The following is a 53,585-nucleotide window of genomic DNA, read 5'->3' on the forward strand; positions in this document are numbered from 1 at the left end:
TTCCGGTTTCCTCAGGAAAGCGTTCCCTATTCACGTCCGCGACACTGGACCTTTCGTGCGAGGACTTCTACGGTCGTCGTCACCTTCGTAGAGTTCCACAATTCCAGCGCGTAATCCGGGCGAGAATTTTCGTCCCCTATGTATTGCTATGGAGTTGATGTGCGCAGCATGCTGTCGTCATCGGTGAACCCGGGAAGAAGCAGGATCCGCCGGTCCGCGATCGCGAGCGTGCTCGGCGCGGCGGCCCTGGTGACGGGGTTCCCGACCGGCGCGAGTGCCTCCGTCCTGCCGGCGCTGCCCCAGAACGCCGACGGGCTCGAGCAGTCCTTCTCCCCGGCCTTCGACTACGACGGTGACGGCTGCTACCAGACCGCCGCCATCAGCACCGACGGCACCCTCAACCCCGGTCTGAAGCCCGGCGGCGACGTCAACGGGCACTGCCACGACGCCGCCCAGCTGGCGAACTCCAACACGTACTCGCGCGAGAAGTGCAACAACGGCTGGTGCGCGGTCGTGTACGCGGGCTACTTCGAGAAGGACCAGGCCACCCTCGGGCCGGCGGCCATCGGGCACCGGCACGACTGGGAGCACGTCGTGGTGTGGGTCAAGGAGAACCAGGTCCAGTACGTCTCGACGTCGCAGCACAGCGGTTGGAAGGCGTACCCGCGGTCGGCGGTGCGCTTCGACGGCTCCCACCCGAAGGTCGTGTACCACAAGGACGGCGCCTCGACGCACTTCTACCGCCTCGCGAACGCGAACGATGAACCGGCGGAGAACACCACCGGCAACTGGTTCTATCCGCGCCTGGTCGGGTGGAATGGCTACCCGGCGGGCCTGCGCGACAAGCTCATGAACGCGGACTTCGGTTCTGCCACGATCAAGATTTCGGACAGCACCTTCAACGACGCCCTCAACAACTCCAAGCCCGCCGGGATCCCGTTCGACCCCTACGCCTGAGATCAACTCGTCGCTCCGAGGCCCCTGTTGCCGCGTCCACCGAACACGTGGGCGCGGCGCAGGTGTTCGACTCAATACGGGTGATTCTCGGCCACATTCCCCAGGCCCGGTAGCCGAGCGTAGATCGCTCGCGTACGTTCAGTTCTCGTTGCACATGGCCAGCAGCGACAGCGGGGGTTCGGCCGTCGTCCCGTGGGGGGAACGACGGCCGGGCCTCCGGCTCATCCTTAAGGGAGTCGTGGTGACAGGACGTCCTCGGGGAGTGCACGACTCGGCGATCCTGCGGACCACGGCCGAGGTGATCGGCCGGGTGGGTCCCGCGGGGCTCACCCTGGCGGTGGTGGCCCGCGAGGTCGGGATGGTGCCCGCCACGCTCGTGCAGCGGTTCGGCTCCAAGCGGGGCCTGCTGCTGGCCCTGGCCGAGCAGTCCGCGCAGGACGCGGACGCGCTCTTCGGGCGCGCGCGATCCGCGCACGAGACGGCCCTGCAGGCGTTGGTGGCCCTGACAGTGGAGGCGATGGCCCCCATGTCCTCGCCCGAGGCGTACGCCAACCACCTCGCCTTCCTGTGCGTCGACCTGACCGACCCGGAGTTCCACCAGCACGCCCTGGCCGCACACCGGGCCTACGCGCGAGCGGTGCGGAACCTGCTGGCGGAGGCGGTGTCCACCGGTGCGCTCCGCGCGGGCACCGATGTCGCCGCCCTGGCGCGGTCCGTCCAGGCGGCGGCCGCCGGCACGGGGCTGATGTGGGCCCTCGACCGGGAGGGCAGCCTCGCGGAGCGCATCGGGCAGGGCATCGACAGCGCCCTGTCCCCCCATCTCCAGCCGTAGGCCCGGACCGCACGGGAGCGCTCCGCGCGGGGCACCCTCCGGCAGCAGTTCTTTCACGTATATGAACCGTACGTAGCGGCCTGAATCGGAGGGAAGAACTCCGTGCTGCGGCAGGACCGTTGACCCGGCATCGCGGCCGTGCTATTCAGATCTGGCGCACCCGTTGGACTAGACCTAGTTCACATTCATGAACACAGCGCTGGAAGGCCCCCCACATGAGATCTCGGTCCAAAATCCTCGTCCTGGCCACCGCCGCCGGCATAGCCGGCACGATCGGCCTGCTGGGCACCACCGCGCACGCGACGTCCCCCTCCGTCGCGCCCGGTGGCAACTTCAACCTGTCGGTGTGGCAGCTGCAGGAGCCGGTCGGCTCCCCCGGCTCGCCGACCACCATCTCGTCGGCCCGGCTGCAGGGCGCGAACGGGTTCCAGGACTCGTACTTCTACACCGACACCCGCGACGGCGCGATGACCTTCTGGGCGCCGGAGAAGGGCGTCACCACGCCCAACTCGAACTACGCCCGCAGCGAGCTCCGCGAGATGAACTCCAACGGCAGCTCCGCCAACTGGTCGCTCAGCGGCGCCCACAAGCTCAACGCGACCCTGCGCGTGGTGTCCGTGACGTCGAACGTCTGCGTCGGACAGATCCACCTCGGTACGGGCGGATCCTCCACCAAGCCGCTGATCGAGCTGTACTACCGCGCGAGCGGTGACATCGTCGCGGGCCTCGAGAACTCGCCCTCCGGCGGCCAGACGCCGCACACGGTCGGCCACGTGGCCATCGGCAAGACGTGGAGCTACACGATCGCCGTCTCCGGCGGCCACACGATCGACCTGACCGTCAACGGCAGCACGACGCACTACCCGATCCCGTCGTCCTTCAACGCGTACAAGCAGTACTTCAAGGCCGGCTCGTACAACCAGTCGTCCTCCAGCAGCACCACCAAGGGCGCACGCGTGGCCTTCTACGGACTGACCGTCTCCCACAGCTGAGCGGCTGTCCCGCACAGCACGGGCCCCGCGCCCCGCGCGGGGCCCACCGGTCAAGCGCGGTCCAGGAACGCCGCGACGCGCGACACGAACGCCGACGCGTCGTCCAGCCACGGAAAGTGGCCCGCGTCCGGCTGCACGACGAGGCGGGCACCGGGGAACACCGCCGCGACCTCGGCCACGGCGGTCGGCGGGGCACCCAGGTCGACCTGCCCGGCGACCAGCAGTACCGGCGCGCCGAACCCGGCGAGCGCCGTGCGGGTGGCCTCCGGGTCGAAGGCGCCCTCCGCGCCGAAGGCCTCCGTCACCGCCTCGTCGCGCTGCCCGTCCTCGGCCGCCTGGTGGGCCCGGGCCGCGGCGTCCCAGCGGCCGTAGGAGAAGGGCGCGACGGCCTGCCAGTTCTCCGCGGTGAAACGACCCGCCCCCAGCGCCTCCAACGCGGCGTACGCCGCCGGGAACCACGGCTCGTCGGCGCGCAGCCGCGCGGTCGCACGGCGGGTCTCCCCGGTGATCGTGACGCCGACGGCCCGGGTGCTCGGGGTGACCAGCACGAGCTTGCCGACGCGCTCCGGGTACCGGGCCGCGTACAGGGCCGCGAGGTTCGCGCCGGCGGAGTGGGCGAGCAGGTCCAGCCGGTCGAGGCCGAGGTGCTCCCGCAGCGCCTCCACGTCGTCGACGAGGCGGTCGCACCGGCAGGAGGCGGGATCCGCCGGCATCGCGGACCGCCCCGTGCCCCGCAGATCCAGCATGATCAGCTGCCGGTGGGCGGACAGGCCGCCGAGCCGGCCGAGGTACACGGAGTCCTGCGGGCCGCCGGGCAGGCAGATCAGCGGGGCGCCGGTGCCGACCACGTGATGGGCGAGGTCCGTTCCGTCGTGCGCCGGGAAGACCACCGTGGTCCGCTGCCCGCCGGCCGCGGGGGGCGAGGTGAACGGGACGTCCGCGGCGTGGGCGACGACCTCGGCGTCGCTGCCCAGCGCCCACTCGGCGACCCGGGAGACCGTCGCGGCCGCGATCCCCTCGCTGATCCCGGGCGCCGCCGGAACGTCCTGCGTCGCGTGCGCGTCGTGCGGCAGCACCACCCGGAACCCCCGCGCCAGGGCGGTGCGGGCCGTCGCCTGGACACACATCTCGGACATCACCCCGCACACGGCGAGCGCGCGCACCCCCGCGTCGGCCAGCACGGTGCCCAGCGACGTGCTGTCGAAGCCGTCGTCCCGGGGCTTGCGGATCACCACCTCCGCCGGCCCGGCCTCGACGGGGTGGTGCAGTTCCCAGCCCGGCGTGTGCGGCTCGTCCTCCGCCCCGGCCGGTCCGTCGTTCTGCAGGTGCACGACGAGCGCACCGCTCCGCCGGGCCCGCGCGAGCAGCTCCGCCGTCCGCTCCACGAGCCGCTCCGCGGCCGGCACCGCCCCCGCGCCGGTGACGAAGGCCGACTGGACGTCCACGACGATCAGGCACTCCACGGGCGGCACGCTATCGATCATGGCGCCCATCATGACGGGCGCCGCCGCGCACCTCCACCCGATTACCGCGTACGCCGCCGCCGGAAAACCCTGTGCGGGCCACGTGTTCGTTGACAAGGTGGGATCATGACGTCTCCGCACGACCCCGGCCCCGGATCCGCCGCTCCGCCCCAGGGCGGGCAGTGGATCGTCACGCCTCTCACGGGCGACCTGCTCCGCGGCGCACTCGACCTGGAGCAGACCGATCGGGGGCTGCTGCCGCACCGGCTGCCCGCGCGGGCGCGTGCCCAGTGCGCCGACGACCACCTGGCCACGGTGGAGGCCCAGCCGTCCGGTGTACGGCTGGTCCTGCGGACCCGGGCCACCGCCGTCGAACTGGACACCCTGCGGACCAAGATGGCCTACGGGGGCGCCCCGCCGCGCCCGGACGGGGTGTACGACCTGCTCGTCGACGGCCGCCTCACCGCGCAGGCGAGCGTCACCGGTGGCGACGTGCTGTTCGTGGACATGGTCACCGGATCGCGGGAGGAGCGGACCGGGCCGGCCGGCACCGTGCGCTTCCGCGATCTGCCCGACCGGATGAAGACCGTGGAGATCTGGCTGCCGCACAACGAGCAGACCCGCCTGGTGGAACTGCGCACCGACGCCCCCGTGGAGGCCGTGCCGGACGACGTCCGCCGCGTGTGGCTGCACCACGGCAGTTCGATCAGCCACGGCTCCGACGCCACGAGTCCCACCGGCACCTGGCCGGCGGTGGCCGCCTCCCGGGGCGGCGTGCAGCTGGTCAACCTCGGCCTGGGCGGCAGCGCGATGCTCGACGCCTCCACCGCCCGCGCCATGCGGGACACCGCCGCGGACCTGATCAGCGTCAAGATCGGCATCAACCTGGTCAACGGCGACGTGATGCGGCTGCGCGCCTTCACCCCGGCGGTGCACGGGTTCCTCGACACCCTGCGCGAGGGCCATCCCACCGTTCCGCTGCTGGTCGTCTCCCCCATCCTGTGCCCCGTGCACGAGGACACCCCCGGCCCCACCGCACCGGACCTCAGTCGGCTCGCGGAGGGCACGGTCCGGTTCGTGGCCACGGGCGACCCGGCGGAGCGGTCCGCGGGCAAGCTGACGCTCAACGCCATCCGGGACGAGCTGGCCCGCATCGTGAAGCAGCGGGCGGGCGACGACCCGAACCTGCACTACCTCGACGGCCGCGACCTCTACGGCGACGCGGACTTCGCCGAGCTGCCGCTGCCCGACCAGCTGCACCCGGACGCGGCCGCCCACCGCCGCATCGGCGAGCACTTCGCCGCCGCGGCCTTCGGCCCCGACCGCCCGTTCGCGGCCGAGCGGATCTGACGCGCCCGCACCAGGTCGCGCCGCCCACCGAGCACCGCAGAACGGAACGCGCGGCCGTGCGAGGATCCCTGCACCGCGCACGACCGCCGAGGAGGACGACATTGTTCGCGAAATCGCTGGGTGACGGAGCCGAACTGCGGCCGCTGGAACCCTGGCAGGCCGAGGAGTTCCTCGCCCACATGGACCGCGGCCGCGAGTACGTCGGACAGCACGTCGGGCTGCCCGACGCCACGCCCGACCTCGACTCGACGCGCGCCTGGCTCCAGTCGTACGCCGACAAGACGGCCACCGACACGGGGCGGCTCTACGGCATCTGGCTCGACGGGCTCCTCGTCGGCGGCGTCCTGTTCCGGCTCTTCGACACGCAGACCGGGACGTGCGAGGCCGGCTGCTGGCTGGAGCCGGCGGCCTCCGGCCGCGGCCTGGTCACCCGCGCGGCGCGCGTGATCATCGACTGGGCGGTCGAGGAGCGCGGCATGCACCGCGTGGAGTGGCTGGTGTCGTCGAAGAACACCCCGAGCATCAACGTGGCCAAGCGGCTCGGCATGAGCCGCGACGGGGTGCTGCGCGAGAGCTTCCTGTACCGGGGGGTCCGGCAGGACACCGAGGTCTGGTCGGTGCTCGCCCCCGAGTGGCGCTCCGCCCGCGCCGCGCACCCGGCCGATCCGCCCCGGACCCAGGCGTAGCACGGGCCGCAGCCGCCCCCGGCCCCGCCCGGATGCCGATACGGGCCGGGCAGGTCAGGCTGGAGGGAGGTCGGGCCGATCGGCGGCAGGCTGCTCCCGGGGCGAGGAGGGGACGTGGACAGCGACGCGAGCGACCACTTCGTCCACGTCCGGGGCGCAGCCGAGCACAACCTCAAGAACATCGACGTCGACATCCCCCGGGACGCGATGGTCGCCTTCACCGGGGTCTCCGGCTCCGGCAAGTCCTCACTGGCCTTCGGGACGCTCTACGCCGAGGCCCAGCGCCGGTACTTCGAGTCCGTCGCGCCGTACGCCCGCCGGCTGCTGCAGCAGGTCGGCGCACCGCAGGTGCAGGAGATCACCGGGCTGCCCCCGGCGGTGGCCCTGCAGCAGCGCCGGGGGGCGCCCAGCTCGCGGTCGACGGTCGGCACCCTCACCACGCTCTCCAACCTGCTGCGGATGCTCTACTCGCGGGCCGGCACCTACCCCGAGGGCGCGTCCCGGCTGGACGCCGAGTCGTTCTCGCCCAACACCGCGGCCGGTGCCTGCCCGCGGTGCCACGGCCTGGGCGAGGTGCACGACGTCGCCGAGGAGCTGCTCGTCCCCGACCCGTCCCTGAGCATCCGCGACGGCGCGATAGCGGCCTGGCCCGGCGCCTGGCAGGGCGCCAACCTGCGCAGCATCGTCAGCGGCCTGGGCATCGACATCGACAAGCCCTGGCGCAAGCTGCCGAAGAAGACCCGCAACTGGCTGCTCTACACCGACGAACAGCCCTCGGTGTACATCGAGCCCGAGCCCGATCGGATCGACTACGGCTACTTCGGCAAGTTCTGGAGCGCGCGCGAGCACGTCATGCACGTCCTCGCCGACTCCAAGAGCGAGCGGATGCGCGAGCGGGCGCTGCGGTTCGTCCGCAGCGTGCCCTGCCCGGTGTGCGGCGGCAGCGGGCTGCGGCCGGAGGCGCTCGCGGTGACCGTCGCCGGGCACTCCATCGCCGAGGTCAACGCCCTGCCGCTCACCGGGGTCGTCGCCGTGCTGCGGCCCATCGCCGCGCTGACCGACGCCGGGGCGACCACCTCGACCGCCGTGTCCGGGGAGCGGACCGAGGTCGCGGTCCGGATCAGCGCCGACGTCGTCGCGCGGGTGGAGGTCCTGCTCGACCTGGGGCTGGGCTACCTCAGCCTGGGGCGCAGCTCGACGACCCTGTCGCCGGGCGAGGCGCAGCGGCTGCGGATCGCCACCCAGCTGCGTTCCGGGCTGTTCGGCGTGGTCTACGTGCTCGACGAGCCGTCCGCGGGCCTGCACCCGGCGGACGCGGAGCCGCTGCTGGACGTGCTGGACCGGCTGAAGGCGTCGGGCAACTCCCTGTTCGTCGTGGAGCACGACATGGACGTCGTACGGCGCGCGGACTGGGTGGTCGACATCGGCCCCGGCGCGGGCGAGGGCGGCGGGCGGGTCCAGTACTCCGGACCGGTGGCCGGCCTGGAACACGTCGAGGAGTCGGCCACCAGCCAGTACCTGTTCGGCCGCGCGGCGCCGCCGGAGCACCGGCTGCGCGCGCCGCAGGGGTGGCTGCGCCTGCACGGCGTCTCCCGGCACAACCTGCGCGACGTGTCCGTCGAGATCCCGCTGTGCGTCCTGACGGCGGTGACGGGGGTGTCCGGCTCCGGCAAGTCGACGCTGGTCACGCAGGTGCTCGCCGAGGTCGTGCGCGGCCATCTCGGGGTGGCGGCCGACGAGGACGACGAGGCGGCGGGGCTCGAGATCGACGTGCGCGACGCGTCGGGCCTCGAGTCGTTCGACCGGCTGGTCCGCGTCGACCAGCGGCCCATCGGCCGCACGCCCCGCTCCAACCTGGCGACGTACACGGGGATGTTCGACGCGGTCCGCAAGCTGTACGCGGCGACGGAGGAGGCGCGGGCGCGCGGGTACGCCCCCGGCCGCTTCTCCTTCAACGTCCCCGAGGGCCGCTGCGAGTCCTGCCAGGGAGAGGGGTTCGTCGCGGTCGAACTGCTCTTCCTGCCCGGGACGTACGCGCCGTGCCCGACCTGCCACGGCGCGCGGTACAACGCCGAGACGCTCGAAGTGACCTACCGGGACCGGAACATCGCGGACGTGCTGGCGATGACCGTCGACGAGGCGGCCCCGTTCCTCGCCGACGTCCCGGCCGCCGCCCGCAGCCTGGAGACCCTGCGGGAGGTGGGCCTGGGGTACCTGCGGCTGGGCCAGCCGGCGACCGAGCTCAGCGGGGGCGAGGCCCAGCGCATCAAGCTCGCCACCGAGCTGCAGCGGGCGCGCCGGGGCCACGCCCTGTACCTGCTCGACGAGCCAACCGCGGGACTGCACCCCGCGGACATCGCGCTGCTGCTGCGGCAGCTGCACCGGCTCGTCGACGCCGGCAACACCGTCGTCCTGGTCGAGCACGACCTGGACACGATCGCCACCGCCGACTGGGTCATCGACCTCGGCCCGGGCGGCGGGGACGCCGGCGGCCGAGTGGTCGCCACGGGCACGCCGGCGAAGGTGGCCGCGTCGAAGCGCAGCGCCACGGCGCCCTATCTGGCGCGCCGGCTGGCGCGCTCCTGAGGTCGCTCCCCGCCTTCCCGGGCGTGGAAGGCGTCCAGGGCGGCCCGTTCGTCCGCCGTCAGGTGCTCTACGCCCGGACCTCGGCGGCCGAGGCCCTGCTGACGGCCGCGTCGTAGCCCTGGCCCGGCTCAGGCGACCGGCGTGCTCAGCCAGGCGCCGATGCCGGCCATCGCGCCGGGGCCGTAGTCCGAGCCGACCTCCTGGACCAGGTCGGCGATCGAGACGGCCCGCAGCGCCGCCCGCCACGCCGTGTCCGCCGCCGCCATCGCGCGGGCGATCGCGCAGGGGGCGGTGCAGGACTCGGCCGGGGTGGCCAGTGGACCGCGCTGGCGGATCTCGGTGCAGGCGAAGGCCGGTTCCGCACCGTCGACGGCCTCGACCACGTCGAGCACGGTGATCGAGGCGGGCTCCCGGGTGAGGACGTAGCCGCCCGCCTTGCCCTGCACCGACCGCACGAGTCCGGCGCGGGACAGCGCCTGCAGCTGCTTGGCCAGGTAGCTCGCCGAGACGTCGTGCAGCTCGGCCAGCCGGGTCGCGGGGACCGGTTCCCGGGCGGAGGTGAGCACGACGCAGCAGTGCAGGGCCCACTCGACTCCGCCGGACATCTTCATTCGGCCACTCTAACGAGGTGCTTGACTCGGACAATATGCATCCGAGTATAGTCCCGGATAGAACATGTCCGAGTTTGAGGTGCGCGGTGTCCCCGCGGCGCCGCCTCGCGGACACCCACCCCCGACGGAAGGCATCTCATGAAGTTCGCGGTCATCGGCGGAACCGGGCTGATCGGGTCGCAGGTCGTCACCGCCCTGAACGCCGCCGGACACGAGGCGGTACCCCACTCGCAGTCCTCCGGCACCGACGTCATCACCGGTGAGGGCGTGGACAAGGCGGTGGCGGGGGCCGACGTCATCGTCAACCTGACCAACTCACCGACCTTCGACGAGGCCTCCCCCGCCTTCTTCCGAACCTCGATGGAGAACCTGCTGGCCGCGGGCGAACGGGCCGGCGTCGGGCACTTCGTCATCCTCTCGATCGTCGGCGTCGACCAGGTGCCGGAGCTGGACTACTACCGCGCCAAGGCGCTCCAGGAGAAGATCCTCGCGGCCGGACCGATCCCCTACTCGATCGTCCGCGCCACGCAGTTCATGGAGTTCGTCGACGCGGTGCTCTCCTGGACCACCGAGGGCGGCACCGTCCGGCTGCTCGCCACGCCGATCCAGCCGATCGCCGCCGCGGACGTGGCCGCCGCCGTGGCGGAGGTCGCCGCGGGCGCCCCGCTGGGGGGCATCCGCAACATCGCCGGGCCCGAGGTCTTCCCCCTCGACGAGCTGGGCCGCATCACGCTGTCCCGCACGTCCGACGGCCGCACCGTCGTCACCGACCCCACGGCCGGCATGTTCGCCGCCGTCAAGGGCGACGTCCTCACCGACCCGGGCGCGCACCTCGCCCCCACCCGCTACGCCGACTGGCTCGCCCGCGCCGCCCGGTGAGGCCGTAGGCCCCCGCCCCGCCCGAGGTCAGTGCGCGGTGAGCCCCTGGGCGTCCAGCCAGCGCGCGATCGCCGCGCCGATCGCGTCCGGCTGGTCCTCGGGGGCGTGGTGCCCGGCCGGGCCGCAGTGCTCGATCTCCAGGGCGGCGATGTGCTCCCGGCTCCAGGCGATCAGCTCCTCGCCGATCAGCAGGGTGGGCGAGGAGTCGAACGTCAGCAGCAGCTTGGGGACCTCGGCGCTCGCGGCCAGCCAGGCGTCGTAGGCGGTGACGCGGGCGACGACGTCGGCCGGTGCGCCGTCGATCGGCATCATGCGCGGCCAGGCCAGCAGCGGGCGGCGGCTGCGCGGGGTCGGGTAGGGGTCGCGGTAGGGCTGGACGTCGGCCGCGCCGAGCGGGTTCAGGACGGCGCCGGTGAAGGCGGTCTCGATGAAGATGTTCTCCTCCAGCACCAGTCGCTCGCCGACCCCGGGGGTGCGGAACGCCTCGAACCGGGAGCGTGCTCGGTCGGGCAGCTCCGCGGAGGCCAGGGGTTTGAGCATCGTCTCCAGCAGGACGACCCCGCGCACCCGCGCCGGGTGGCGGGCGGCCCGGTCCAGCGCCAGGACGCCGCCCCAGTCGTGCCCGACCAGCACGACCTCGTCCAGCCCCATGGCGTCGAACCAGGCGTCGAGGTAGCGGACCTGGTCGGCGAAGGCGTAGTCGATGTCGGGCTTGCCGGAGGCGCCCATCCCGATCAGGTCGGGCGCCAGGGTGCGGGTCCGGCCGGAGACGTGCGGGGTGACGTTGCGCCACAGGTGCGAGGAGGTCGGGTTGCCGTGCAGGAACACCACGGGCAGGGGGCCCGCGCCGGCCTCGGCGTAGGCGATGTGGGAGTCGATGACGTCGACGGTGGCCATGGTCGCCGGATCCTCTTCTGTCGTCCTTGTTCCGCCCGCCCGGCGAACGTTCACTCCACGAACGTTCGCCGCACTAACGGATTGATGACGGCGACGCTATACCGTTAGTGCGACTAACGCAACGGGTAGGATCCGTGCCATGACGAGACAGGACGCCAGGGCCGGCACGGCAGCGCGCGGGGAATCCACCGGCGAGGACATGGACGACCGGGCGACCCCGGACCGGGTGCGCAGGCTGCCGAGCCGGCTCCTGGCCATGACCGCGACCCACGGCGACCGCCTGGTCAGCGAGGCGCTGGCGACCGAGAGCGCCCGCAAGTGGCACTTCGTGGTGCTGGTCGCCCTCACCGAGGGCGGCCCGGCCAGCCAGTCGACGCTCAGCACCCGCACCGGGATCTTCCGCAGCGACATGGTCGCGGTGATCAACGACCTCGCCGACCGGGGCCTGGTGGAGCGCGCGCCCGACCCCGACGACCGGCGCCGCAACGTCATCACCGCCACCCCGCGGGGCCGCGCGCACCTGCGCCGCCTCGACGAGATCATCGACGCGGCCCAGGACGAGCTGCTCGCCCCGCTGGACGAGGCCGAACGCGGTCAGCTGACCGGCCTGCTGATCCGGCTGCTCGACCACCACACCCGGGCGGCGCCGAACACCGCCCGGTGAGGAGAGGAAGTGCCGTCAGGACGCGAACTGGAACCAGTTCAGATTGACCACGTCACCGGAGCCGCTGGTGGTGAAGGTGACATAAACGGCGTGCACCCCCGTCGCCGCGCCGCTCAGCGCGGTCGTCCTGCTGGTCCAGTTCTGCCACCCGCCCGTGCTGCTCACCGGCACGCTCGCGACCACCGGGCCCGTCGGGCTGTCCAGGCGGTACTGCACCGTGCCGGTGATGCCCGCGCCCGAGGCGAGCCGGGTGGTGACCGAGGCCGCGCCGGCCGTACCGAAGTCGAGACTGCCGTAGTTCAGCCAGTCGCCGGCCGCGATGTACCCGACGTCGGAGCCGCCGCCGGTATCGGTGCACGCCTCGGTCTGCGTGCCCGACTGGGAGACGAACGCCTCGGCCTGCGTCTGCCGGTAGGCGCTCGGCACGGTCGCCGGACCGTAGGTGAGACCGAAGCCGTACGGGTACAGCGCGGGCTTCCCGTCACCGTCGTTGATCGGCTGCTGGCTCGCGGACTGCATCCACGTGTCGGGCAGCTTGCCGGTGGGCGCGTAGTCGCCGAAGAGCACGTCCGAGACGCCGTTGCCCTCGGTCCCCGGCAGCCACGCCTCGACCAGCGCGTTCCAGTCGGGCACCTGGGCGGCGATGTCCAGCGGCCGGCCCGAGACGACGACCACCACCACCGGCACCCCCGCCGCCCGCAGCTTGCCGATCGCGTTCAGGTCGGCGGTGCTCAGGCCCATGGCGCCCGGGCGGTCACCGGCCCCCTCGGCGTAGGGCGTCTCGCCGACGACGGCGACGGCGACCTTGTACGAGCTGTCGATCCCGGTGCCCGCGGCGTTGTAGGTGACGGTGCTGCCGGCGCCCGCCTGGGCGCGGATGCCCTGCAGGATCGTCGTGCCCGGCGTCGTGGCACCGCTCCCGCCCTGCCAGGAGATCGTCCAGCCGCCGCTCTGGTTGCCGATGTTGTCGGCGTTCGAGCCCGCCACGAAGATCTTGTTGTTCGTCTTCGCCAGCGGCAGCACGTTGCCGGCGTTCTTCAGCAGCACCTGCGACTCGCGGACGGCCTGCCGGGCGACGGCCCGGTGCGCCGCGTTCCCGACGGTCGAGGTGTACGTGCGATCGGTCAGCGGGTGCTCGAACAGGCCCAGTTCGAACTTCTTGGTCAGGATCCGGCGGTTCGCGTCGTCGATGCGCGACATGGGCACGCGGCCGGCCTGCACCTCGCCGCGCAGCAGGCTGATGAAGGACTTCCAGGCGGTGGGCACCATGACCATGTCGATCCCGGCGTTGACCGCCTGGGCGACCTCCGCCGCGGTGAAGCCGGCCTGGCCGTCGATCTGGTCGATGCCGTTCCAGTCCGACACGACGAACCCGGAGAAGCCGAGTTCGCCCTTGAGCAGGGTCGTGATCAGGTACTGATTGCCGTGGTCCTTGACCCCGTTCCAGCTGCTGTACGAGATCATGACCGAGCCGACGCCCTTCTGCACCGCGGCCTGGAACGGCGGCAGATGGATCGCCCGCAGCTCGGCCTCGGAGATCTGGGTGTTGCCCTGGTCCGTTCCGTTGCTCGTGCCGCCGTCACCGATGAAGTGCTTCGCCGTCGCGAGCACGGAGGCCGCGCCGCCGAGCGTGCCGCCCTGCAGTCCGGTGACGTAGGTGCTCATGGACGTGGCCAGTTCCGGCTTCTCGCCGAACGACTCGTAGGTGCGGCCCCACCGGTCGTTGCGCGCCACGCACAGGCAGGGCGAGAAGTCCCAGTCGATCCCAGTGCCCGCGACCTCCTCGGCCGTCGCCCGGCCGATCTGCTGCACCAGCGCGGGGTCACGGGTCGCCCCGAGGCCGATGTTGTGCGGGAAGACCGTGGCGCCGACCACGTTGTTGTGGCCGTGCACCGCGTCCACCCCGTAGATCAGCGGGATGCCCAGGCGGCTGGCCACCGACGCGTTCTGGAAGCCGTCGTACATGTTCGCCCAGCTGGTGGCGTTGTTCGGCGACGGGGCCGAACCGCCGCCGGACAGCAGCGAGCCCAGTGCGTAGTCGGTGATGTCGGCGTTGCTGACGCTCGCCCGCTCGGCCTGCGTCATCTGGCCGATCTTCTCGTCCAGCGTCATTTTCGCCAGCACCTGGCTGACGCGCGTCGCGACGGGCAGCGAGGGGTCCGGATAGGGATCGTGCGCCGAGGCCCGCTGCGGAACGGCGAGGATGGTGGCCGCCAGTGCGAACACGACCGCGACCGGAAGCCGGCGACGCAGCCGCGCCGACGTCCCGGACCTGCGTAACCCGCCCATTGCGTACGTCAATTCGGATCTCCTCCAGTGACGACGTGCACCTGGCGGATCGTGGGCCGGCCGCCCGCAACAGAATCGCGGCTGCACGGAACGCGGTCAATGGTTCAGACCTTGAACAGGGGAGCGGAATCCGGCCGTTCCGGGGCCGGAAATTCCTAGGCCCGGTCCAGAAACTCGTAGATCTGCCACGACGTCGAGGTGGCCACGGTGGTGATGAACGACAGGGACTGCAGCGGTTCGACGCCGAGGGCATGGACGGCGCCCAGCCGGCCGGCGTCGAACGTGGCCTGGTCCATCGGGTGGTCGCGGCTGCCCAGGGTCTCGGCGCGGAGCTCCTCCAGCGCTCGCAGCGCGTAGCTGCCGATCGGCAGGTCGTCCTCCACCTCGCCGTCCGACGGCGGGAGCAGCCGGCTCGACGGGATCGACAGGCAGGCGCGCAGGTGGCCGAGCGTGGGCTCCTGGCAGAGCAGGTGCACCGCGTCCGCGTCCAGTGGCGGCTCCCGGCGGACCAGCCGTTCCAGCACCGTGATGCCCAGGACCGCGTACGCACTCGCGTAGCGCCAGACGAGCGCCTCCACCTTGCGCTCGTGCTCCAGGGCGGCTTCGCCGAGTTCGCTCAGTGCGTTCGGGTGGTGCGGGAAGCCCGTCGCACCGACGTACTCCTCGATCGCCTCGGCCGAGTCCGACAGGTGCAGCGCCTGGGACAGCACCAGACTCCGCGCCTCGTCCAGTTCGGCCGTGGCGTGGTGCAGCGAGCGCAGTGCCTGCACCTCGGACCCGCTCAGCCGTGCCAACTTCGGTTCGGCCAAGCGCAGCAACATGAACGTCATGCGGTCCCCCTGCTCGCGTGCTGACGACGACACCGCGGCGCCCGCGCCCCACTCCGGGGGGCGCGGCACCGGCGAACCCCCACCGAGGTCAGCCCGCCGGCGTCCATCCGGGGTCGCGGCCGGTGAACGCGAGCAGCTTCTGTGCGGCGCCGGCCCCCTCGGGAGCCGGCAGAGCGGGCTCGAACTTGTGGAAGTTGTCGCGGATGAAGTCCACGAACAGGTCGGCGATCACCTGCAGCCCCTCGGCGAGGTCGTTCGACAGCGGCAGCTCCTGGCCGGTGGCCCGTGCGATGTCCCAGGCGTGGACCGCGGCGTCCAGCGCCGCCGCCCCGGCCCCCTGCCAGGCGGGGATCGGGCCGAAGGGGGTCGGCACGGCCTCGGCGTCCGGACCGGCGGAGGCCCAGGCGGCGGTCGCCGCGGCCAGCACCTCGTCGAGCTGCCCGACCGGGTCGGCGTCGAGTGCGTCGGCGGGCTCGAAGGGGTCCCCTGACGGGCTCGTGTCGACGATCTGCAGGATGAGTGCCTGCTGGTCCAGCCGTGCGTGGTTGAGCACCTGACGCACCGTCCACTCCGTGCACGGAGTCGGGTTCGCCCAGGCGTCCTGCGGTACGCCGAGCACCACCGCGCGCAGATAGTCGTGCGCCTCGGCGAGCAGCTTGAATCCGTCGACGGAAGTCATGTGGTCCCCTTCGGAGCGATCCGGGATCGGTTCGGGATGCAGGCGATGAATTCAGGATCTTGGGATCGCACCCTAGACCGAGCCGGGCGGGCGTGTCAGGGCATTCTCGGTTGCCGCTTTCGTCCCTCCGGTGATGGAGTGGCCCGATGGATCACGAAGCGGTACTCACCCAGTTCGACCAGCAGATGCGGCGCGACGCACAACCCGACGAGCCCTCGGCCCGGATCGAACGGGTCGGCGACGTGGTGCGGCACGTCGGCGCCGGGAACGACGACTGGAACGGAGTGATCTGGTCCGATCTCCAGGAGGACACCGCGGACGAGGCGATCGCGGAACAGGTCCGGTACTTCACCTCGCTGGGCCGCGAGTTCGAGTGGAAGCTCTACGCCCACGACCGGCCCGGCGATCTCGGCGACCGGCTGCGGGCGGCCGGGTTCACCGCCGAGCCGGCGGAGACCCTGATGGTCGCCCGCGTCGACGAGCTCTCCACCGACGTCACGCTGCCGGAGAGCGTCCACGTCCGCGCGGTCACCGACCCGGCCGGTGTGGACCTCGCGGCGGACGTCCACGAGGAGGCGTTCGGCACGAGCGCCGACCGGCTGCGCCACCGCCTGCACTCCCAGCTGACCGCACGGCCGGAGACCTTCAGCATGGTCCTGGCGATGGCCGGCGACGTGCCGGTGTCCGCCGCGCGGATGGAACTGAACCCGGGCACCGACTTCGCCGGCCTCTGGGGCGGGGGCACGGTGGCCGCCTGGCGGGGCCGGGGCATCTACCGTGCGCTGGTCGCCCACCGGGCCCGCATTGCCGCCGAGCTCGGCTACCCCTACCTGCAGGTCGACGCCTCCGACCAGAGCAGCCCGATCCTGCGCCGCCTGGGCTTCGCCGCCCTGAGCACCACGACGCCGTACGTGTACCAGCCCTGACGTCGTCCGGCGCGCGAGTCCGCGCACCGTGCTTATGGTGAGTCGTCAGCTGAGTCAGCTGCGTCGGATGCCTCGGATCGGAGAGCGACTGATGGTGCGCAGGACCAGGATCGCCGGATGTGCCGCCGCGTCCGCGGCGGCGCTGCTGCTCGCCGCCGGGCCCGCCCCGTCGGCCTCCGCCACGGACACCCCGACGCGATCGGAGCGGGCACGGTCGGAGCGGGCACAGTCGGAGCCGACACGGTCGGCCCTGGCACGGTCGAACCCCTCCGCCGTCCGGCTCGACGCGTTCTGGAGTGCGGCCCGGATGGCGCAGGCCCTGCCCGGCGGGCCGGGCAGCGGCCCGGCGGCCGACGCCGCGCCCCGGGTCCTGGCCCCCGCCGAGGACGGGCCCCGGCCGGGCGAGACGATCCCGCCCAGCCACAGCTTCGACGGCATCCCCCAGGCCGGCACCTTCTTCTGGACCGACGCGACCGGCTCCGGGCGCACCTGCAGCGGATCCGTGGTGCTCGCTCCCGGCCGGGACCTGGCGCTCAGCGCCGGGCACTGCCTGAAGGGCTACTCCGGCACCGCCCCCCGGCGGAACCTGGCCTTCGTGCCGCAGTACCACGACGGGCTCAAGCCCTTCGGTGTCTTCCCCGTCAGGGGCAACGGCGTCTACGTCCCCCAGCGGTACTACGACCTGGGCGAGCACGCGGGAGCCGCGTACGACGTCGCCTTCGCCGTCACCGACCCCAACCAGGACGGGATCCGGCTGCAGGACGCCGTCGGGGGCGTGCGGCTGCTCACCGGGTCCGGGTACGACCACGACCCGGTGCGGATGATCGGGTATCCGGCGGGGGCGGCGAAGCCGCTGGAGTGCACCAGCAGGACCACCCGGTGGGACGGCGACGATCCGGCCGACCCGGGCACGTTCTCGCGCATCGCGTGCGACGCGTTCGTGGGCGGGACCAGCGGCGGGCCGATGCTCGTCCCGTGGCCGGGCGGCTGGGCGGTGGTCGGGGTCATCGGCGGCTACCACACCGGCGGCAACACCCCCAAGGTCTCCTACAGCGCCCCCTTCGGCGCCGCCGTGCAGAGCCTGTACCGCGCCGCCGCCACCGACGCCCCGCCCGCCGGCCCGGCCGCCTAGCCCGTCGCTCCGGCGCGAGGCCGGCGCTTCAACGCCTCAGCGCCTCAACGCGGGAAGCGTCCGGCACAGGGCCTCGGGGAACTCCGGGGCCATCCGCCGGATCCCCGCGCATCCGGCCGGCGCCGTCCCGCGCCCGTTGCCGGTCATCCTGCCACGCACGGGACGGCGGCGGCCCGGGCACCCGGCAGGGCCCGGGCGTGGTGCCGTCAGGCGTGGGGCGACGGCCCGCCGAGGAGCACCGCGACCAGGCGCTCCGCCTGCTCCCGCGCGTCCGGAGCGTCGGCGGGGGCGGTCATCAGGAGGTGGTGGACGGTGCCGACCAGGGCGAGCGCGACCGCGGGCGCGTCGGTGCCGGCCGCGAGCCGGCCCAGGCGCTCCTCGGCTTCCAGGTAGTCGGCGATCGAGCCCTGGATCGTGGCGAACCCCGGCGCACCGGCCTCCAGCGCCCGGCGGATCAGCAGGGACGCGGCGGGGCGGGTGACGGCGAGGCCGGCGACCGTGGGCCCCGCGGAGGTCAGCAGCGCCAGGGCGACGGCGACCAGGTTCTCCGCCACCGTCCGCCGGCCGACCACCGCGGGCAGTTCTCCGGCCTGCCGCGCGGTGCGCGCGAACCGGTCGAGGACGAGCTCGGCGACGAACTCGTCCAGGCCCGCGAAGTGGGCGTGCAGCATCCCCTTGGCGCAGCCCGCCTCGCCGGTGATCGCCCGGCTGGTCAGGGCGGCCGGCCCCTCCCGCGCCAGGACCTGCTCCGCGGCGGTGAACAGCCGTTGGCGGATGTCCGGGATGGCCACTCCACGCGGTGACATCAGGCTTCTCCTCCGAACGTCGCAACTCCCCCGGGTCCGGCGGGGGTTGCCAGTATGGGCACGCGCCCATACTGTTTGGGCACTTGCCCATACTAGCCGTGGCAAGCCCCCGCGACCCGCCGGAGGTCCGCAGTGCAGCACATCGTCAACACCGAACAGGCCGAGGCATGGAACGGGTACGAGGGCACGCACTGGGCCCGCAACCAGGAGCGCTGGGACGCCGTGAACGCCGGCTTCGACGCACCGCTGCTCTCCGCGGCCGCTATCGGCGCGCGCCACCGGGTGCTGGACGTCGGCTGCGGAGCCGGCAGCACGACCCGGCAGGCGGCACGCCGGGCGCCGGGCGGCCGGGCTGTGGGCCTGGACCTGTCGGCGCCGATGCTGGACCGGGCCCGGGAGTCGGCGCGGCGCGAGGGCCTGGTCAACGCCGTCTTCGAGCAGGGCGACGCGCAGGTGCACGCCTTCGAGCCCGCCACGTTCGACGCGGTGATCAGCCGCTTCGGAGTGATGTTCTTCGCCGACCCCCGCGCCGCCTTCGCCAACCTCGCGCACGCGCTGCGGCCGGGCGGCCGCCTGGCGTTCGTCTGCGGTGCGGACGCCGAGGGCAACGAGTGGCTGCGGGCGATCACGCAGTTGCGCGCGTTCCTGCCCCTCGGAACGTTCGGTGCGCCGGAGGGATCGGGGGCACCGGCAGGGCCGGGCATGTTCTCGCTGGCGGACCCGGACACCACCCGCGCCCTGCTGTCGGCCGCCGGATTCGAGCACATCACCTTGACGCGCGTGGCGGCGTACGGGAGCTGGGGCACGGACGCGGACGAGGCGGCCGACTTCCTGCTGGGCTCCGGTCCCGGACGGCACCTGACGGAGCAGGTCTCCGCCGAACAGCGCGCCGCCGCCCGCCGCGCCCTCACCGACACCCTGCGCGCCCACGAGGAGAACGGCGCGGTCCGGTTGCGCGGCACCGGCTGGCTGGTCACCGCCGACCGCCCGCACTGAGCGCCGGACAGCGGGGTGGAGCGGGCGCGACAGGCGGCACAGGGCGGGCGCACTCCGTGAAATAGTGGGCGTTTCGGACCCGCCGGGACGCCTCCGTGTCGGGGCGGGTCCGGTGGGACGAGAAGGGTGGACCGATGAGCGCGCGTTTCGAGGAGCTCGACTGGCGGCCGACGCCGATGGGCGACATCAGTCTGCGGCGGCGGCGCGATCCCGTGTCCGGCGACGAGGTGTACGAGGTGAAGCTCGGCGACGAGTTCCTGATGTCCAGCCTCTTCACCGCGGGCGAGATCGCGCTCACCCGGCTCGGACTCGCGCAACTGCCGGACACCGAAGCGGACGTCGACGTCGTCGTCGGCGGACTCGGCCTCGGCTACACCGCGCAGGCGGCGCTCGACGACCCGCGGGTGTGCTCCCTCGTCGTGGTCGACACCCTGGGCGAGGTGATCGACTGGCACCGGCGCGGCCTGGTCCCCCTGGGCGCCGGCCTGTCCGCCGATCCCCGCTGCCGCCTCGTCCAGGGCGACTTCTTCGCCATGGCAGGCGACGCCACCGGGTTCGATCCGCAGACCCCCGGCCGCCGGTTCCACGCCATCCTGCTGGACGTCGACCACTCGCCGCGCCATGTGCTGCACCCGCGCCACGCGGCGCTCTACCAGCCCGCGGGACTGCGCGCCCTGGCCGAACGCCTGCACCCCGGCGGCGTCTTCGCGCTGTGGTCGAACGACCCGCCGGACGAGGAGTTCGGCTCCGTCCTCGCCCAGGTCTTCGACCGGACGCGGTCCCACGTCGTCGACTTCGACAATCCGCTGCAGGAGGCAACGGCGACCAACACGGTCTACGTGGCGAGCACCGCGCCGCAGTAGCCCCCGGGGCGGCCCTCGGCCGGACGCCGGCCGGAAAGACCGTGCGGGGGGCCTCTTTACAGTCGCGCTCCTTGCTGGCACGGTCTTCTTGGCCATCGCCGGGTTCAATTGGGGGGCACGGCGGGCGCCAACGTGTCTGGGGGGACCGTTGTGCCGTTTCTGTCGTCGCGTTTTCCGTGGCTGCTCCGCATGCGCTCACGCTGGCTCGTCCTGAGCTCGCTCGGCGCGGTCCTCGCCGCGTTCGTGCCGTTCCTGGCGGCGGGCGGACCTGCCGCCGCCGACGGCCGGCCGGCCGTCCCCGTCGTGGACGGCACGGCGCCGCCGCCCGCCCCGCACCACGGCGTCGCGCCCGCGTCCGCCATGCGGCCGCTCGCCCCGGTCCTGTCCCGGGCCGGCTGGACGGCGGCCGCGAGTGACGAGGAGACCGTCGGGGAGGACGGGCGGGCGGTCAACGTCCTGGACGGGAACCCCGGCACGCTGTGGCACAGCAAGTGGACGGCGCCGGCCACCCCGCTGCCGCACAGCCTCACCATCGACATGCACCGCACGGCGGTGGTGTCCGCGCTGGTCTACCGGCCGCGGAGCAACGGCCCCAACGGCCGGGTCGGCGTCTACGCCATCGCGCTCAGCGCGGACGGGGTGACGTGGACACCGCCGGTGGCCACCGGCACGCTGCCGGACGACAGCACCGTCAAAACGCTGAACTTCGCGGCCCAGGGGACCCGGTTCGTGCGGCTGACCGCCACCACGGAGGCCGGGAACCGCGGCCCGTGGACGTCGGCGGCCGAGATCGACCTGCTGGGCGATCCCGGCCTGCCCGCCTCCGTCGTCGAACTCCCCGTCACCGGCTGGACCGCGACGGCCAGCGACGAGGAGACGGCCGCGGAGAACAACCGGGCCGGCAACGTCCTGGACGGCGACGCCACCACCCTGTGGCACAGCAAGTGGTCCGGCACGCCCACTGCCCTGCCGCACTCCATCACCCTGGACATGCACGCCGACCAGCGAATATCGGCGCTCAGTTACACCCCGCGCGTCTCCGGGGCCAACGGCCGGATCGGGGCCTACTCGATTGCCGCCAGCCTCGACGGGGTCACCTTCGGCGCCCCGCTGGCCACCGGGACGTGGAAGGACGACGACACGGTCAAGAGCGCCACCTTCACCGCGCCGACCACCGCCCGGTTCGTGCGCCTGACCGCCACCACCGAGGCCGGAGGCCGCGGACCGTGGTCCTCCGCGGCGGAGATCCGGCTCAGCGGCCCCGCCGACCCGGCCGTCGCCGGGCTGTGGAGCCCGGTCACCGGCTTCCCGCTCGTGCCCGTGGCCACCGCACTGCTGCCCAACAACAAGCTGCTCGCCTGGTCGGCGTACGCCATCGACCGCTTCGGCGGCAGCAACGGCTACACCCAGACCGCCATCATGGACCTCACCACCGGCCAGGTCACCCAGCGGCGCGTCGACAACACCGGTCACGACATGTTCTGCCCCGGCATCGCGATGCTCGCCGACGGCCGGGTGCTGGTCACCGGCGGCAGCAACGCCGCCCGCGCCAGCATCTACGACCCGCGCACCGACGCCTGGACCGCGGCCTCGGACATGAACATCCCGCGCGGCTACCAGGCCATGACGCTGCTCTCCAACGGTGACGCCTTCGTCCTCGGCGGGTCGTGGAGCGGCGGCCAGGGCGGCAAGGACGGCGAGGTGTGGTCGGCCGCGACCGGGACCTGGCGCAAACTGCCGGGCGTACCGGTCACGACCACCATGACCGCGGACCCGGCCGGGCCCTACCGGGCCGACAACCACCAGTGGCTCTACGGCACGTCCAACGGCCGGGTGCTCCAGCTCGGGCCCAGCAAGCAGCTCAACTGGATCGACACCACCGGCGCCGGCTCCATCACCCCGGCCGGCGTGCGCGCCGACAGCGCGGACGCGATGAACGGCAACGCGGTCGCCTACGACATCGGCAAGCTGCTGACGCTCGGCGGCGGCACGGCGTACCAGGACGTCAACGCCACCAACCGCGCCTACACCGTCGGCCTCACCGCCGGCGCGCAGCCGGTCAGCACCCGCACCGGCGACATGGCCTTCGCCCGCGCCTTCAGCAACAGCGTCGTGATGCCGGACGGCAAGGTCGCCGTCTTCGGTGGCCAGTCCCGGCCCGTGCCCTTCTCCGACGCCACCTCGGCGATGACACCGGAGATCTGGAACCCGGCCACCGGCACCTTCACCCGCATGGCCACCATGGCCGTGCCGCGCAACTACCACAGCGTCGCCAACCTGCTCCCCGACGGCCGGATCTTCTCCGGCGGCGGCGGGCTGTGCGGCGACTGCGCCACCAACCACTTCGACGGGGCGATCTTCACCCCGCCGTACCTGCTCAACCCCGACGGCACGCAGCGGCCGCGACCCGCCATCACCAACACGCCGCCCACGAGCGCCGGTTACGGCACCACGCTGACCGTCACGACGAGCACGCCGGTCACGGCCTTCTCCCTCGTCCGCACCGGAGCGGCGACCCACTCCACCGACAACGACCAGCGGCGGGTGCCGCTCGCCTTCCGCCAGGTGTCGACCGGGGTCTACGAGCTGACCGTCCCCACCGACCCGGGCACGGCACTGCCGGGCACGTACCTGCTGTTCGCCCTCGACGCCGCCGGGGTGCCCAGCGTCGCGAAGACGCTCACCGTCGGGTGACGGCGACGGACGCGGCCACGGCCGCCGCCGGTTCGGCGGCGGCTACAGCCAGCCGCGCTTGGCCGCCTGCAGGCCGGCCTGGAAGCGGGTCTTCGCGTCCAGGGCCTCCAGCAGGTGGGCCACCCGGCGGGTCATCGTCCGCTGCGTGATGCCGAGCGCGCGCGTGATCGTGGCGTCCTTCATGCCGGCCGCCAGCATGGACAGCAACTCCTGGTCGGCGGGCGCCAGTTGGCCCGCCGCCCCCTTCTTGTCGACGGCCAGTGGAGTGGCGCGTTCCCACAGCAGGTCGAAGCAGGTGACCAGCGCCGTCAGCAGCGGGGAGGGGTGCACGAACAGGGCGGCCATCGACTCGGTCGCCTCGAAGTTCAGCGGGATCATCGCGGCCCGCCGGTCCGCGATGAGCATCTTCATCCGCACCGCCGGCAGGCTCCTGGCCTGCTCGCCGGCGTCGATGCAGTCCTGCACGAAGGGCATGCGCCCCTCCAGCGACACCGAGTCGTAGATCACCCGGCAGCTGATCCCGCGGCGCAGCAGCTCGAACTCGATCGGGTTGAACGTCGGGCTGCTGAAGTACGGCGGGCAGTCGATGACCTGCATCTCCTCCTCCGAGCCCAGCTGCATCTGCTCGACGCGGTTCAGCTGCGCCTCGCGGCCCTCGACCAGCTCCACCAGCTCGCTGGGGTGGTTCGCACCCTCACCTTTCAGCCGCAGCGCGAGCGCGCGCACGTGCGCGCGCAGCTCCTCCAGCTCCCGCTCCCGGCGGGAGGCGAGGGAGCCGACGGCCGCCTCGGGCGGGGAGGCGACGTAGCGCACGGGTGAGCCGGTCAGCCGCGTGATGAGACCGGCGTCCGCCAGCCGGGCCAGGGCCGGCCGCAGCCGGGCCGCGGTCGACCCGTCCAGGACGGCCAGCTGCGCGGCGGTGCTGCGCGGCGCGGAGAGAAGGTGCAGGTAGAGGGCGCTTTCGACCTCGCCGAGCCCCACTGGCGCCAGGAAACCGTCCGCCACCGGACCCCCAAATGGGTGCGTCTACTTATGGTCAATGTCTACTATCCGGCATTCCCCTCGAGAAGGGGCCGGTTTACGGTGGGTTTCGGCCAATCCGTTCGATCCACTGGATCGGCCTCCCCCGCGGCAGCACTCCTCCACGGCCCCGCTCGGCCTACGGACACTTTCGACCCGGGTTCGATGCCGCCCCACCGGAAGGATCCGCGCTGTGCCGGTCTCCATCCAGTCCCAGCTCCGCCAACACATCTTCACGGTGCCCACCGTCGCGCTGTCGGTGCCGACCGCCCGGCGCCGCGCGCGAGCGCACTTCGCCGGGTGGGAGCTGGACGTGGAGCACCCCGTGGTGGAGACGGCCCTGTTCGTCCTGACCGAGCTGCTGACCAACAGCGTCGAACACACCGCGCACCGCTCACCGACCGCCGACGTCGTGCTGGCGCTCGGCCCGCGCAGCCTCATCGTCGCCGTGCACGACCGCCACCCGCACTGCCCGCGCCCGACGCCCGCCCCGCACGCCGACGGCAGCGGCGGCTGGGGGCTGCGCCTGGTGGCGGACCTCGCCGCGGAGGTCCGCGGCAGCACGCACACCTACACCGACGCCGACGACCAGGGCAAGACGCTGCTGGTCCGGCTGCCCCGCCCCGACCGCACGCCGCCGTGCGCGCACGACGGGTTCCCGTACTCCGCGTAGCGCCTCACGCGTACTGCGCGTAGCGCCTCACGCGGCCGAGCGGCGGAACGAGGACCGGTAGGCGTACGGGGTCACCCCGACGACGCGCTTGAACCGCTCGCGGAACGCGGTCGGCGACCCGAAACCCGCCTGCGCGGCGATCCGCTCGACCGCGTGGTCGGTGGTCTCCAGCAGGAACTGCGCCCGGCGCACCCGCGCGCGCAGCAGCCACTGCAGCGGTGTGGTGCCGGTCTGCTCCCGGAACCGCCGGCTGAAGGTCCGCTCGCTCATCCCGCCGCGCGCGGCCAGGGCGTCGAGTGTGATGTCCTGGCCGAGGTTGTCCTCGATCCAGGCGAGCACCGGTTCCAGCAGCGATCCGCGCGCCACCGGCGGCTGCGCGTGGACGATGAACTGCGCCTGGCCGCCCTCCCGCTCCAGCGGCACGACCGCCATCCGGGCGGCGTCGGCCGCCACCGCCGAGCCCAGGTCACGGCGGATCATGTACAGGCACAGGTCCAGGCCGGCCGCCGCGCCGGCGGAGGTGAGGAACTGGCCGTTGTCGACGTACAGGACGTCGGGCCGCACCTCGACGCGGGGGAAGCGCTCGGCGAACCGCTCCGCCGCCACCCAGTGCGTCGTCGCCCGCAGCCCGTCCAGCAGGCCCGTCGCGGCCAGGATGAACGCGCCGCTGCAGATCGAGGCGATGCGGGTGCCGGCGGCGGCCGCTGCGCGCAGCGCGTCGAGCACCTCCGGCGCCGGCGGCGGGGCGCCCTCCGCGCATCCCGCCACGATGATCGTGTCCGCCTCCGCCAGCGCCTCCAGGCCCCAGGGCACGCGCAGCGCGAACGTCTCGGTGGCCACTTCCGGTGCGGCGCCGCACACCCGCACGCGGTAGGGGCGGCGCCCGTCGGGCAGCCGGGTGCGCCCGAACGCCTCGATGGGCGTCGCCATGTCGAACGGCACCACGTGATCCAGGACGAGGACTGCGACCGTGTGCATGCGCCACACGATAGGTGAGTTCCCGCCAGAGGAGAACCTGCCTCCTCACGACGTCTTCTCCGCGGCAGTGGGCATGTCGGGCGAGTGGCGAGAACCCGTTGGCAATTGTCGTTCCAGCCACTGGGAGGGCCTCGGCCGGCCGCCTAGCGTGGGGTGCCGCCGCCCCGTCCGGGCACCTCGACCCCGCAACCGAAAGCGCACCCGCCACGTGACGAAATTCCTGCTCGCCGTCCATGTCCTGGCCGCCATCGTCGCGATCGGCCCCGTCACGGTCGCCGCCAGCATGCTGCCCGCGGCGGCCCGCCGCGCCCAGGCCGCGGCCCCGGACGCGTCCTCCCTCGCCACGGTCCGGCTGCTGCACCGCATCTGCCGCGTCTACGCCGTGATCGCGGTGACGGTCCCGGTCTTCGGGTTCGCCACCGCGAGCAGCCTCGGCGTCCTCGGGGACGCCTGGCTCATCGCCTCCATCGTGCTCACGGCGGTGGCCGCGGCGGTCCTGGCACTGCTGGTCCTGCCGCGCCAGGACGCCCTGCTGACCCGGCTCGACGCCGGCTCCCCGCCCGTCGAGCGCGCCGCGACCGCGCGGCTGGCGATGCTCACCGGAATCTTCAACCTGCTCTGGGCGACCGTCACCGTCCTGATGATCATCCGGCCCGGATCCACCACAGGCGCCTGAACCATGCACCGCACCCGCCGGCCGCTGCGCGTCTGCGCCGCCGTCGAACTGGCCTCCCTGCTCGTCCTGCTGGCCAACCTCGCGACGGCGCACCTGCCCGCGATCTCCTCGTTGGCCGGTCCCGTCCACGGTTGCGCCTACCTGTTCGCGATCATCGCCGTCGCGCGCGATCCGGACGGCACCGCGCGCACCACCGCAGTGGCGCTGATCCCCGGCGTCGGCGGCCTCCTCGCCCTGCGCCGCCTGACCGCCCGGCCCGCGCGGCCGGCGGACGGGGTCGCGCCCTGAGACCGCGCCGGCGCCCTACTCCTCCTCGGCGTCCTCCTGGGCCCTGGCCCGCTTCGTGACCACGGCGGCCGCCGCCACCGCGCTGCCCACGAAGGCCGCCGCGACCATCCACGGCCGGTCGAACCGGTGGCCGGTGGCGTGGTCCAGGGCATAGCGGCCCGCTCCGGCCAGGCCCACGGTGGCCGCAGTGAACCCGAGGAACGCGGGGTACTCGAAGCCGCCGCCCTGCGCGAAGAACCCGGCCGGCGCGTGCACCGCCACCGCTCCCGCCATCGCGCCGGCCGCTGCCGCGCCGGCCGCGGGGGTGGCCAGGCCCAGCACCAGCAGCGCCCCGCCGCCCGCCTCGCCGAGACCGGCGGCGAGCGCGCTCTGCCGGCCGGGGGTGAACCCCATGTGCTCCATCGCCTCCCCGGTCGCCTCCAGGCCGCCCCCGCCGAACCAGCCGAACAGCTTCTGCGTCCCGTGGGCGATCAGCACCGCCCCCGTGCCGACCCGCAGGGTCAGCAGGCCGAGGTCCCGACGGTTGATGCACGTCATCACTGTCTCCAGAGGAATCGCGGCGCCCGAACGGCTACGGGCAGATGCCTCCACTGTCCGTGCCCCGCGCCGCATCCGCGCCCCGGCCGTGGGCCATCCGGGCATCGGACCGGCGCACCACCGCACCGCCCGGCCCGTCACGCGCTGGGCTTCGCGCGCACGTGCATGCGCTCCCCCTGCCGCCCGAAGAGGCTGAGGACCTCGACGGGGCGCCCGTCCGCGCTGCCGAACCAGTGGGGCAGACGGGTGTCCCACTCGGCGACCTCGCCGGGGCCGAGGACCAGATCGTGCTCGGCCAGGACCAGCCGCAGCCGCCCGTCCAGCACGTACAGCCACTCGTAGCCCTCGTGCGTCCGCAGATCCGGCTCGCTGCCCCGGTCCTTGATGATCATCTTGTATGCCTGCGGCCCGCCCGGGGTCCGGGACAGCGCGATGGCCGTGCCGCCGTGCGGCAGCGCACGGGGCGTCAGCCGCACCCGGGGGTCGCCCACCTCGGGGGCGCCGACCATCTCGTCGAGGGCCACCCGGTACGCGGCGGCCAGCGGCAGCAGCAGTTCCAGGGTGGGCCGGCGCTGGCCGGACTCCAGCCGGGACAGGGTGCTCCTGGAGATGCCCGTCGCGTCGGCCAGCGCGGCCAGGGTCAGGCCGTGCTCGGCGCGCAGGCGCCTGAGCCGGGGGGCGACCTCGTCGAGGACCGCTTGGTGGGGCGACGGAGTGTCCATGCGGGCATTCCACCGCCCCGTCCCGGAAATGGCAACAGGAGTTGCCGCTCCCGACCGCCGGGCCCACCCTCCTCGGCATGAACCCCACCACAGCAGAACGGAGTTCCCGATGACGACCATCAACGCGGGGCGGGACGCGGCGGCGGCCGGAGCCACGGAACCGGCCCCGTCGGTCCGCTGGGCGCTGGCCGGCCTCTCGCTGTCCATGCTGCTGTCCTCGCTCGGCACCAGCGTCGCCAACGTCGCCCTGCCGACGCTGGCGCACGCCTTCACCGCCTCCTTCCAGCAGGTCCAGTGGATCGTCCTGGCGTACCTGCTGGCCATCACCACGGTGATCGTCAGCGTCGGGCGACTCGGCGACCTGCTGGGCCGCCGCCGGCTGCTCCTGGCCGGCATCGCGCTGTTCACGGCGGCCTCGGTGCTGTGCGGGCTCGCGCCCACGCTCTGGACCCTGATCGCCGCCCGGGCGGCGCAGGGTCTGGGGGCGGCCGTGATGATGGCGCTGACCATGGCGTTCGTCGGCGAGACGGTGCCCAGGGCACGCACCGGCAGCGCCATGGGGCTGCTCGGGACGATGTCCGCGGTGGGCACCGCGCTCGGCCCGTCGCTGGGCGGCGCCCTGATCGCCGGACCCGGCTGGCGGGCGGTCTTCCTCGTCAACGCGCCCCTGGGCGTCCTGGCGTTCCTCCTCGCCCGCCGCCACCTGCCCGCCGACCGGCAGCGACCCGGCGCCGAGCGCCCCGCCTTCGACCGGATCGGCACGCTGCTGCTCGCCCTGGCGCTCGCGGCCTACGCGCTCGCCATGACCTGGGGACACGGGAGCTTCGGCCCGCTCAACGCGGCCCTGCTGGGGGCGGCGGCCGTCGGGGCGGGACTGTTCGTGCGCGCGGAGCGCACGGCGCCCTCGCCGCTGATCCGCCTGACGGTGTTCCGCGATCCCGCGCTGAGCGCGAGCCTGGCCATGAGCACGCTCGTGTCGACGGTCATGATGGCAACGCTGGTGGTCGGGCCGTTCTACCTCGCCCGGGCGCTCGGCCTGCGGGAGGCCCTGGTCGGGCTGGTGCTGTCCGCCGGTCCGCTGGTCGCCGCGGTGAGCGGTGTGCCGGCCGGACGCGTCGCGGACCGCTTCGGCGCCCCCCGGATGACGGTCGTGGGCCTGGCCGCGATGGCGGTCGGTGCGGCGGCCCTGTCGCTGACCCCGGCCTCCCTCGGCGTCGCCGGCTACCTCGCCCCCATCGTCGTCGTCACCGCCGGCTACGCGGTGTTCCAGACCGCCAACAACACCACCGTCATGGCCGAGGTGCCGCCGGACCGGCGGGGCGTCGTCTCCGGCATGCTCAACCTCTCGCGCAACCTCGGCCTGATCACCGGCGCGTCCGTCATGGGTGCCGTGTTCGCGCTCGCGGCGGCGACGAGCGACCTGACCACGGCGGGGCCCGACGCCGTGGCCACCGGCATGCGCGTCACGTTCGCGGTGGCGGCGGCCCTGATCGTCGTCGCGCTGGGCATCGCGGCGGGCGGCCGCACGCTCGCCCGCCGCCCGCGGGTCAGGTGATCGCCGCGCCGCGGCCCACGAGCAGGGCCACGTCCAGCGCCGCCACCGCGACGGCGGCGGCGAAGGCCGCCCCCTGCCGGCGCCGCCCCGCCACCGACCCGGTCACCGCGAGCAGGGCGGCGCCGGCCAGCGCCGCCGCGCCGCCGGGGCCGGGCGGTCCGGGCGGTCCGAGGACCAGCACGGCGGTCGCGGCCACCAGCGGCAGCGGGAGCAGCCGCCGGGTGGCGGACGCGCCCAGCCGCTGCGGCCACCCCCGCACCCCGAGCGCGAGGTCCCCGCCGATGTCCGGCAGGACGTCGCCCAGATGGGCGCCGACGCCCAGCAGCGCCCCCGCGCAGACGATCCACCAGGCGGGCCACGGGTGGCCCGGCAGGGCGAGGGCCACGAACGCCGGCAGGCTCGCGAAGCCGAGCGCGTAGGGCAACCAGGACCACGCCGTCGACTTCAGGCGCAGGTCGTAGCCCCACGCCGCGCCGACCCCCGCCAGGTGGGCGGCGCCCGCGAGCGGGCCGCAGGCCAGCGACAGCGGGACGCACAGCACCAGAGCCGACCACGCGGCCGTCCACACCGCCCCGCTCCGGACGGCGCCCGCGGCGACCGGCTTGTCCGAGCGGCCGGCGGCGAGGTCGCGGCGCGCGTCGAACGCGTCGTTGCACCAGCCCACCGACAGCTGCCCGGCCAGCACGGCCGCGGTGATCAGCGCCGTGCGGGCGACGGTGTGGCCCGCGGCCCCGGCCAGCACGGCCACCAGCACCGTGACGGCCGCCGCCGGTCCGGGGTGGCAGGAGCGCGCCAGCGCCCACGGCGCAGCCCACGCCGCGCCTCCGGCGGTCGGCTCCTCGGGGACGGCCACGGGCCGATCCTAGGCACATCCGGTCGTGTCGCAGCGTGTCCGCACGGTCACCCGGTGTTGAATTGCCCGTCCCGGGTGAAGTTCCCGAGCGGGGAGCGCCCCCACGTCGGGAGTCCCATGACCCGTATCGCAGCCGTTCACGGCGCCCTGGCGCCCCATCGCCACGCGCAGGCCGAGATCACCGACATAGTGGCGCGCACCTGCCTGCCCCCGGGCGCGGACCGCCGGGTGCTCGACCGGCTGCACCAGGCCGCCCGGGTCCGTTCGCGGCACATGACGCTGCCGCTCGACCGGTACGCGGAACTCGACGGGTTCGGCGCCGCCAACGACGCCTTCATCACCGGGGCCACCGCCCTGGGCTCGCAGGTGATCCGCGGGGCGCTGCGCACGGCGGGGCTGGCCCCCTCCGACGTCGACCTGCTGGTGTTCACCTCCGTCACCGGGATCGCCGCCCCCTCGATCGACGCCCGGCTCGCCGGGCGGCTCGGCCTGCGCGAGGACGTCAAACGCCTGCCGCTGTTCGGCCTCGGCTGCGTGGGCGGAGCGGCCGGGCTGGCCCGGGTGCACGACTACCTGCTGGGCCACCCCGACCACGTCGCGGTGCTGCTGTCGGTCGAGCTGTGCTCACTGACCTTCCAGCGCGCCGACGACTCCCCGGCGAACCTGGTGGCCTCGGCCCTGTTCGGCGACGGCGCCGCCGCCGTCGTGGCCTGCGGCGCCGCCCGCGCCGCCGAGCCGTCCGCCGCGGCGCCCACCCCCGGCGGGCCGACCGTCGTGGCGACGCGCGGCCGGCTGTACCCCGACACCGGCCACGTCATGGGCTGGAACATCACCGACTCCGGTTTCCGGGTGGTGCTGGATCCGGCCGTCCCCGACGTGGTGCGCCGCTACCTCGCCGACGACGTCACGGAGTTCCTGAGCGAGCACGGCCTGAAACCGAAGGACGTCGCCACCTGGGTGTGCCACCCGGGCGGGCCGAGGGTCCTGGAGGCGGTGTCGGAGAGCCTCGAACTGCGGGAGGGCGCGCTGGACGTGACGTGGCGGCACCTGGCCGACGTCGGCAACCTCTCCTCGTCGTCGGTGCTGCACGTGCTGCGCGACACCTGGGCCGAGCGCCGCCCGCCGGCGGGCGCGCCGGGACTGCTGCTGGCGATGGGGCCCGGTTTCTGCTGCGAACTGGTGCTGCTGCGCTGGTAGGTCGGAGGACGTCATGATCTGGTACGCACTGCTGGTGGCGGCGGTGGCCGCCGAGCGGGTCGGCGAACTCGTCGTCGCCCGGCGCAACGAGCGCTGGAGCACGGCCCGGGGAGCGGTCGTGGCGGGCCAGGGGCACTACCCGGCCATGGTCGTCCTGCACACCGCGCTGCTCGCGGGGTGCCTGCTGGAGACCGGGCTCGCCCACCGCGCCTTCCTCCCGGCCCTCGGAGGGCCCATGCTCGGCGTGCTGCTCGCCGCGCAGGGCCTGCGCTGGTGGTGCATCAGCACCCTGGGGCCGCGCTGGAACACGCGCGTGATCGTCGTCCCCGGCATGCCGCTGGTCACCGGCGGCCCCTACCGGTGGCTGCGCCACCCCAACTACGTCGCCGTCGTCGCCGAGGGTCTCGCGCTGCCCCTGGTGCACACCGCCTGGATCACCGCCGTCGTCTTCACCGCTCTGAACGCCGCCCTGCTCGCCGTCCGCGTCCGCTGCGAGAACGCGGCCCTGGCCGGAGCCGCGGGACCGGTCGCGGCGGCGTGATCGACGTCCTGGTGGCCGGCGGGGGCCCGGCGGGGCTGGCCGCCGCCGTGCACGCCGCCCTCGCCGGGATGCGGGCCGTCGTCGTGGAACCGCGGACCGCTCCCGTGGACAAGGCCTGCGGGGAGGGCGTCATGCCCGGCGGGGTCGCCGCCCTGCGGGCGCTGGGCATCGACGTCGCGGGGCGCGAACTGCGGGGCATCCGCTACCTCGACGCCACTCGGCGCGCCGAGGCCCGCTTCCGCGACGGCACCGGGCTGGGGGTCCGCCGCACGGCCCTGCACGCGGCACTGCACCGCCGCGCCGGGGAGCTCGGCGTGGAGATGGTGACCGGCAGGGTCTGCGACGTGCGCCAGTCGGCGGACCGCGTGAGTGCCGCGGGCCTGACGGCACGCTGGCTGATCGCCGCCGACGGCCTGCACTCCCCCGTCCGCCGCGGCCTGGGGCTGGCGCTCCCGGACCGCGGGCCGGCACGGTACGGGCTGCGCCGGCACTACCGGGTGCCCCCGTGGACCGACCTCGTCGAGGTGCACTGGTCCGCCCATGGCGAGGCCTACGTGACGCCGGTCGCCGACGACCTGGTGGGGGTGGCCGTCCTGAGCCGGGTCCGGCGCGGGTACGACGACCACCTCGCCGCCTTCCCGGCGCTGCTGGCCGGGCTGCGGGGCGCGGCCGTGACCCCGGTGCGCGGCGCCGGCCCGCTGCGCCAGCGGGTCAGGGCCCGCGTCGCCGGGCGGGTCCTGCTCGTCGGCGACGCGGCGGGGTACACCGACGCCCTCACCGGGGAGGGCATCGCGCACGGGCTGCGCGGCGCCGAGGCCGCGGTGCGGTGCCTGCTGGACGGCCGGCCGGAGCGGTACGAGGCGGAGTGGGCGCGCCTGACGCGGCGCCACCGCCTGCTGACCGGAGCGCTCCTGACGGCCGCCGGCCGGCCCCGCACCGCCCGGCTCGTCGTCCCGGCCGCGTCCCGGCTGCCCGCCGTCTTCGCGGCCGCGGTGCACGCGCTGCGCTGACCCGTCCGGGGCCCGGCGCCCCTCCGTGTGACAGACCGCACCCTCGCCCGGTTGCCCGCTCGGATCGGGTCGCGGATGTCTAGGGTGAGGATCATGAGTACACACTTTGACGTCGTGGTCCTCGGTGCGGGTCCCGGCGGGTACACCGCCGCGGTCCGCGCGACCCAGCTCGGGCTCCGGGCGGCCGTCATCGAGGAGAAGTACTGGGGCGGGGTGTGCCTGAACGTGGGCTGCATCCCGTCGAAGGCGCTGCTGCGCAACGCCGAGCTGGCGCACATCTTCACCCAGGAGGCGAAGACCTTCGGGATCCGCGTCGAGGGCACGGTCAGCTTCGACTACCGCGAGGCGTACCTGCGCAGCCGCAAGGTCGCCGACGGCCGCGTCGCGGGCGTGCACTACCTCATGAAGAAGAACAAGATCACCGAGTACGACGGGCGGGGCACCTTCACCGACGACCGCACCCTGCGGGTCGCGCTGCAGGACGGCGGCACCGAGACGGTCACCTTCGACCACTGCGTCATCGCGACCGGGGCCACGACGCGACTGCTGCCGGGCACCTCGCTCAGCCAGCGGGTCGTGACCTACGAGGAGCAGATCCTCACCGACTCGCTGCCGGAGAGCATCATCATCGCCGGGGCCGGCGCGATCGGCGTCGAGTTCGCGTACGTGCTGCACAACTACGGGGTGAAGGTCACGATCGTCGAGTTCCTCGACCGTGTCGTGCCGCTGGAGGACGCCGAGGTCTCCGCCGAACTCGCCAAGCGCTACCGGCGGCTGGGCATCGAGGTCCTCACCTCCACCCGGGTGGAGTCCATCGACGACAGCGACCCGGCGGCCAAGGTGCGGGTCACCGTCACGCGCGACGGGCAGCAGCAGGTCCTGGAGGCCGACAAGGTGCTGCAGGCGATCGGCTTCGCGCCGCGCGTGACCGGCTACGGCCTGGAGGCCACCGGGGTGCGGCTGACCGAGCGCGGCGCGATCGAGGTGGACGCCCGAGGCCGCACCAGCGTGCCGCACATCTTCGCGATCGGTGACGTCACCGCGAAGCTGATGCTGGCGCACGCGGCGGAGTCGATGGGGATCGTCGCCGTCGAGACCATCGCCGACGCCGAGACCATGGAACTCGACTTCACGATGATCCCGCGCGCCACCTACTGCCAGCCGCAGATCGCCAGCTTCGGCTGGACCGAGGCCCAGGCCCGCGAGAAGGGCTTCGACGTCAACGTGGTGAAGTTCCCCTTCACCGCGAACGGCAAGGCCCACGGTCTCGGCGACCCGGCCGGCTTCGTGAAGGTCATCAGCGACCGGACCCACGGAGAGCTGCTCGGCGCGCACCTGATCGGCCCGGAGGTCACCGAACTGCTGCCGGAGCTGACCCTGGCCCAGCAGTGGGACCTGACGGTCCACGAGGTGGCGCGCAACGTGCACGCCCACCCGACGCTGGGCGAGGCGGTCAAGGAGGCCGTCCACGGCCTGGCCGGACACATGATCAACTTCTGACGGCACCGGCGGCGGGGCGCCGCCGCGCTCCGCGCGCTTCGCCGCCGGGTGCCGCACGATGAGAACGTGATGACCGTACTGCTCATGGAGCACGACAGCGACACGTCCAGTGGCATGCGGTCGGCGATCCACGCCAACCGGCACTTCCGCGTCATCGCGCACGGGACCGACCACGCCACCGTGCTGGCGCTGGCGCGGACCCTGCTGACCGATGTGGTGGTCATCGACGCCCGGCTCGACGGCGTCGACCCGCTCGCCCTCTGCCAGGAGCTGCGCGCCCTCACCCCGCCGCCGGCGGTCGTGATCGTCGCCGCCCAGCTCGCCGGCGCCGAGCCCGCCCACCACCTCGCCGCACGGGGCTCGGTGCATCTGCTGCGCGGCTCCGAGCCGCGCGACGTCGTGCACGCCCTGCGGGCGATCGGAACCCGCCGCAGCCTCTGCTATCCCGACGCCCTGTGAGCCGGACCTCCCCGACCCGAGCAGGGAAAACCCTCGTTCTTCGCCGCACGGCCACCCCCGGCGGCCCACCGTCTTGACGCACGCCGGCGGCGGACCGAGACTGACGCCGCCGTCCGCCAGGACGAGGGCCGTCGGCCGGAGGGAAGGGCTGGGGACGATGACGCAGCACGGTCCGGTGGGCCTCGGCCCGGTCCTGGCCGAAGTGGAGGCCGGGCTGGCGGCGGGCACCCCCGCCGTCCTGTGGGGGGTCCGGGGGTCCGGCCGGACGGCCGCGCTGGACGCCCTCGCCGACGCCGCCACCGGGCGCGGCGAGCGGACCCTGCGGCTGCCCCTGCGGGAGAACGGCGTCCCGGCCCCGTACGGCGCGCTCACCGACCTCCTCACCGCGATGGACCCGCTGGACCTCCTCCTCCCCGCCGGACCGCTCCAGTCGGCGGTCGACGTCCTGCTGCGCCGCCGCGCCCTCCCGCCGCAGGGCCCGGATCCGGTGGCGGTCCGCCTCGCGCTCGGGCAGGTGCTGGCCCGGACGTCCGGGGCGCTCCTGCTGATCGACGACGTCCAGTGGACGGATCACGACAGCGCCCGGGCGCTGGCCCACGTCCTGCCGTCGCTGCCGCCCGGCACGCTGCGCGTGGCCGTCACCCGGCGCTGCGCGACGCCGCCCGGGGCGCCGGAGGTGGCCGGGCCGCGGACGGTGCCGTACGAACTCGCGCCACTGGACGTCGACCAGGTGGCGCACCTGCTCGAACGCCGCGCGCTGCCCGGCCGCTGGGCGGCGCGCGTGCACGCGATGTCCGGCGGCAACCCCGGCCTGGCCCTGGCGGTCGCCCGCGAACTGCGGGACACCCCACCGGGCCCGGCCTCCGCCGGCACGTCCTGCCCGCCGCAGGCCGCCGCGTCCTGGCTGGCCGCCCTGCCGGCGCCGGTCACCGCCACCCTGCTGACGGCGGCGCTGGCCGTCGACCCGTCGGCGGCGGTGCTGCGCCGGGCCGGGTGCGAGCGGGTGGACGCGGACCTGGCGCTGGCCGCCGAGGCCGGCATCGTGACCCTGGGGCCGGAGGGCTCCCTCGCCTTCCGCGGCGCCGTGCTGCGCGACGCCGTGCGCGCACGGGCACCCGGCGGCGCGCAGGCCGCCGCCCATCGCGCGCTGGCGGCGGCGGTCGAGGACCCGGTGGAGGCGGTCTGGCACCGCGCCCTGGCAGCGGACGGCTTCGACGCCGCGCTGGCCGCCGAGATCGGGGCCGCGGCCGCGGACGCCCGCCGCGCGGGCCAGCGGTCCTGGGCGGGTGAGCTGGAGCTGCTCGCCGCCCGGCGCACCCCGCCGGCCGAGCGGGCCGGGCGCCTGGCGCGGCTGGCCGCGGCGACGACCGATGCCGCGGCCGCCGGGCGCAGCGATCTGGCCGGCCGGGTGGCCGCGGCGGTCCGGGTGAACCGGGGCAGCCCGGCCGAGGTGATCGCCGCGCTGCTGGCGGTGGTGGACTCCGCCGGCCAGGCCATGGCGGAGATGGACCAGGTGCTGACCCGGGCCGCGGGCGCCGCGCAGGGGCATCCGTCCCTGATGGCCGCCGTGGAGATGCGGGTCGCGGTGAAGGCGAACGTGTGCGAGGGCCGTCCGGACAGGGCCCGCGCCGCCGCCGCGCGCGCCGCCGAACTGGGCCGCCGGGGCCGGGACCGGGCCTGCGAGGCCGCCGCGCTGACGATGCGGGCCCGGATGGAGCGCATCCTCGACGACCCGGCCGCCGAGGACACCCTGCGGGACGCGCTCGCTCTGGACGTCCCCGTCGACGTGCTGGGGGTGAGCTCCAGCCCGCAGTACCTGGCGGCGCGTCACGCCGTCTTCGACGACCGGCTGCCGGAGGCGCGGGCGCGACTGCTCGACCTGCTCGGCGTCGCCGAACGGCACGGCGTGGCCGCGGATCTGGAGGAGGTGCTGCGCAGCCTGGCCGAGGTGGACGCCCGGGCCGGTTCCTGCGCGCAGGCGCTGCGGTGGAGCGAGCGGGCGAGCGCGGTGTGCGCGGCCTCCGGGCTGTCGCCCGGCCCGGTCTGGTACACCGCCGCCCTGGCGGAGACCGCCGGGGGCAGCTTCACCCGGGCCGCCGAGTTCGCGGCGCGCGCGGCACGGACCTCGCACGAGGAACACGACATGGTCTTCGCGTCCCGCAGCCTCCTCGCGCTCGGCACGGTCCAGCTGGTCACCGGCAGCGCCGCCGAGGCGGCCCGCACCCTGGCGCGGGTCGCCGAACTGGAGCGGCAGCAGCAGGTGGCCGACCCGCGGATCCTGCGCTGGCGGCCGGAGCTGGTCGAGGCGCTGGCGGCCGGCGGCCGGCTCGACGAGGCCGAGGAGCAGGCGGCCGAGGCCGCCCGGATCACCGCCGCCCACCCCGGCACCGGAGCGTTCGCGGGCCTGCAGCGGGCCCGGGCCCAGTGCGCCGCGCGCCGCGGCGACCTCGACACCGCGGCCGGGCTGCTGCGGGAGGCCGCGGAGCGGTTCGGGTGCCTGCGGCTGCCGCTCGAGGAGGGACGGACCCGGGTGGCGCTGGGCCTGCTCGAACGCACCCGGCGCCGGCCGGCCGCGGCGCGCACCGCCTGGACCGGTGCGGCGGGCCTGTTCCAGCAGGCCCAGGCGCGGCCCTGGACCGCGCTGACGCAGAACCTGCTGGCCCGCCTGGAGGGACCGCGCAGCGCCCCCGGGACGGCTTCCCCGGAGCTCACGGACGCCGAGCGGCGGCTCGCCCTCCTGGTCGTGCAGGGTCTGACCAACCACGACGCGGCGGCGACCTTGTTCATCTCCGTCAAGACCGTCGAGTCGACCCTCAGCCGCGTCTACCGCAAGCTCGGCATCCGCTCCCGCACCCAGCTCGCCGCGGTGCTGCGCACCTGACCCCCGGACCGCCCGCCCCGCCGGGAGCCGCGCGCTCAGCCCGCCCAGCACCGGTGCACGACACCGCCGCAGACCTCGAGGTTGAGCCGCCCGGCCCGCCGCTCCATCGTCACGCTCGCTCCCGCGGGAAGGAGCCGGACGACGGACCAGCCGCGCTCGCGGGCCCGGCGCCCGGCCACCGCGGACGGCAGCCCCGCGTACGCGCCGGGCGCGTCCGCCGGCTCCGACGGGGGCGGGGGCGTGCCGGGGTCCTCAGAAGACGGACCATCCGGTGGCATCGGCGACCTCCTCCACGACGGCCATGCCGGCGACGGAGTTGCCCGCCTCGTCCAGGCCCGGCGACCACGCGCACACCGTGCCGTGCCCCGGGAAGACCGCCAGCACCCCGCCGCCGATCCCGCTCTTGACGGGCGCCCCCACCTCGCAGGCCACGTCCCCCGCCGCCCCGTACGTACCGCACGTGAGCACCACGGCGTTGAGCCGGCGCACCTGGCGCGCCGGCAGCAGGGGCGGCCGGCCGCGGGCGCGCCGGCCGCCGCGCGCCAGGAACAGCCCCGCCTGCGCCACATCGACGCAGGACGCGGCGATGGCGCACTGGTCGACGTACTGGTCGAGCAGCTCGGCCGCCTCGTGCTCCAGCCGGCCGTGCGAGGCCATCAGCAGCGCCGCCGCGGCGTTGCGGTGGCTGGCCCCGCGCTCCGACTCGGCGACCCGCGGGTCGATCCGGATCGCGGGGTTGCCGGACTCCGCGCGCAGCAGTTCCAGCACGGCGGCGGCCGACCGCGTCCGGTGCGCCGCCATCAACCGGTCGACGACCACGAGGGCACCGGCGTTGACGAACGGGTTGCGGGGCACCCCGTGGTCCACGTCGAGTTGCACCAGCGCGTCGTAGCGCAGGCTGGAGGGCTGCCGGCGCACGCCCTTCCACAGGCTCTCCCCTTCGTGGGCGAGCGCCAGGGCCAGCGAGAACACCTTGGACAGGCTCTGCACGGAGAACGGCTCCCGGCAGTCGCCGGCACCGATCACCTCGCCGTCCACCGTGGCCAGCGCCACCCCCAGCCGGTCCAGCGGCACCGCGGCCAGCTGGGGAACGCCGCGCGCCTGCTGCCCCGACCCCACCAGCCGGAGCCCGGCCCCGTACGCCTCGTCCACCATCTCCCGCAGATCCATCCGCCCCTCCGCCCCCGAACGCCGCCGCTGGACCGACACCCCCCACAGTGCCGCTTCCCCGCCCGCCGCGCAGCAGGGGAATCCCTCGTCACCGGGGGCGGCCGGGGCAAGGGATTCCCCCGATAGGCCCGCTCGCCCGCGGCCGCCAGCATGGCCGCACCACCCCCCACGTGAGAGGCAGATCCCCGTGAATCTCCGTCGACGCGCCCTGGGCGCCAGCACGTTGGCCGGCACGCTGCTGGCCGGATCCCTCCTCCTGATCGCCGCGCCCACCGTCGCGGCGCAGCCCGCCGGACACCCGGCGCCACTGCGCTCCGCGCAGGTCGCCGATGCCAAGGGCGCCCTGGACGCGGTGCCCGCCGTGCCCAACACCTCCTGGGGCGAGGACCGTTCGGCCGGGCAGGTCGTCCTCACGGTGAGCGACGCCGCGACCGGGCCCCGGCTGGCGAGGCTGCTGGACACGGCGGCCTCGCTCGGGAGCCTGGTACGGGTGGAGCACACGACCGGCCGCATGGTGCAGCAGAGCACCGCGACCGGGGACAAGCTCCAGGTGGCGGGCAACTCCGGCAGCTGGTGCTCGATAGGCTTCAACGTCACCGACGGCAGAGCCGACTTCGTCCTCACCGCCGGGCACTGCAAGGCGGCGAACGGCTGGCAGACCCCGGACGGCCAGTTCATCGGCACCACGTCCAAGGTCGGCCCCAACGGCACCGACGCCAGCCTGGTGACCAACGCGCTCACGCCCGACCCGGGCGCGTTCACCAGCGTCGGCACCGCCCGGGTCGGCGAGCAGGTCTGCAAGAAGGGCGCCACCTCCGGTGTCACCTGCGGCACGGTCAAGGCCGTCGACCAGACCGTCACGTACGACAACGGCGTCGTCGTCAACCACCTCATCCAGACCGGGAACCTCACCAAGTCCGGGGACAGCGGCGGCGGCCTGTACGACGGTTCGGCCGCGCTGGGCCTGGTCAGTGGCGGCAGCGACACCGTCAGCAGCTTCTACCCGGTCTCCAACGCCCTCAGTGACCTGGGCGTGCGCCTGCTCGTCGGCGGCACCCCGGGGCACACCGTCACCGTGACCGACCCGGGCGACCAGGCGAGCGTCAGCGGGACCCCCGTCACCCTGCAGATCACCGCCACCGACAGCGCGCCCGGCGCCGCCCTGCGGTACTCCGCCTCCGGCCTCCCCGCCGGACTGGCCATCGACGCCGCGACGGGCAGGATCACCGGCAAGCCCACCACCGCCGGCACCTACCGCACCACCGTCACCGCCGCCGAGGCCGACGGGCCCAGCGGCAGCGCCACGTTCACCTGGACCGTCACCCCGTCCGGGTCGGGCACGGTCACGGTCACCGCCCCGGGCGACCAGTCCAGCTGGGCCGGCTTCTGGATCTTCCCGGTCACCGTCCAGGCCAAGGCCGCTGACGGCCGTCCGCTCGCCTTCACTGCAGCGGGCCTGCCCGCCGGCCTGCGGATCGACGCCGCCACCGGAAGGATCACCGGCACGCCCACCACCGCCGGCACCTACCGCACCAGCGTCACCGCCGCGGCCGGCGGCGCCACCGGCAGCACCACCTTCACCTGGACCGTCACCGCCTGGTGACCCCAGCGGCCCGGCAGGACGCCGGCGGCGCCGTCACCCACCCCGTGACGACGCCGCCGGCGCGCCGCCTCCCGTGCCGGGGCGGCGGGAAATCCGCTGGACAGGCACCGGACCGGTCGGCGGGAATGGGGCCATGCCCTCCTTCACCGCTCCCGACGGAACCGAACTCGCCTACCACGTCACGGGCGAGGGCGAACCGCTGCTCTGCCTGCCCGGTGGACCGATGCGCGCGTCGGCGTACCTCGGCGACCTCGGCGGGCTGTCGAAGCGGCGCCGCCTGCTCCTGCTCGACCTGCGCGGCACCGGCGGCTCCGGTGTCCCCGCGGACCCGGCGACCTACCGCTGCGACCGGCAGGTCGCCGACGTGGAGGCCTTCCGCGACCACCTCGGCCTGGAACGTGTCGACGTGCTCGCGCACTCGGCGGCCGGCGACCTCGCCCTGCTGTACGCCGCCCGGCATCCGGGGCGCGTCCGCGCGCTGGCGCTGATCACCGCACGGGCACGCGCCCTGGGCGTCGACTTCACCACCGCCCACCGCCGGGAGGCGTCCGCCCTGCGCACCGCCGAGCCGTGGTTCGCGGGCGCGCACGAGGCCGGTGAACGGGTGTGGGCCGGCGCGGCGACCGACGCCGACTGGGACACCGCCGCCCCGTTCTTCTACGGCCGGTGGGACGCCGCCGCGCGGGCCCACGCGGCGGCCGACGTCGAACAGACCAACGACGAGGCGGCGGACCGGTACGCGTCCGCCGGCGCGTTCGACCCCGCCGCGACCCGCGCGGCCCTCGCCGCCTCCGACGTACGGGTGCTGCTGCTGGCGGGCGAGCTCGACAGCGGCCCGCGCCCCCGGGCCGCCGCCCGCATCGCGGCGCTGCTCCCCCGCGCCGAGGCCGCCGTCCAGCCCGCCGCCGGGCACTTCCCCTGGCTGGACGACCCCGGGTACTTCGCCGCCACCGTCGAGGCGTTCCTCACGGGGGCGTGACGCGGCGGTCGCCCGGCCCGCGGGGCGCGGACGCGGCGGCGGGGTCGACGCCGTCCGCTTGCGCGGCGTCGAGCAGGTGCCGGCGCAGGAAGGACACTTCGGCCGCCACCACGTGCTCGTGCTCCGCCAGGAACGGTGCGCAGTGCCCGCCGGGCACGCGGAGCAGCTCACCGCGCGGGGCCCGCGCCGTCCGCCCCAGGACGTAGCCGCGCCCTCCGGTTACGTGGTGGGCGCATGCGGTCGACGGAAGGCCGCAAGCGGTCGATCGGCGAGAAGTTACCCATAAGTATGTCGTGACTTCACAAGCTCGCAACAGTAGAACTTGTTCCCATTCCATCGAGAGTGAGGAACGTCACATGAGTGACTCAACCATGGGCCGTAACGGTTCTGAGGGTGTTTCACGTCGTCGATTTATCGCTGGAACAGGTTCTATTCTGGGGGCGGTGGTGCTCTCCGCGCAGGTCACCGGAGCCCGTGCGGCCTCCGCTGCCGCGACGGCCGTGATCGGCAACGGCGCCCACGTTCCGGTTCTGGTCATCGGCACCGGGTACGGCGGCTCCGTAGCGGCCCTACGTCTCGCGCAGGCGGGCGTCGACGTACAGATGGTCGAGATGGGCATGGCCTGGGACACCCCGGGCTCCGACGGCAAGATCTTCTGCAACACGACCTCGCCGGACTACCGCTCCTACTGGCTGCGGACCAAGACCAAGCAGCCCCTCAGCAATTTCTTCGGCATCCCCATCGACAAGAGCATCCCGCGCTACACCGGGATCCTGGACGCGGAGGACTTCGCCGGCATCACCGTCTACCAGGGCCGCGGCGTCGGCGGCGGTTCGCTGGTCAACGGCGGTATGGCCGTCACCCCCAAGCGCGAGAACTTCGGCGCCGTCCTCCCGTCGGTCAACGCCGACGAGATGTACAACACCTACTACCCGCGCGCCAACGCGGGTCTGGGCGTCGGCACCATCGACCCGGCCTGGTTCGACACCACGGACTGCTACCAGTACGCCCGGGTCGGCCGCAAGCAGGCCCAGCGCTCCGGCTTCCCGTTCGTCTTCGTGCCGGACGTATACGACTGGGACTACATGAAGGCGGAGGCGGCCGGCACCGCCACCAAGTCGGCGCTGGCCGGAGAGATCCTCTACGGCAACAACGCCGGCAAGAAATCGCTCCAGAAGACGTACATCGCCCGGATCAAGGAGACCGGCCGGGTCACCATCTCGCCGCTGCACAAGGTCACCTCGGTCTCCCCGGCCTCCGGCGGCGGCTTCACCGTCGTCATCGACCAGATCAACACCAACGGCGACACCACCGCCACCAAGACCGTCACCGCGGACAAGGTGTTCTTCGCGGCCGGCAGCGTCGGCACCAGCAAGCTGCTGACCAAGCTCAAGGCCACCGGGGCGCTGCCCAACCTCAACAGCGAGATCGGCAAGGGATGGGGTGACAACGGCAATGTGATGTGCGGGCGGGCCAACCACCTGTGGGACCCGACCGGGTCGCTCCAGGCCACCATCCCCTGCGGAGGCATCGACAACTGGGCGGCCGGAGGCGCGTTCGCCGAGGTCGCGCCGCTGCCGACCGGGATCGAGACGTACGCCTCGTTCTACCTGTCGATCACCAAGAACCCGAACCGCGGCACGTTCTCCTGGAACGCCGGCGCGAACCGGGTCGACCTGGACTGGCAGACCGCCTGGAAGCAGCCGTCCATCGACATGGCGAAGACGATCTTCGACAAGATCAACGCGAAGGAGGGGACGATCTACCGGACCGACCTGTTCGGCGTGTACAAGGTCTGGAACGACACCCTCACCTACCACCCGCTGGGCGGCGCGGTGCTGAACAAGGCGACCGACAACTACGGCCGCCTGCACGGGTACTCGGGCCTGTACGTCATCGACGGCGCGCTGATCCCCGGCAACACCAGCGTCAACCCGTTCGTCACCATCACGGCGCTCGCCGAACGGAACATCGAAAAGATCATCGCCACCGACCTGTAGCCCCGGTGGCGACAGCCCGACAGCAGCAGGACCCCGCGGGAGACGACTGACATCACCTTCCGCGGGTGGGCCCCGGGGCCGGCCGGATGCGCCGCACGGCCCCGGAGCGGCTCAGCCGGTGGGCAGCACGCACACCGCGTCGAGGCCGAGCACGTGGTTGAGGCGGCCGAACGCCAGCCACGAGCCGATGCTCATGCTCAGCTCCACGATCTCGACCTGGCTGTAGTGCGCGGTCATCCGCTCCCAGAACTCGTCGTCGAGGTTGTGGTGGTCCAGCGCGTAGCGCTCGGCGTACTCGGCGGCCAGCCGGGTGCGGTCGTCGAACGCGTCGGTGGTGCGCCACGCGGTCACCGCTTCGGGGAAGGTGTCCTCGACCTTCTCCCCGTCCCGGTCGGTCCGCCAGTCCAGGCAGAACAGGCACCCGTTGATCTGCGCGATGCGCAGCCGGGCGGCCTCGAACTCGCGCAGGCCCAGCGTGGTGTGGGCGTACACCGACAGCGAGAAGTTCGCGGCGGCCATCCCGATGCCGGGGACCATGTCGCCCCACACGTACCCGATCGGCTCCTGGCCCTCGGGGATGTCGATGTTCATCGTTGCTTCCTTCCGAGTCTGCCGACTGCGGGACGCAGCGGGACGTCGAGTGCGTCGTAGAGTCCGGGCTCCGCGTCCACCAGCCAGTCGATGGCGCCCACCAGCCGCCCGACCGCGGTGGCGTTCCCGCCCGCGGAGCGGTTCTCGCCCTCGTCACTGGCCTCGATGGTGACCTCGATGCGCGGCCGGCCCTCGATGATCACCCGGTGCGCCCCGGTACCGTCCGGCGGCTGCGGCCAGTCCGGGGCGCAGGACGCGTGGATCCGGGTGACGTGCTCGATGACGATGCGCGGCTCGCCCTCGACGATGCCCTGCACCTCGAACCGCACCGCGCCCTGGGTGCCGGCCTCGAACTCGCCCATCGTCCGCGTACTGACGGTGGCCTCCAGCGGCCGGCGGGCCATCGTCTCGCGGATCTCGTCGAGTTCGACGCCGAGCGCGCGGGCCATCATGCGGATCTGCCCGCCCCACACCATGGTGGGAATGGTCTCCATCAGCATCAGCGGCTCGAAGTCCATCGGCTGGCCCATGCCGACGAGGTAGCGGACCGAGTCGGGCTGCTCGTAGGTGGAGTAGTCGAAGATCTCCTGGCAGCGGATGACGTCCACGGTGGTGCCCAGTCCGCTGATCAGCAGCGGCAGCACGTCGTTGCCCCATCCCGGGTCGACCCCGGAGGCGAACAGCGAGCCGCCGCCCTCCGCGATGGCGGCCAGGACCGGGTCGCGGAACTCCGGCGGGGCGTTGCGGTGGTCGTAGAGCGGGTACAGCGCGGGGCTGACGACCACGGCCCCGGAGCGGAGCGCCCGGACGATGTCGGCGAGGGCCTCGTCGGGGCGGATGTCGCCGGAGGCCGCGTACACCACGGCCTGCGGGCCGGCGGCCAGCACCGCGTCGATGTCGTCAGTGGCCGCGACACCCAACTCGCGGTCGAGCCCGCTGAGTTCGCCCGCGTCACGGCCGACCTTCTCCGGGTTGTGGACGATCACGTCGGCGAGTTCCAGCGCCGGGTGGGCCTCGACGGCCCGGACGGCCGCACGTCCGACATTTCCGGTGCCCCAGACAACCGTGGAAATCATGCGGCGGAGGGTAGCAAGGGCCGTCAACAGTTCATAGGGTCACGCGATCCCCGTCCCGATCAGTATTCCTCCGCAGGCGGCCGGCGGTGCGCGCCCTCCGGTGTGAAGGTGAAGGTGCCCGCGAACGGATCCGGCCCGTCGGCGCAGCGCACCGCCATCACGACGGGCTGGCCGTACATCGGCGGCCCCGACGGAGGGTTCCCCGGCCGGGTCCCGTTCCACAGGTGGAAGAGGACCATCGGATCCTCGGGGCGCGCGGTGGCGTACCCCAGGGTCTTCGAGAACTGCGGGTTGGTGCCGCCGATGAGCAGCGAGGGCTCCCCGAACGACTCGACCACGTCGGTGAACCACTTGTTCTCCGTGCACCACTTCGGCACCGCGTCGCGCAGCGCGCGGTACTCCTCGGAGCTGAGCGCCCGGTCCAGCTCCAGCCAGCCGTTGCGGTGGGCGAACTCGGCGTACACGGAGGCGGCGGCCTTCTGGTCGCGGTGGTCCGGCAGCAGCCGGGCGAATCCGCCGATGACGCCGGTGGCCTGGAACGCCCCGGCGGCGCGCAGCGCCTGGTTCTCGTCCGCCCAGGCCTGCTCGCGGCCCTCCGCGAAGGCCAGGTGGTCGAGCAGCGTGCGCAGGGCGATCTCCCCGCCGAACATCTCGGGCCGCGGCAGGGCGGCGTTCAGCCGCCCCACCAGGTACGCGCGGATCTCGTCCGCGGAGCGCGTGGCCTCGGGCGCGGCATCGGTGGGGTTCATGTCCGAAGCTTCGCAGACGAACGGGGTGGGCGAGCACGCCCCCGGCCGCGCCGGCGGGGCGCGCGGGGTCCTGGACGGCGTCGCGGACCCGGCGCTCCCGGCGGAGCGGGAACCGGTCACGGCCCGCGGCCGGATCCCGTCGTCCGCGGGCGCGTGGTCCACCGCGCGGAGCGGCTGCTGGGCTGGCGGGAGGCCGGTCCACCCGCCGGTTGGTCTAGTCCTATCTTGGTCCAGACCATTGACATGGCCCCTGCTCAGGGAGTCCCATAACTCAAAACCGCCCTGCATCAAGGGACTTGGCGGTCACCCCCCTCACAGCTTGGACAAGCATGAGAAGCATGCGCTCCCTCCGCGCGGTCCTCACCGCGACCGTCACCGCTGTGGCCGCCGTGGGCCTGGCCACACTCAGCGGTGGCACCGCCCAGGCGGCCACCCCCCTGCCGGCCCACGTCTTCGCCCCCTACTTCGAGGCATGGACCGGCGAGAGCCCCGCCGCCCTCGCCGCCCAGTCCGGTGCGAAGCACCTGACGATGGCGTTCATCCAGACGGCTGCCAAGGGTTCCTGCACGGTGCTGTGGAACGGCGACAGCAGTCTGCCGATCGCCGCGTCCTCCTTCGGCGCCGACATCAAGACCATCCAGTCCCGCGGCGGGGACGTCATCCCCTCCTTCGGCGGCTACACCGCGGACACCACCAACACCGAGATCGCCGACAGCTGCACCGACGTCAACCAGATCGCCGCCGCCTACGAGAAGGTCATCACGACCTACGACGTCGCGCGGCTCGACATGGACATCGAGGTCGACTCGCTGGACAACAGCGCCGGCATCGACCGGCGGAACAAGGCCATCAAGATCGTCCAGGACTGGGCGGCGGCCAACGGCCGCAAGGTCGAGATCTCCTACACGCTGCCGACCACCACCCACGGCCTGGCCTCCAGCGGCCTCGCCGTCCTGCAGAACGCGGTCGCCAACGGCGCACGGGTCGACGTCGCGAACCTCATGACGTTCGACTACTACGACAACGCCACCCACAACATGGCGAACGACACCCAGACCGCCGCGCAGGGCCTGTACAACCAGCTCGCGCAGCTCTACCCGGGCAAGACCGCCGCGGAGCTGTGGGGCATGATCGGCGTCACCGAGATGCCGGGGGTCGACGACTTCGGACCGGCCGAGACGTTCACCCTGGCCAACGCCACCCAGGTGTACAACTGGGCGGTCTCCAAGGGCATCAACACCCTGTCCTTCTGGGCGCTGCAGCGTGACAACGGCGGCTGCCCGGGCGGCGCGGCCGCCGACAACTGCTCCGGCATCCAGCAGAACACCTGGGACTTCACCCACATCTTCGCCCCCTTCACCAGCGGCACCACGACCCCGACCAACGACTTCTCGGTGACCGCCACCCCGGCCTCCGGGTCCGTCGTCGCGGGCGCCTCGGCCACCAGCACCGTGAAGACCGCGGTGACGGCCGGCCAGGCGCAGACGGTCAGCCTCAGCGTCAGCGGCGCCCCCGCCGGGGTCACCGCCTCGCTCAGCCCCACCTCCGTGACGGCGGGCGGCTCCTCCACGCTCAGCATCGCCACGACCGCCGCGACGGTGTCGGGCACCTACACCCTCAGCGTCACCGGCACCGGCACCTCGGGCAGCCACACGGCGACCTACACCCTGACCGTCACCGGCGGTACGGGCCACCAGTGCACCGCCGCCGCGTGGGCCTCCGGCACCGTCTACACCGGTGGGCAGCAGGTCTCCCACAAGGGCCACAACTGGAAGGCCAAGTGGTGGACCCTGGGCGAAGAGCCCGGCACCACCGGCCAGTGGGGCGTCTGGCAGGACCTCGGCGCCTGCTGACCGATCCGCCTCCCCGCGGTGCTGCCCGGCAGGCCTCCTGCCGGGCAGCACCGCGCACCCGTCTCCCGCGTCACCCGGTGACCGTCCGACCGTCCTGACCGAGCGCCGCGGCCGAATCCGGCCTACAACAGAGACATGAGGACAGACGAGCTTCCCGCCGGATACGGCAGCGTGAGCATCGCGGCGGCCGACGAGGCGACGGTCACCGCCATCGAGGAACTCCTGCGCCTGCACTTCCCCGCGGGCCCCGCGATCCGCTACAGCGAGCACCACGCCGCCGCGACCCCCCACTGCACGGCCCACCACCTCACCCTGACGCTCGACACCCGCGGCGGCACCGACCGGTACGTCCGTCCGGGGGAGGCCGGCGAGCTCACCTGACGGCCCCGCGGAAGCGGCCCCGCGCACGCATGCGGGTTATGCGGAGCATTGGGCGCACACTGGGGCTATGTCCCTACCCGCAGCGCACCAGTGCCGTACCTGTTCCACCGACGCCACCGACGGAACGACCCTCCACGAGGACCTTGTGGTGGGAGCTCCGCTGTCCATGGAAGCACTCGACGACGCACAGCGCCTGGAGCGGTTCGCCCGCAAGTACGCCTACGACGGCTGCCGGGTGACCGAGGTCAGCCAGGTCCCCTCCAGCAGCACCAGCGGTTACGCGTGGTCCGTCCGCTTCCTCGACCACGCCTGACCTGCCCGTCACGGCAACCCCCCTTCCCGTCGTACATCAGGACGCCTGAAGCGCCGTCCGCGGCGTGCCGGGTGTGCGCGGCGGCGCACGGCACCGTCGAGTGGTACGACGGCGGCTCCTGGGTGCACCGGCTCTGCGCCGGCTGCGGGGTCGCCCTGGCGGTCGCCCGGGCGTCGTAGACCGGCCACGGAGCATCATCGGCCGGCCCTCGCCGGGCCGCGGCCCGGCCGCGCGGGTACGGTTCAAGATGTGTTCAGCTCCCCTGCAGGACGACCCGCGGATGTGGGGCGCCGTTCCGCGGGGACGCCATGAGCTGGGACCTCCTGGCGGTCGACCCGACGAGCGGGGCGTCGCTGCTCGCCGCCTTCGGGGCGCTGGCCGTCCTGGTGGTGGTCTTCGCCGAGTCGGGCCTGCTGGTGATCGGCTTCTTCCTGCCCGGGGACACCCTGCTCTTCCCCGCCGGTGTGCTCTGCGCGGGCGGGGGTGACTCGGGAGCGCACCTGTCCCTGTGGCAGGTGCTCCTCTGCGCCGCCGTGGGGTCGGTCGCCGGCGCCCAGGTCGGCTTCCTGGTGGGGCGGCACGGCGGCCGGGCCGCGCTCGCCCGCAGCCGCAGCGAGCGGCTGAAATCGGCGGTGGTCCGCTCGGACGAGCTGCTGCGCCGGTACGGCTACCGCAAGGTGATCGTGATCGGCCGCTTCATCCCGCTGGTCCGCACGGTGCTGAGCCCCCTGGCGGGCGCGCTGCGGGTTCCGGTGCGCACCTTCACCCTCTGGCAGATCGTGGGGGGCCTGGCCTGGTCCCAGAGCCTGGTGCTGGCCGGGTACTGGCTGGGGAACGCCGTGCCGGGCATCGAGCGGTACCTGCTGCTGATCGTCGGGCTGATCGTCGCCGTCTCACTCCTTCCCCTGCTGTTCGAGGCCCGCGGCCGGTCCCGGTCCCGGTAGCCGCCCGGCGCCCGTCCCGGCCGCTGCCCCGCGGGCGGCGCGGCGCCGGGGTCCGGCGCCCGGCTCCGCACCCAGGTCTGTCGAATCTGTTGACAGCGTTCGGGCAGTGGAAGAAACTCCCACCCGGAGAGCGCTCTCCGGCACCTTTGGCGTCATAACCCGAACCCACCAGGCAAGCCGAACCCGCCCACAGCCGCCGCACCGTCGTCGGGCTCATGACGGCGTGGCGGTGGCAAGAGGCATCACACCCCACCCCCCGGAGATGTGCATGAGCCTCCTGTCTCTCCTCCTGCACCACCTCGCCCGGCGCCGACGGCTGATCGCGGTGGCCCTCGCGGCCGTCCTCGCGACCGGCGGCGCGCTCGGCGCCGTGAACGCCCCCACCGCGAACGCCGCCACCATCCTGCTCTCGCAGGGCAGACCCGCGACCGCGTCCTCGACGGAGAACGCCGGCACCCCGCCCTCGGCGGCGGTCGACGGCGACGCCGGAACCCGCTGGTCCAGCGCCGCCGCCGACCCGCAGTGGCTCCAGGTCGACCTCGGCTCCACCCAGGACATCACCCAGGTCACCCTCAACTGGGAGGCCGCCTACGGCACGGCGTTCCGGATCCAGGTCTCCCCCAACGGCACCGCCTGGACCGACGCCTACTCCACCACCACCGGCACCGGCGGCCGCCAGACGCTCGACGTGACCGCCTCCGGGCGCTACGTCCGGCTGTACGGGACCGCGCGCGCCACCGGATACGGCTACTCCCTGTGGGAGTTCCAGGTCTACGGAGCCGGCGGCACCCAGCCCGGCACCTGCGGCACGGCCAACGCCGCCCTGAACCGTCCGGCGACCGCCTCCTCGACCGAGAACGGCGCCACCCCGGCCTCGGCGGCGGTCGACGGCGACGCCGGCACCCGCTGGTCCAGCGCGATCGCCGACCCGCAGTGGCTCCAGGTCGACCTCGGCTCCGCCCAGGACGTCTGCCAGGTCTCGCTGAACTGGGAGACCGCGTACGCCACGGCCTTCCAGATCCAGGTCTCCGCCACCGGAACCGGCAACTGGACCACCGTCTACAGCACCACCACCGGCACGGGCGGCACCCAGAACCTCACCGTCAGCGGGAACGGCCGCTACGTCCGCGTGTACGGCACCGCGCGCGCCACCGCGTACGGCTACTCCCTGTGGGAGTTCGCGGTCCACACCGGCACTCCCACAGGCCCCGGCGACCCGGGTGACCCCGGCGACGGCACGGTCATCTCCGCCTACCGGCAGGTCTCGGCCTCCTCGTGGGAAGGTGCGAACGCGCCCGCGGCGGCGCTGGACGGGCGCACCACCACCCGCTGGTCCAGCCTGTCCACCGACAACCAGTGGCTGCAGGTCGACCTCGGCGGCCGGGCCACGGCCACCGGGCTCTCGCTGAACTGGGAGTCCGCCTACGCCACGGGCTACCACGTCGACATCTCCGACGACGCCTCCACCTGGACCCCCCTGTACAGCACCACCACCGGCAAGGGCGGCGTCGAGAACCTCGCCGTCAGCGGCAAGGGCCGCTACGTGCGGCTGACCGGAACCGCCCGCGCCACCGGATACGGCTACTCCCTGTGGGAGTTCCAGATCCGCGGCACCCTCGACACGTCCACCGCCACCCCGCCGCTGCTCTCCGGCCCCACCAAGGCCCCGGCCACGCTCAACCAGTTCGCCCTGGCGGCGCCCGCGGACCACGCCATGATCACCAACACCCGCAGGCCCGCGCTGTCCTGGGCCGGGGTCGCGGGAACCGCGCGCTACGAGGTCTGGCTCAACATCAGCCGCACCGACTACGACTTCGCGGCCTCCGGCAACCTGCTCGACCTCTACACCAAGGTCGCCGAACCCACCGGCACGGCCTACACCCCGACGTGGGACATCAGCGACCGGTGGACCTACCGGTGGTTCGTCGTCGCGGTGAGCGGCTCGGGCGCGCGCACCACCTCCAACGTCCGTACCTTCAGCGTCTACCTGCCCGACCTCGAGACGGTCAGCGACGGCGTCAACCTCGTGGGCGGCGCCCGGGACCTGAACAAGAACGGCACCATCGAGCCGTACGAGGACTGGCGGCAGCCGGTCGAGACCAGGACCGCCGACCTGCTGGGCCGGATGACGCTGGAGGAGAAGGCCTTCCAGATGTTCTACAACGTCCAGTCCTACCCGATGTCGGGCTGGCACTTCGGTCCTGCCCAACCCGCCGACCTGCACAACGTGCTGCTCTCCACGGCGGCCACCCGGCTGGGCATCCCGCCGGTGTCCGCGGGCGACACCACCGCCGGCTACCAGACCACGTACCCGCTGCAGAGCGCGATGGCCGCGAACAAGGACTACCCGCTCGACTACAAGCTCGGCGACATGCAGCGCAAGGAGGAGCTGGAGGTCGGTGCGCGCGGCACGCTCTCACCGCTCGCCGAGGTCGGCACCAAGGTGCTCTACCCGCGCATCCAGGAGGGCGGCGGGGAGAACGCCGACGTCGCGGCGGCCCAACTGCGGGCGCAGGTGGCCGGGTTGCAGGGCGGACCGGAACTCAACCCCGGCTCCGTCCTCGCCACCGTCAAGCACTGGCCGGGCGAAGGCGCCGGCGGTGAGGCCGGCATCGTCTACGACGCGGTGACGATCAAGTACCACATGATCCCGTTCCGGGCCGCGATCGAGGCCGGAGCCGTCAACATCATGCCCGGGTACGCGGGCAGCTCCTACCTCGACCCGGGCGGCCCCGGCGCCGGTGACAGCGCGAAGATCCTCGCCTACCTGCGGCAGAACATCGGGTTCACCGGTCTGATCACCACGGACTGGCTGCCGTCCGGCGCCTGGGTGAACGCGGCCAACGCCGGTTCCGACGTGATGGGCGGCGCCGACCCGGGCGCCCCCGGGTTCACGATGGCCGGCTTCGTCTCGCAGGTGCCGCTCGCCCGGATCAACGACGCGGTGACGCGCGTGCTGCGGCTGAAGTTCCAGCTCGGCATCTTCGAGCGCCCCTACGGCGACCCGGTCAACGGCCCCTACCGGTTCCACCAGCCCTCCTACACCGCCCTCGCCAACCAGGCGGCGCGCGAGTCCAACACCCTGCTCAAGAACAACGGCGTGCTGCCCGTCAAGCTCAACGCGGGCGACAACATCGTCGTCGCCGGCGCCCGCGCCACCGACGGCGCGGCGTGCTGCATCTGGTCCAGCTACTTCCACCCGGACTACGGCTCGCTCACCCCGCTGCAGGCCATCAAGGCCCGCGCCGCCAAGGCCGGCGTCAACGTCTACCAGGACACCGGCCCCTCCCCCGAACTCGCCGTGGTTGCCGTGGGCGAGCCCTCCTACACCCACGCCACCTCCTGGGTGAACACCCAGCCCTACCTGCCGCCGGACCAACTCGCCCTCATCCAGAACTTCAAGAACCAGGGCATCCCGGTGGTCGTCGTCCTCACGCTGCCCCGGCCGATCGTGATCAGCGACTGGAACGGGCTGGCGGACGCCATCGTGGTGACCTACCGCGGCGGTGAGGAGACCGGACCGGCGACGGCCAGTCTGCTCTTCGGGGACTACACCCCCGGCGGGAAGCTGCCCTGGCAGCTGCCCCGGAGCCTGGACCAGGTGCTCAAGCCCGGGGGCGGCGACACGTCCGCCGACGCGAACGAGAGGTGGGACCTGCCCTACGACCTGGGCGCCACGGACGCCCAACGCACCGAGATCCGCGCGAAGATCGACGCCGGCCAGCCGGTGCCGACCACGTACGGGAACCCGCTCTACCCCTACGGCGCCGGCCTGACCGGCTGGAACTGACCCCGCACCGACCGGTGGCGGCCGCCGCGCTGCCCGCGTGGGCGACCTCGCCCGCGAGGACCGGGAGGCGGCAGGTGCCGCAGAAGCCCTGACGGCACGAGTAGCCGGTCTCCG

At 73.6% G+C, this 53,585-nt stretch carries 49 protein-coding genes and 2 pseudogenes; 31 read left to right on the forward strand and 20 right to left on the reverse strand.

Going from position 1 to position 53,585, the window contains the following annotated elements; translation table 11 throughout:
• Positions 1-168: 168 nt before the first annotated feature.
• The 3 genes from ABZ721_RS28145 to ABZ721_RS28155 all read left to right on the forward strand — a co-directional run bounded on the left by ABZ721_RS28145 (position 169) and on the right by ABZ721_RS28155 (position 2,781).
• A complete protein-coding gene (locus ABZ721_RS28145) occupies positions 169-957 on the forward strand; it encodes an NPP1 family protein (RefSeq protein ID WP_358791577.1) in 789 nt (262 codons plus the stop codon).
• A gap of 241 nt (positions 958-1,198) precedes the next feature.
• Positions 1,199-1,789 carry a TetR/AcrR family transcriptional regulator gene (locus tag ABZ721_RS28150; RefSeq protein WP_358791526.1) on the forward strand — a complete coding sequence of 197 codons (591 nt, stop codon included), beginning with the start codon at positions 1,199-1,201 and terminating at the stop codon, positions 1,787-1,789.
• A 215-nt stretch (positions 1,790-2,004) separates the two neighbouring features.
• The gene (locus ABZ721_RS28155) at positions 2,005-2,781 is read left to right on the forward strand and encodes a polysaccharide lyase family 7 protein (protein WP_358791527.1); all 777 of its coding nucleotides are present in this window, start codon (positions 2,005-2,007) and stop codon (positions 2,779-2,781) included.
• A 50-nt stretch (positions 2,782-2,831) separates the two neighbouring features.
• Here ABZ721_RS28155 and ABZ721_RS28160 read toward each other — a convergent pair whose 3' ends face one another.
• Positions 2,832-3,671: an alpha/beta hydrolase gene (locus tag ABZ721_RS28160; RefSeq protein ID WP_358791578.1), complete on the reverse strand. Its 840-nt coding sequence runs from the start codon at positions 3,669-3,671 to the stop codon at positions 2,832-2,834.
• Between the two features lie 165 nt (positions 3,672-3,836).
• Positions 3,837-4,277 (reverse strand): annotated as a pseudogene (locus tag ABZ721_RS28165) (isochorismatase family protein); the annotation flags it as partial.
• A gap of 93 nt (positions 4,278-4,370) precedes the next feature.
• Between ABZ721_RS28165 and ABZ721_RS28170 the strand changes: the two are divergent.
• The 3 genes from ABZ721_RS28170 to uvrA all read left to right on the forward strand — a co-directional run bounded on the left by ABZ721_RS28170 (position 4,371) and on the right by uvrA (position 8,866).
• The gene (locus ABZ721_RS28170) at positions 4,371-5,594 is read left to right on the forward strand and encodes a GDSL-type esterase/lipase family protein (RefSeq protein ID WP_358791528.1); all 1,224 of its coding nucleotides are present in this window, start codon (positions 4,371-4,373) and stop codon (positions 5,592-5,594) included.
• Positions 5,595-5,695: 101 nt separating this feature from the next.
• Positions 5,696-6,280: a GNAT family protein gene (locus tag ABZ721_RS28175; protein WP_358791529.1), complete on the forward strand. Its 585-nt coding sequence runs from the start codon at positions 5,696-5,698 to the stop codon at positions 6,278-6,280.
• A gap of 114 nt (positions 6,281-6,394) precedes the next feature.
• Positions 6,395-8,866, forward strand: coding sequence for an excinuclease ABC subunit UvrA (gene uvrA / locus ABZ721_RS28180; RefSeq protein WP_358791530.1), 2,472 nt, complete (start codon positions 6,395-6,397; stop codon positions 8,864-8,866).
• A 128-nt stretch (positions 8,867-8,994) separates the two neighbouring features.
• On the opposite strand, the gene ABZ721_RS28185 is transcribed toward uvrA, so the two are convergent.
• Positions 8,995-9,477 (reverse strand): Rrf2 family transcriptional regulator, encoded by a 483-nt coding sequence (locus ABZ721_RS28185; protein WP_358791531.1) that lies wholly within the window; start codon positions 9,475-9,477, stop codon positions 8,995-8,997.
• 138 nt (positions 9,478-9,615) lie between these two features.
• On the opposite strand from ABZ721_RS28185, the gene ABZ721_RS28190 reads away from it, so the two are divergent.
• Complete coding sequence (locus tag ABZ721_RS28190) at positions 9,616-10,356, forward strand: NAD(P)H-binding protein (protein WP_358791532.1); 741 nt, start codon at positions 9,616-9,618, stop codon at positions 10,354-10,356.
• A gap of 27 nt (positions 10,357-10,383) precedes the next feature.
• Here the strand turns inward: ABZ721_RS28190 and ABZ721_RS28195 are convergent, their stop codons facing one another.
• The gene (locus ABZ721_RS28195) at positions 10,384-11,307 is read right to left on the reverse strand and encodes a haloalkane dehalogenase (protein ID WP_358791533.1); all 924 of its coding nucleotides are present in this window, start codon (positions 11,305-11,307) and stop codon (positions 10,384-10,386) included.
• 145 nt (positions 11,308-11,452) lie between these two features.
• On the opposite strand from ABZ721_RS28195, the gene ABZ721_RS28200 reads away from it, so the two are divergent.
• Entirely contained in the window at positions 11,453-11,917 is a 465-nt protein-coding gene (locus ABZ721_RS28200) for a MarR family transcriptional regulator (protein WP_358791579.1), read from the forward strand.
• A gap of 15 nt (positions 11,918-11,932) precedes the next feature.
• Here ABZ721_RS28200 and ABZ721_RS28205 read toward each other — a convergent pair whose 3' ends face one another.
• The 3 genes from ABZ721_RS28205 to ABZ721_RS28215 all read right to left on the reverse strand — a co-directional run bounded on the left by ABZ721_RS28205 (position 11,933) and on the right by ABZ721_RS28215 (position 15,715).
• A complete protein-coding gene (locus ABZ721_RS28205) occupies positions 11,933-14,143 on the reverse strand; it encodes a glycoside hydrolase family 3 N-terminal domain-containing protein (protein WP_358791534.1) in 2,211 nt (736 codons plus the stop codon).
• 218 nt (positions 14,144-14,361) lie between these two features.
• Complete coding sequence (locus tag ABZ721_RS28210) at positions 14,362-15,036, reverse strand: hypothetical protein (RefSeq protein WP_358791535.1); 675 nt, start codon at positions 15,034-15,036, stop codon at positions 14,362-14,364.
• Between the two features lie 88 nt (positions 15,037-15,124).
• Positions 15,125-15,715 (reverse strand): TIGR03086 family metal-binding protein, encoded by a 591-nt coding sequence (locus ABZ721_RS28215; protein ID WP_358791536.1) that lies wholly within the window; start codon positions 15,713-15,715, stop codon positions 15,125-15,127.
• Positions 15,716-15,861: 146 nt separating this feature from the next.
• On the opposite strand from ABZ721_RS28215, the gene ABZ721_RS28220 reads away from it, so the two are divergent.
• Together ABZ721_RS28220 and ABZ721_RS28225 are read left to right on the forward strand one after the other, a co-directional pair.
• On the forward strand, positions 15,862-16,641 hold the full coding sequence (locus ABZ721_RS28220) for a GNAT family N-acetyltransferase (protein ID WP_358791537.1): 780 nt from the start codon (positions 15,862-15,864) through the stop codon (positions 16,639-16,641).
• A gap of 91 nt (positions 16,642-16,732) precedes the next feature.
• On the forward strand, positions 16,733-17,773 hold the full coding sequence (locus tag ABZ721_RS28225; RefSeq protein ID WP_358791538.1) for a hypothetical protein: 1,041 nt from the start codon (positions 16,733-16,735) through the stop codon (positions 17,771-17,773).
• A 206-nt stretch (positions 17,774-17,979) separates the two neighbouring features.
• On the opposite strand, the gene ABZ721_RS28230 is transcribed toward ABZ721_RS28225, so the two are convergent.
• Positions 17,980-18,579: a TetR/AcrR family transcriptional regulator gene (locus tag ABZ721_RS28230; RefSeq protein WP_358791539.1), complete on the reverse strand. Its 600-nt coding sequence runs from the start codon at positions 18,577-18,579 to the stop codon at positions 17,980-17,982.
• A gap of 132 nt (positions 18,580-18,711) precedes the next feature.
• Here ABZ721_RS28230 and ABZ721_RS28235 point away from each other — a divergent pair, with 132 nt between their 5' ends.
• The 3 genes from ABZ721_RS28235 (at position 18,712) to ABZ721_RS28245 (ending at position 23,132) form a co-directional block, all read left to right on the forward strand.
• Positions 18,712-19,575 carry a class I SAM-dependent methyltransferase gene (locus ABZ721_RS28235; RefSeq protein WP_358791540.1) on the forward strand — a complete coding sequence of 288 codons (864 nt, stop codon included), beginning with the start codon at positions 18,712-18,714 and terminating at the stop codon, positions 19,573-19,575.
• A 134-nt stretch (positions 19,576-19,709) separates the two neighbouring features.
• A complete protein-coding gene (locus tag ABZ721_RS28240; RefSeq protein WP_358791541.1) occupies positions 19,710-20,438 on the forward strand; it encodes a spermidine synthase in 729 nt (242 codons plus the stop codon).
• Between the two features lie 189 nt (positions 20,439-20,627).
• Positions 20,628-23,132, forward strand: coding sequence for a discoidin domain-containing protein (locus ABZ721_RS28245; RefSeq protein WP_358791542.1), 2,505 nt, complete (start codon positions 20,628-20,630; stop codon positions 23,130-23,132).
• Between the two features lie 42 nt (positions 23,133-23,174).
• Here ABZ721_RS28245 and ABZ721_RS28250 read toward each other — a convergent pair whose 3' ends face one another.
• Positions 23,175-24,137, reverse strand: a complete 963-nt coding sequence (locus ABZ721_RS28250; RefSeq protein WP_358791543.1) for a helix-turn-helix domain-containing protein — start codon at positions 24,135-24,137, stop codon at positions 23,175-23,177.
• Between the two features lie 208 nt (positions 24,138-24,345).
• Between ABZ721_RS28250 and ABZ721_RS28255 the strand changes: the two genes are divergently transcribed.
• Positions 24,346-24,825 (forward strand): ATP-binding protein, encoded by a 480-nt coding sequence (locus ABZ721_RS28255; protein WP_358791544.1) that lies wholly within the window; start codon positions 24,346-24,348, stop codon positions 24,823-24,825.
• 27 nt (positions 24,826-24,852) lie between these two features.
• On the opposite strand, the gene ABZ721_RS28260 is transcribed toward ABZ721_RS28255, so the two are convergent.
• Complete coding sequence (locus tag ABZ721_RS28260; RefSeq protein ID WP_358791545.1) at positions 24,853-25,803, reverse strand: helix-turn-helix domain-containing protein; 951 nt, start codon at positions 25,801-25,803, stop codon at positions 24,853-24,855.
• A gap of 208 nt (positions 25,804-26,011) precedes the next feature.
• On the opposite strand from ABZ721_RS28260, the gene ABZ721_RS28265 reads away from it, so the two are divergent.
• Both ABZ721_RS28265 and ABZ721_RS28270 read left to right on the forward strand, forming a co-directional pair.
• The gene (locus tag ABZ721_RS28265; RefSeq protein ID WP_358791546.1) at positions 26,012-26,479 is read left to right on the forward strand and encodes a DUF2269 family protein; all 468 of its coding nucleotides are present in this window, start codon (positions 26,012-26,014) and stop codon (positions 26,477-26,479) included.
• A gap of 3 nt (positions 26,480-26,482) precedes the next feature.
• Positions 26,483-26,767 (forward strand): DUF3817 domain-containing protein, encoded by a 285-nt coding sequence (locus ABZ721_RS28270; RefSeq protein WP_358791547.1) that lies wholly within the window; start codon positions 26,483-26,485, stop codon positions 26,765-26,767.
• 15 nt (positions 26,768-26,782) lie between these two features.
• On the opposite strand, the gene ABZ721_RS28275 is transcribed toward ABZ721_RS28270, so the two are convergent.
• Positions 26,783-27,304 (reverse strand): DoxX family membrane protein, encoded by a 522-nt coding sequence (locus tag ABZ721_RS28275; protein ID WP_358791548.1) that lies wholly within the window; start codon positions 27,302-27,304, stop codon positions 26,783-26,785.
• A gap of 137 nt (positions 27,305-27,441) precedes the next feature.
• Positions 27,442-28,026 carry a helix-turn-helix domain-containing protein gene (locus ABZ721_RS28280; RefSeq protein WP_358791549.1) on the reverse strand — a complete coding sequence of 195 codons (585 nt, stop codon included), beginning with the start codon at positions 28,024-28,026 and terminating at the stop codon, positions 27,442-27,444.
• A gap of 109 nt (positions 28,027-28,135) precedes the next feature.
• Between ABZ721_RS28280 and ABZ721_RS28285 the strand changes: the two genes are divergently transcribed.
• Positions 28,136-29,581: an MFS transporter gene (locus tag ABZ721_RS28285; RefSeq protein WP_358791550.1), complete on the forward strand. Its 1,446-nt coding sequence runs from the start codon at positions 28,136-28,138 to the stop codon at positions 29,579-29,581.
• Here the strand turns inward: ABZ721_RS28285 and ABZ721_RS28290 are convergent.
• Positions 29,574-30,434 (reverse strand): UbiA family prenyltransferase, encoded by an 861-nt coding sequence (locus tag ABZ721_RS28290; protein ID WP_358791551.1) that lies wholly within the window; start codon positions 30,432-30,434, stop codon positions 29,574-29,576. The genes ABZ721_RS28285 and ABZ721_RS28290 overlap by 8 nt on opposite strands.
• Positions 30,435-30,551: 117 nt before the next feature.
• Here ABZ721_RS28290 and ABZ721_RS28295 point away from each other — a divergent pair, with 117 nt between their 5' ends.
• The 6 genes from ABZ721_RS28295 to ABZ721_RS28320 all read left to right on the forward strand — a co-directional run bounded on the left by ABZ721_RS28295 (position 30,552) and on the right by ABZ721_RS28320 (position 38,022).
• Positions 30,552-31,631, forward strand: a complete 1,080-nt coding sequence (locus tag ABZ721_RS28295) for a 3-oxoacyl-[acyl-carrier-protein] synthase III C-terminal domain-containing protein (RefSeq protein WP_358791552.1) — start codon at positions 30,552-30,554, stop codon at positions 31,629-31,631.
• A gap of 13 nt (positions 31,632-31,644) precedes the next feature.
• On the forward strand, positions 31,645-32,172 hold the full coding sequence (locus ABZ721_RS28300) for an isoprenylcysteine carboxyl methyltransferase family protein (RefSeq protein WP_358791553.1): 528 nt from the start codon (positions 31,645-31,647) through the stop codon (positions 32,170-32,172).
• Positions 32,169-33,182 carry an NAD(P)/FAD-dependent oxidoreductase gene (locus ABZ721_RS28305; RefSeq protein ID WP_358791554.1) on the forward strand — a complete coding sequence of 338 codons (1,014 nt, stop codon included), beginning with the start codon at positions 32,169-32,171 and terminating at the stop codon, positions 33,180-33,182. The genes ABZ721_RS28300 and ABZ721_RS28305 overlap by 4 nt, the downstream gene beginning before the upstream one ends.
• Before the next feature lie 93 nt (positions 33,183-33,275).
• A complete protein-coding gene (gene lpdA, locus ABZ721_RS28310) occupies positions 33,276-34,682 on the forward strand; it encodes a dihydrolipoyl dehydrogenase (protein WP_358791555.1) in 1,407 nt (468 codons plus the stop codon).
• Positions 34,683-34,751: 69 nt separating this feature from the next.
• Positions 34,752-35,141: a response regulator gene (locus ABZ721_RS28315; RefSeq protein ID WP_358791556.1), complete on the forward strand. Its 390-nt coding sequence runs from the start codon at positions 34,752-34,754 to the stop codon at positions 35,139-35,141.
• 157 nt (positions 35,142-35,298) lie between these two features.
• Positions 35,299-38,022, forward strand: a complete 2,724-nt coding sequence (locus ABZ721_RS28320; RefSeq protein WP_358791557.1) for a LuxR C-terminal-related transcriptional regulator — start codon at positions 35,299-35,301, stop codon at positions 38,020-38,022.
• A 35-nt stretch (positions 38,023-38,057) separates the two neighbouring features.
• Here ABZ721_RS28320 and ABZ721_RS28325 read toward each other — a convergent pair whose 3' ends face one another.
• Together ABZ721_RS28325 and glsA are read right to left on the reverse strand one after the other, a co-directional pair.
• Positions 38,058-38,300: a proteinase inhibitor I78 gene (locus ABZ721_RS28325; RefSeq protein ID WP_358791558.1), complete on the reverse strand. Its 243-nt coding sequence runs from the start codon at positions 38,298-38,300 to the stop codon at positions 38,058-38,060.
• Complete coding sequence (glsA, locus tag ABZ721_RS28330) at positions 38,275-39,192, reverse strand: glutaminase A (RefSeq protein WP_358791559.1); 918 nt, start codon at positions 39,190-39,192, stop codon at positions 38,275-38,277. The genes ABZ721_RS28325 and glsA overlap by 26 nt, the downstream gene beginning before the upstream one ends.
• A 187-nt stretch (positions 39,193-39,379) precedes the next feature.
• On the opposite strand from glsA, the gene ABZ721_RS28335 reads away from it, so the two are divergent.
• Together ABZ721_RS28335 and ABZ721_RS28340 are read left to right on the forward strand one after the other, a co-directional pair.
• On the forward strand, positions 39,380-40,795 hold the full coding sequence (locus tag ABZ721_RS28335; protein ID WP_358791560.1) for a putative Ig domain-containing protein: 1,416 nt from the start codon (positions 39,380-39,382) through the stop codon (positions 40,793-40,795).
• 133 nt (positions 40,796-40,928) lie between these two features.
• On the forward strand, positions 40,929-41,774 hold the full coding sequence (locus ABZ721_RS28340) for an alpha/beta hydrolase (protein WP_358791561.1): 846 nt from the start codon (positions 40,929-40,931) through the stop codon (positions 41,772-41,774).
• On the opposite strand, the gene ABZ721_RS28345 is transcribed toward ABZ721_RS28340, so the two are convergent.
• A complete protein-coding gene (locus ABZ721_RS28345; RefSeq protein WP_358791562.1) occupies positions 41,761-41,931 on the reverse strand; it encodes a hypothetical protein in 171 nt (56 codons plus the stop codon). The two genes, ABZ721_RS28340 and ABZ721_RS28345, sit on opposite strands and share 14 nt — an antisense overlap.
• Before the next feature lie 199 nt (positions 41,932-42,130).
• Between ABZ721_RS28345 and ABZ721_RS28350 the strand changes: the two genes are divergently transcribed.
• Positions 42,131-43,774 (forward strand): GMC oxidoreductase, encoded by a 1,644-nt coding sequence (locus ABZ721_RS28350; RefSeq protein ID WP_358791563.1) that lies wholly within the window; start codon positions 42,131-42,133, stop codon positions 43,772-43,774.
• 111 nt (positions 43,775-43,885) lie between these two features.
• Here the strand turns inward: ABZ721_RS28350 and ABZ721_RS28355 are convergent, their stop codons facing one another.
• Genes ABZ721_RS28355 through ABZ721_RS28365 form a run of 3 tightly spaced genes read right to left on the reverse strand, consistent with a single transcriptional unit; the run spans position 43,886 to position 46,190 of the window.
• A complete protein-coding gene (locus ABZ721_RS28355; protein ID WP_358791564.1) occupies positions 43,886-44,365 on the reverse strand; it encodes a carboxymuconolactone decarboxylase family protein in 480 nt (159 codons plus the stop codon).
• Positions 44,362-45,441, reverse strand: coding sequence for a dihydrodipicolinate reductase (locus ABZ721_RS28360; RefSeq protein WP_358791565.1), 1,080 nt, complete (start codon positions 45,439-45,441; stop codon positions 44,362-44,364). The genes ABZ721_RS28355 and ABZ721_RS28360 overlap by 4 nt, the downstream gene beginning before the upstream one ends.
• Positions 45,442-45,500: 59 nt before the next feature.
• Positions 45,501-46,190 (reverse strand): hypothetical protein, encoded by a 690-nt coding sequence (locus ABZ721_RS28365; RefSeq protein ID WP_358791566.1) that lies wholly within the window; start codon positions 46,188-46,190, stop codon positions 45,501-45,503.
• Between the two features lie 329 nt (positions 46,191-46,519).
• Between ABZ721_RS28365 and ABZ721_RS28370 the strand changes: the two genes are divergently transcribed.
• The 5 genes from ABZ721_RS28370 to ABZ721_RS28390 all read left to right on the forward strand — a co-directional run bounded on the left by ABZ721_RS28370 (position 46,520) and on the right by ABZ721_RS28390 (position 53,471).
• Positions 46,520-48,043, forward strand: a complete 1,524-nt coding sequence (locus ABZ721_RS28370) for a glycosyl hydrolase family 18 protein (protein WP_358791567.1) — start codon at positions 46,520-46,522, stop codon at positions 48,041-48,043.
• A 135-nt stretch (positions 48,044-48,178) separates the two neighbouring features.
• The gene (locus ABZ721_RS28375; protein WP_358791568.1) at positions 48,179-48,424 is read left to right on the forward strand and encodes a hypothetical protein; all 246 of its coding nucleotides are present in this window, start codon (positions 48,179-48,181) and stop codon (positions 48,422-48,424) included.
• Positions 48,425-48,491: 67 nt separating this feature from the next.
• Positions 48,492-48,737, forward strand: a complete 246-nt coding sequence (locus ABZ721_RS28380) for a hypothetical protein (protein WP_358791569.1) — start codon at positions 48,492-48,494, stop codon at positions 48,735-48,737.
• Between the two features lie 308 nt (positions 48,738-49,045).
• Complete coding sequence (locus ABZ721_RS28385; protein ID WP_358791570.1) at positions 49,046-49,681, forward strand: DedA family protein; 636 nt, start codon at positions 49,046-49,048, stop codon at positions 49,679-49,681.
• Between the two features lie 268 nt (positions 49,682-49,949).
• Positions 49,950-53,471: a discoidin domain-containing protein gene (locus ABZ721_RS28390; protein ID WP_358791571.1), complete on the forward strand. Its 3,522-nt coding sequence runs from the start codon at positions 49,950-49,952 to the stop codon at positions 53,469-53,471.
• A 37-nt stretch (positions 53,472-53,508) separates the two neighbouring features.
• Here ABZ721_RS28390 and ABZ721_RS28395 read toward each other — a convergent pair.
• A pseudogene (locus ABZ721_RS28395) lies at positions 53,509-53,585 on the reverse strand (2Fe-2S iron-sulfur cluster-binding protein); the annotation flags it as partial.

Origin of the sequence: Streptomyces sp. NPDC006733 (assembly GCF_040636125.1) — a bacterium.
Lineage (GTDB): Bacteria > Actinomycetota > Actinomycetes > Streptomycetales > Streptomycetaceae > Actinacidiphila.

Excerpts from the sequence above, each read along its gene's own strand:
- ABZ721_RS28355 (WP_358791564.1), bottom strand. The coding sequence starts at position 44,365 with ATGAACATCGACATCCCCGAGGGCCAGGAGCCGATCGGGTACGTGTGG.
- ABZ721_RS28280 (WP_358791549.1), bottom strand. The coding sequence starts at position 28,026 with ATGGACACTCCGTCGCCCCACCAAGCGGTCCTCGACGAGGTCGCCCCC.
- ABZ721_RS28240 (WP_358791541.1), top strand. The coding sequence starts at position 19,710 with ATGAGCGCGCGTTTCGAGGAGCTCGACTGGCGGCCGACGCCGATGGGC.
- ABZ721_RS28190 (WP_358791532.1), top strand. The coding sequence starts at position 9,616 with ATGAAGTTCGCGGTCATCGGCGGAACCGGGCTGATCGGGTCGCAGGTC.
- ABZ721_RS28320 (WP_358791557.1), top strand. The coding sequence starts at position 35,299 with ATGACGCAGCACGGTCCGGTGGGCCTCGGCCCGGTCCTGGCCGAAGTG.
- ABZ721_RS28360 (WP_358791565.1), bottom strand. The coding sequence starts at position 45,441 with ATGATTTCCACGGTTGTCTGGGGCACCGGAAATGTCGGACGTGCGGCC.
- ABZ721_RS28295 (WP_358791552.1), top strand. The coding sequence starts at position 30,552 with ATGACCCGTATCGCAGCCGTTCACGGCGCCCTGGCGCCCCATCGCCAC.
- ABZ721_RS28220 (WP_358791537.1), top strand. The coding sequence starts at position 15,862 with ATGGATCACGAAGCGGTACTCACCCAGTTCGACCAGCAGATGCGGCGC.
- ABZ721_RS28245 (WP_358791542.1), top strand. The coding sequence starts at position 20,628 with ATGCGCTCACGCTGGCTCGTCCTGAGCTCGCTCGGCGCGGTCCTCGCC.
- ABZ721_RS28380 (WP_358791569.1), top strand. The coding sequence starts at position 48,492 with ATGTCCCTACCCGCAGCGCACCAGTGCCGTACCTGTTCCACCGACGCC.
- ABZ721_RS28170 (WP_358791528.1), top strand. The coding sequence starts at position 4,371 with ATGACGTCTCCGCACGACCCCGGCCCCGGATCCGCCGCTCCGCCCCAG.
- ABZ721_RS28385 (WP_358791570.1), top strand. The coding sequence starts at position 49,046 with ATGAGCTGGGACCTCCTGGCGGTCGACCCGACGAGCGGGGCGTCGCTG.
- ABZ721_RS28340 (WP_358791561.1), top strand. The coding sequence starts at position 40,929 with ATGCCCTCCTTCACCGCTCCCGACGGAACCGAACTCGCCTACCACGTC.
- ABZ721_RS28300 (WP_358791553.1), top strand. The coding sequence starts at position 31,645 with ATGATCTGGTACGCACTGCTGGTGGCGGCGGTGGCCGCCGAGCGGGTC.
- ABZ721_RS28200 (WP_358791579.1), top strand. The coding sequence starts at position 11,453 with ATGGACGACCGGGCGACCCCGGACCGGGTGCGCAGGCTGCCGAGCCGG.
- ABZ721_RS28370 (WP_358791567.1), top strand. The coding sequence starts at position 46,520 with ATGAGAAGCATGCGCTCCCTCCGCGCGGTCCTCACCGCGACCGTCACC.
- ABZ721_RS28210 (WP_358791535.1), bottom strand. The coding sequence starts at position 15,036 with ATGACGTTCATGTTGCTGCGCTTGGCCGAACCGAAGTTGGCACGGCTG.
- ABZ721_RS28185 (WP_358791531.1), bottom strand. The coding sequence starts at position 9,477 with ATGAAGATGTCCGGCGGAGTCGAGTGGGCCCTGCACTGCTGCGTCGTG.
- ABZ721_RS28275 (WP_358791548.1), bottom strand. The coding sequence starts at position 27,304 with ATGACGTGCATCAACCGTCGGGACCTCGGCCTGCTGACCCTGCGGGTC.
- ABZ721_RS28325 (WP_358791558.1), bottom strand. The coding sequence starts at position 38,300 with ATGCCACCGGATGGTCCGTCTTCTGAGGACCCCGGCACGCCCCCGCCC.
- ABZ721_RS28260 (WP_358791545.1), bottom strand. The coding sequence starts at position 25,803 with ATGCACACGGTCGCAGTCCTCGTCCTGGATCACGTGGTGCCGTTCGAC.
- ABZ721_RS28375 (WP_358791568.1), top strand. The coding sequence starts at position 48,179 with ATGAGGACAGACGAGCTTCCCGCCGGATACGGCAGCGTGAGCATCGCG.
- ABZ721_RS28230 (WP_358791539.1), bottom strand. The coding sequence starts at position 18,579 with ATGTCACCGCGTGGAGTGGCCATCCCGGACATCCGCCAACGGCTGTTC.
- glsA (WP_358791559.1), bottom strand. The coding sequence starts at position 39,192 with ATGGATCTGCGGGAGATGGTGGACGAGGCGTACGGGGCCGGGCTCCGG.
- ABZ721_RS28225 (WP_358791538.1), top strand. The coding sequence starts at position 16,733 with ATGGTGCGCAGGACCAGGATCGCCGGATGTGCCGCCGCGTCCGCGGCG.
- ABZ721_RS28215 (WP_358791536.1), bottom strand. The coding sequence starts at position 15,715 with ATGACTTCCGTCGACGGATTCAAGCTGCTCGCCGAGGCGCACGACTAT.
- ABZ721_RS28390 (WP_358791571.1), top strand. The coding sequence starts at position 49,950 with ATGAGCCTCCTGTCTCTCCTCCTGCACCACCTCGCCCGGCGCCGACGG.
- ABZ721_RS28315 (WP_358791556.1), top strand. The coding sequence starts at position 34,752 with ATGACCGTACTGCTCATGGAGCACGACAGCGACACGTCCAGTGGCATG.
- ABZ721_RS28350 (WP_358791563.1), top strand. The coding sequence starts at position 42,131 with ATGAGTGACTCAACCATGGGCCGTAACGGTTCTGAGGGTGTTTCACGT.
- ABZ721_RS28270 (WP_358791547.1), top strand. The coding sequence starts at position 26,483 with ATGCACCGCACCCGCCGGCCGCTGCGCGTCTGCGCCGCCGTCGAACTG.
- lpdA (WP_358791555.1), top strand. The coding sequence starts at position 33,276 with ATGAGTACACACTTTGACGTCGTGGTCCTCGGTGCGGGTCCCGGCGGG.
- ABZ721_RS28155 (WP_358791527.1), top strand. The coding sequence starts at position 2,005 with ATGAGATCTCGGTCCAAAATCCTCGTCCTGGCCACCGCCGCCGGCATA.
- ABZ721_RS28365 (WP_358791566.1), bottom strand. The coding sequence starts at position 46,190 with ATGAACCCCACCGATGCCGCGCCCGAGGCCACGCGCTCCGCGGACGAG.
- ABZ721_RS28285 (WP_358791550.1), top strand. The coding sequence starts at position 28,136 with ATGACGACCATCAACGCGGGGCGGGACGCGGCGGCGGCCGGAGCCACG.
- ABZ721_RS28145 (WP_358791577.1), top strand. The coding sequence starts at position 169 with ATGCTGTCGTCATCGGTGAACCCGGGAAGAAGCAGGATCCGCCGGTCC.